The 56,808-nt window shown below is 73.7% G+C and carries 54 protein-coding genes and 1 pseudogene (1 of these 55 only partly in view); 27 read left to right on the top strand and 28 right to left on the bottom strand.

The window, feature by feature from the left end; all coding sequences use genetic code 11:
* Positions 1–57, top strand: partial view of a hypothetical protein gene (locus ACTJIY_RS18585; protein ID WP_440675313.1) — the final stretch only. It extends 93 nt beyond the left edge of the window; the window shows 57 of its 150 coding nt (coding positions 94–150); the start codon falls outside the window, past its left edge; it ends in the stop codon at positions 55–57.
* A gap of 7 nt (positions 58–64) precedes the next feature.
* Positions 65–694, top strand: coding sequence for a DUF6338 family protein (locus ACTJIY_RS18580; protein WP_440675314.1), 630 nt, complete (start codon positions 65–67; stop codon positions 692–694).
* 22 nt (positions 695–716) lie between these two features.
* Here the strand turns inward: ACTJIY_RS18580 and ACTJIY_RS18575 are convergent, their stop codons facing one another.
* Both ACTJIY_RS18575 and ACTJIY_RS18570 read right to left on the bottom strand, forming a co-directional pair.
* Positions 717–1,973: a DUF5677 domain-containing protein gene (locus tag ACTJIY_RS18575; RefSeq protein ID WP_440697253.1), complete on the bottom strand. Its 1,257-nt coding sequence runs from the start codon at positions 1,971–1,973 to the stop codon at positions 717–719.
* 32 nt (positions 1,974–2,005) lie between these two features.
* On the bottom strand, positions 2,006–2,452 hold the full coding sequence (locus ACTJIY_RS18570) for a hypothetical protein (protein WP_440675316.1): 447 nt from the start codon (positions 2,450–2,452) through the stop codon (positions 2,006–2,008).
* A gap of 327 nt (positions 2,453–2,779) precedes the next feature.
* Between ACTJIY_RS18570 and ACTJIY_RS18565 the strand changes: the two are divergent.
* The 6 genes and pseudogenes from ACTJIY_RS18565 to ACTJIY_RS18540 form a co-directional block, all read left to right on the top strand.
* Positions 2,780–2,971, top strand: a pseudogene (locus ACTJIY_RS18565) (Ltp family lipoprotein); the annotation flags it as partial.
* Positions 2,972–2,991: 20 nt separating this feature from the next.
* The gene (locus ACTJIY_RS18560) at positions 2,992–3,132 is read left to right on the top strand and encodes an Ltp family lipoprotein (RefSeq protein ID WP_440697252.1); all 141 of its coding nucleotides are present in this window, start codon (positions 2,992–2,994) and stop codon (positions 3,130–3,132) included.
* A gap of 140 nt (positions 3,133–3,272) precedes the next feature.
* Positions 3,273–3,602, top strand: a complete 330-nt coding sequence (locus ACTJIY_RS18555; RefSeq protein WP_440675317.1) for a hypothetical protein — start codon at positions 3,273–3,275, stop codon at positions 3,600–3,602.
* Positions 3,599–3,880 carry a hypothetical protein gene (locus tag ACTJIY_RS18550; RefSeq protein WP_440675318.1) on the top strand — a complete coding sequence of 94 codons (282 nt, stop codon included), beginning with the start codon at positions 3,599–3,601 and terminating at the stop codon, positions 3,878–3,880. Before ACTJIY_RS18555 ends, ACTJIY_RS18550 begins: the two co-directional genes overlap by 4 nt.
* A 1,009-nt stretch (positions 3,881–4,889) precedes the next feature.
* Positions 4,890–5,492 carry a hypothetical protein gene (locus ACTJIY_RS18545; protein WP_440675320.1) on the top strand — a complete coding sequence of 201 codons (603 nt, stop codon included), beginning with the start codon at positions 4,890–4,892 and terminating at the stop codon, positions 5,490–5,492.
* Positions 5,493–5,754: 262 nt separating this feature from the next.
* Positions 5,755–6,318, top strand: coding sequence for a hypothetical protein (locus tag ACTJIY_RS18540; protein WP_440675321.1), 564 nt, complete (start codon positions 5,755–5,757; stop codon positions 6,316–6,318).
* Positions 6,319–6,510: 192 nt separating this feature from the next.
* On the opposite strand, the gene ACTJIY_RS18535 is transcribed toward ACTJIY_RS18540, so the two are convergent.
* From ACTJIY_RS18535 to ACTJIY_RS18525, 3 genes are all read right to left on the bottom strand, one after another.
* Positions 6,511–6,885, bottom strand: coding sequence for a hypothetical protein (locus ACTJIY_RS18535; RefSeq protein WP_440675322.1), 375 nt, complete (start codon positions 6,883–6,885; stop codon positions 6,511–6,513).
* 572 nt (positions 6,886–7,457) lie between these two features.
* Positions 7,458–8,105 carry a hypothetical protein gene (locus ACTJIY_RS18530; protein ID WP_440675323.1) on the bottom strand — a complete coding sequence of 216 codons (648 nt, stop codon included), beginning with the start codon at positions 8,103–8,105 and terminating at the stop codon, positions 7,458–7,460.
* Between the two features lie 96 nt (positions 8,106–8,201).
* Positions 8,202–8,375, bottom strand: a complete 174-nt coding sequence (locus ACTJIY_RS18525; protein WP_440675324.1) for a hypothetical protein — start codon at positions 8,373–8,375, stop codon at positions 8,202–8,204.
* A 117-nt stretch (positions 8,376–8,492) separates the two neighbouring features.
* Between ACTJIY_RS18525 and ACTJIY_RS18520 the strand changes: the two genes are divergently transcribed.
* A protein-coding gene (locus ACTJIY_RS18520) for an IS5 family transposase (RefSeq protein WP_440675330.1) occupies positions 8,493–9,348 on the top strand; the annotation gives its coding sequence in 2 pieces (ribosomal slippage) (positions 8,493–8,776 and positions 8,775–9,348; 858 coding nt in all).
* Here ACTJIY_RS18520 and ACTJIY_RS18515 read toward each other — a convergent pair.
* Positions 9,337–9,696, bottom strand: coding sequence for a hypothetical protein (locus ACTJIY_RS18515; RefSeq protein ID WP_440675325.1), 360 nt, complete (start codon positions 9,694–9,696; stop codon positions 9,337–9,339). The two genes, ACTJIY_RS18520 and ACTJIY_RS18515, sit on opposite strands and share 12 nt — an antisense overlap.
* Positions 9,697–10,061: 365 nt before the next feature.
* On the opposite strand from ACTJIY_RS18515, the gene ACTJIY_RS18510 reads away from it, so the two are divergent.
* Positions 10,062–10,343, top strand: a complete 282-nt coding sequence (locus ACTJIY_RS18510) for a HesB/IscA family protein (RefSeq protein ID WP_253055260.1) — start codon at positions 10,062–10,064, stop codon at positions 10,341–10,343.
* Positions 10,344–10,493: 150 nt separating this feature from the next.
* Here ACTJIY_RS18510 and ACTJIY_RS18505 read toward each other — a convergent pair whose 3' ends face one another.
* Positions 10,494–11,210, bottom strand: a complete 717-nt coding sequence (locus ACTJIY_RS18505; RefSeq protein WP_353709567.1) for a M50 family metallopeptidase — start codon at positions 11,208–11,210, stop codon at positions 10,494–10,496.
* Between the two features lie 375 nt (positions 11,211–11,585).
* On the opposite strand from ACTJIY_RS18505, the gene ACTJIY_RS18500 reads away from it, so the two are divergent.
* Together ACTJIY_RS18500 and msrB are read left to right on the top strand one after the other, a co-directional pair.
* Positions 11,586–13,097, top strand: coding sequence for a DEAD/DEAH box helicase (locus ACTJIY_RS18500; RefSeq protein ID WP_440675326.1), 1,512 nt, complete (start codon positions 11,586–11,588; stop codon positions 13,095–13,097).
* Between the two features lie 139 nt (positions 13,098–13,236).
* On the top strand, positions 13,237–13,665 hold the full coding sequence (gene msrB / locus ACTJIY_RS18495; protein WP_253055262.1) for a peptide-methionine (R)-S-oxide reductase MsrB: 429 nt from the start codon (positions 13,237–13,239) through the stop codon (positions 13,663–13,665).
* On the opposite strand, the gene ACTJIY_RS18490 is transcribed toward msrB, so the two are convergent.
* The 5 genes from ACTJIY_RS18490 to ACTJIY_RS18470 all read right to left on the bottom strand — a co-directional run bounded on the left by ACTJIY_RS18490 (position 13,634) and on the right by ACTJIY_RS18470 (position 18,763).
* On the bottom strand, positions 13,634–14,098 hold the full coding sequence (locus ACTJIY_RS18490; protein ID WP_440675327.1) for a DUF2809 domain-containing protein: 465 nt from the start codon (positions 14,096–14,098) through the stop codon (positions 13,634–13,636). The genes msrB and ACTJIY_RS18490 overlap by 32 nt on opposite strands.
* 19 nt (positions 14,099–14,117) lie before the next feature.
* The gene (locus ACTJIY_RS18485; RefSeq protein ID WP_253055264.1) at positions 14,118–14,621 is read right to left on the bottom strand and encodes a MarR family winged helix-turn-helix transcriptional regulator; all 504 of its coding nucleotides are present in this window, start codon (positions 14,619–14,621) and stop codon (positions 14,118–14,120) included.
* A gap of 151 nt (positions 14,622–14,772) precedes the next feature.
* Positions 14,773–16,482, bottom strand: coding sequence for an MDR family MFS transporter (locus ACTJIY_RS18480; RefSeq protein WP_440675328.1), 1,710 nt, complete (start codon positions 16,480–16,482; stop codon positions 14,773–14,775).
* Between the two features lie 151 nt (positions 16,483–16,633).
* Positions 16,634–17,137, bottom strand: coding sequence for a MarR family winged helix-turn-helix transcriptional regulator (locus ACTJIY_RS18475; protein WP_253055266.1), 504 nt, complete (start codon positions 17,135–17,137; stop codon positions 16,634–16,636).
* Between the two features lie 171 nt (positions 17,138–17,308).
* A complete protein-coding gene (locus ACTJIY_RS18470) occupies positions 17,309–18,763 on the bottom strand; it encodes a sugar porter family MFS transporter (protein WP_439157419.1) in 1,455 nt (484 codons plus the stop codon).
* A gap of 265 nt (positions 18,764–19,028) precedes the next feature.
* Here ACTJIY_RS18470 and ACTJIY_RS18465 point away from each other — a divergent pair, with 265 nt between their 5' ends.
* The 3 genes from ACTJIY_RS18465 (at position 19,029) to ACTJIY_RS18455 (ending at position 22,279) form a co-directional block, all read left to right on the top strand.
* Positions 19,029–19,628: a hypothetical protein gene (locus ACTJIY_RS18465; protein WP_253055328.1), complete on the top strand. Its 600-nt coding sequence runs from the start codon at positions 19,029–19,031 to the stop codon at positions 19,626–19,628.
* Between the two features lie 1,023 nt (positions 19,629–20,651).
* Complete coding sequence (locus tag ACTJIY_RS18460) at positions 20,652–21,272, top strand: DUF47 domain-containing protein (RefSeq protein WP_440673926.1); 621 nt, start codon at positions 20,652–20,654, stop codon at positions 21,270–21,272.
* A gap of 5 nt (positions 21,273–21,277) precedes the next feature.
* On the top strand, positions 21,278–22,279 hold the full coding sequence (locus tag ACTJIY_RS18455; protein WP_253055268.1) for an inorganic phosphate transporter: 1,002 nt from the start codon (positions 21,278–21,280) through the stop codon (positions 22,277–22,279).
* A gap of 100 nt (positions 22,280–22,379) precedes the next feature.
* Here ACTJIY_RS18455 and ACTJIY_RS18450 read toward each other — a convergent pair whose 3' ends face one another.
* The 3 genes from ACTJIY_RS18450 to mshD are packed head-to-tail and all read right to left on the bottom strand — an operon-like array spanning position 22,380 to position 26,748.
* Positions 22,380–23,417, bottom strand: a complete 1,038-nt coding sequence (locus ACTJIY_RS18450; protein WP_253055269.1) for an NUDIX hydrolase — start codon at positions 23,415–23,417, stop codon at positions 22,380–22,382.
* A 3-nt stretch (positions 23,418–23,420) separates the two neighbouring features.
* Positions 23,421–25,685, bottom strand: a complete 2,265-nt coding sequence (locus ACTJIY_RS18445; protein WP_353707553.1) for an RNA degradosome polyphosphate kinase — start codon at positions 25,683–25,685, stop codon at positions 23,421–23,423.
* Between the two features lie 43 nt (positions 25,686–25,728).
* Complete coding sequence (gene mshD, locus ACTJIY_RS18440; RefSeq protein WP_440673927.1) at positions 25,729–26,748, bottom strand: mycothiol synthase; 1,020 nt, start codon at positions 26,746–26,748, stop codon at positions 25,729–25,731.
* A 185-nt stretch (positions 26,749–26,933) separates the two neighbouring features.
* Here mshD and ACTJIY_RS18435 point away from each other — a divergent pair, with 185 nt between their 5' ends.
* Together ACTJIY_RS18435 and ACTJIY_RS18430 are read left to right on the top strand one after the other, a co-directional pair.
* Positions 26,934–28,133 (top strand): FAD-dependent oxidoreductase, encoded by a 1,200-nt coding sequence (locus ACTJIY_RS18435; RefSeq protein ID WP_440673929.1) that lies wholly within the window; start codon positions 26,934–26,936, stop codon positions 28,131–28,133.
* 40 nt (positions 28,134–28,173) lie between these two features.
* Positions 28,174–29,547, top strand: a complete 1,374-nt coding sequence (locus ACTJIY_RS18430; RefSeq protein WP_440673930.1) for an MFS transporter — start codon at positions 28,174–28,176, stop codon at positions 29,545–29,547.
* Between the two features lie 118 nt (positions 29,548–29,665).
* Here the strand turns inward: ACTJIY_RS18430 and ACTJIY_RS18425 are convergent, their stop codons facing one another.
* The 5 genes from ACTJIY_RS18425 to ACTJIY_RS18405 form a co-directional block, all read right to left on the bottom strand.
* Positions 29,666–30,637, bottom strand: coding sequence for a pentapeptide repeat-containing protein (locus tag ACTJIY_RS18425; RefSeq protein ID WP_440673931.1), 972 nt, complete (start codon positions 30,635–30,637; stop codon positions 29,666–29,668).
* Positions 30,638–30,790: 153 nt separating this feature from the next.
* Entirely contained in the window at positions 30,791–32,809 is a 2,019-nt protein-coding gene (gene acs, locus ACTJIY_RS18420; RefSeq protein WP_440673932.1) for an acetate--CoA ligase, read from the bottom strand.
* A 232-nt stretch (positions 32,810–33,041) separates the two neighbouring features.
* On the bottom strand, positions 33,042–33,878 hold the full coding sequence (locus ACTJIY_RS18415; protein ID WP_253055275.1) for a TrmH family RNA methyltransferase: 837 nt from the start codon (positions 33,876–33,878) through the stop codon (positions 33,042–33,044).
* 3 nt (positions 33,879–33,881) lie between these two features.
* Positions 33,882–35,369 carry an NAD-dependent malic enzyme gene (locus ACTJIY_RS18410; RefSeq protein ID WP_440673933.1) on the bottom strand — a complete coding sequence of 496 codons (1,488 nt, stop codon included), beginning with the start codon at positions 35,367–35,369 and terminating at the stop codon, positions 33,882–33,884.
* Positions 35,370–35,740: 371 nt separating this feature from the next.
* A complete protein-coding gene (locus tag ACTJIY_RS18405) occupies positions 35,741–36,562 on the bottom strand; it encodes an HAD family hydrolase (RefSeq protein WP_253055277.1) in 822 nt (273 codons plus the stop codon).
* Positions 36,563–36,680: 118 nt separating this feature from the next.
* Here ACTJIY_RS18405 and ACTJIY_RS18400 point away from each other — a divergent pair, with 118 nt between their 5' ends.
* Genes ACTJIY_RS18400 through ACTJIY_RS18385 form a run of 4 tightly spaced genes read left to right on the top strand, consistent with a single transcriptional unit; the run spans position 36,681 to position 39,955 of the window.
* Positions 36,681–37,421 carry a pilus assembly protein FlpE gene (locus tag ACTJIY_RS18400; RefSeq protein ID WP_440673934.1) on the top strand — a complete coding sequence of 247 codons (741 nt, stop codon included), beginning with the start codon at positions 36,681–36,683 and terminating at the stop codon, positions 37,419–37,421.
* The gene (locus ACTJIY_RS18395) at positions 37,418–38,683 is read left to right on the top strand and encodes a TadA family conjugal transfer-associated ATPase (RefSeq protein ID WP_440673935.1); all 1,266 of its coding nucleotides are present in this window, start codon (positions 37,418–37,420) and stop codon (positions 38,681–38,683) included. Before ACTJIY_RS18400 ends, ACTJIY_RS18395 begins: the two co-directional genes overlap by 4 nt.
* 7 nt (positions 38,684–38,690) lie before the next feature.
* Positions 38,691–39,341 carry a hypothetical protein gene (locus ACTJIY_RS18390; RefSeq protein WP_440697251.1) on the top strand — a complete coding sequence of 217 codons (651 nt, stop codon included), beginning with the start codon at positions 38,691–38,693 and terminating at the stop codon, positions 39,339–39,341.
* A complete protein-coding gene (locus tag ACTJIY_RS18385; RefSeq protein ID WP_440673937.1) occupies positions 39,338–39,955 on the top strand; it encodes a type II secretion system F family protein in 618 nt (205 codons plus the stop codon). The genes ACTJIY_RS18390 and ACTJIY_RS18385 overlap by 4 nt, the downstream gene beginning before the upstream one ends.
* Before the next feature lie 59 nt (positions 39,956–40,014).
* Here ACTJIY_RS18385 and ACTJIY_RS18380 read toward each other — a convergent pair whose 3' ends face one another.
* A complete protein-coding gene (locus ACTJIY_RS18380) occupies positions 40,015–40,419 on the bottom strand; it encodes a hypothetical protein (protein WP_440673938.1) in 405 nt (134 codons plus the stop codon).
* Between the two features lie 151 nt (positions 40,420–40,570).
* Between ACTJIY_RS18380 and ACTJIY_RS18375 the strand changes: the two genes are divergently transcribed.
* Genes ACTJIY_RS18375 through ACTJIY_RS18365 form a run of 3 tightly spaced genes read left to right on the top strand, consistent with a single transcriptional unit; the run spans position 40,571 to position 41,640 of the window.
* Positions 40,571–40,777 (top strand): DUF4244 domain-containing protein, encoded by a 207-nt coding sequence (locus tag ACTJIY_RS18375; RefSeq protein WP_308202353.1) that lies wholly within the window; start codon positions 40,571–40,573, stop codon positions 40,775–40,777.
* A 3-nt stretch (positions 40,778–40,780) separates the two neighbouring features.
* The gene (locus ACTJIY_RS18370) at positions 40,781–41,248 is read left to right on the top strand and encodes a TadE family type IV pilus minor pilin (protein WP_440673939.1); all 468 of its coding nucleotides are present in this window, start codon (positions 40,781–40,783) and stop codon (positions 41,246–41,248) included.
* On the top strand, positions 41,245–41,640 hold the full coding sequence (locus ACTJIY_RS18365; RefSeq protein WP_440673940.1) for an Rv3654c family TadE-like protein: 396 nt from the start codon (positions 41,245–41,247) through the stop codon (positions 41,638–41,640). The genes ACTJIY_RS18370 and ACTJIY_RS18365 overlap by 4 nt, the downstream gene beginning before the upstream one ends.
* A 131-nt stretch (positions 41,641–41,771) precedes the next feature.
* Here the strand turns inward: ACTJIY_RS18365 and ACTJIY_RS18360 are convergent, their stop codons facing one another.
* The gene (locus ACTJIY_RS18360) at positions 41,772–44,345 is read right to left on the bottom strand and encodes a DEAD/DEAH box helicase (RefSeq protein WP_440673941.1); all 2,574 of its coding nucleotides are present in this window, start codon (positions 44,343–44,345) and stop codon (positions 41,772–41,774) included.
* A 104-nt stretch (positions 44,346–44,449) separates the two neighbouring features.
* Here ACTJIY_RS18360 and ACTJIY_RS18355 point away from each other — a divergent pair, with 104 nt between their 5' ends.
* Positions 44,450–45,097, top strand: coding sequence for an SRPBCC family protein (locus ACTJIY_RS18355; RefSeq protein ID WP_440673942.1), 648 nt, complete (start codon positions 44,450–44,452; stop codon positions 45,095–45,097).
* Positions 45,098–45,243: 146 nt separating this feature from the next.
* Here the strand turns inward: ACTJIY_RS18355 and ACTJIY_RS18350 are convergent, their stop codons facing one another.
* Positions 45,244–46,641, bottom strand: coding sequence for a M18 family aminopeptidase (locus ACTJIY_RS18350; protein WP_440673943.1), 1,398 nt, complete (start codon positions 46,639–46,641; stop codon positions 45,244–45,246).
* A gap of 90 nt (positions 46,642–46,731) precedes the next feature.
* Here ACTJIY_RS18350 and ACTJIY_RS18345 point away from each other — a divergent pair, with 90 nt between their 5' ends.
* Complete coding sequence (locus ACTJIY_RS18345; protein ID WP_440673944.1) at positions 46,732–47,520, top strand: alpha/beta fold hydrolase; 789 nt, start codon at positions 46,732–46,734, stop codon at positions 47,518–47,520.
* Positions 47,521–47,540: 20 nt separating this feature from the next.
* Here ACTJIY_RS18345 and ACTJIY_RS18340 read toward each other — a convergent pair whose 3' ends face one another.
* Both ACTJIY_RS18340 and ACTJIY_RS18335 read right to left on the bottom strand, forming a co-directional pair.
* Positions 47,541–48,962, bottom strand: coding sequence for a hypothetical protein (locus ACTJIY_RS18340; RefSeq protein ID WP_440673945.1), 1,422 nt, complete (start codon positions 48,960–48,962; stop codon positions 47,541–47,543).
* Positions 48,959–49,522 (bottom strand): sigma-70 family RNA polymerase sigma factor, encoded by a 564-nt coding sequence (locus tag ACTJIY_RS18335; protein ID WP_440673946.1) that lies wholly within the window; start codon positions 49,520–49,522, stop codon positions 48,959–48,961. The genes ACTJIY_RS18340 and ACTJIY_RS18335 overlap by 4 nt, the downstream gene beginning before the upstream one ends.
* 233 nt (positions 49,523–49,755) lie before the next feature.
* On the opposite strand from ACTJIY_RS18335, the gene ACTJIY_RS18330 reads away from it, so the two are divergent.
* Positions 49,756–52,071 (top strand): sodium-translocating pyrophosphatase, encoded by a 2,316-nt coding sequence (locus ACTJIY_RS18330; protein WP_253055290.1) that lies wholly within the window; start codon positions 49,756–49,758, stop codon positions 52,069–52,071.
* 84 nt (positions 52,072–52,155) lie between these two features.
* Here ACTJIY_RS18330 and ACTJIY_RS18325 read toward each other — a convergent pair whose 3' ends face one another.
* The 3 genes from ACTJIY_RS18325 to ACTJIY_RS18315 all read right to left on the bottom strand — a co-directional run bounded on the left by ACTJIY_RS18325 (position 52,156) and on the right by ACTJIY_RS18315 (position 56,599).
* The gene (locus ACTJIY_RS18325; protein ID WP_440673947.1) at positions 52,156–53,502 is read right to left on the bottom strand and encodes a hypothetical protein; all 1,347 of its coding nucleotides are present in this window, start codon (positions 53,500–53,502) and stop codon (positions 52,156–52,158) included.
* Between the two features lie 59 nt (positions 53,503–53,561).
* Positions 53,562–55,799 carry a glycoside hydrolase family 3 N-terminal domain-containing protein gene (locus tag ACTJIY_RS18320; RefSeq protein ID WP_440673948.1) on the bottom strand — a complete coding sequence of 746 codons (2,238 nt, stop codon included), beginning with the start codon at positions 55,797–55,799 and terminating at the stop codon, positions 53,562–53,564.
* 128 nt (positions 55,800–55,927) lie between these two features.
* A complete protein-coding gene (locus ACTJIY_RS18315) occupies positions 55,928–56,599 on the bottom strand; it encodes a TetR/AcrR family transcriptional regulator (RefSeq protein WP_253055293.1) in 672 nt (223 codons plus the stop codon).
* Positions 56,600–56,808: the final 209 nt, after the last annotated feature.

The raw sequence follows: 56,808 nt of genomic DNA, 5'->3' as shown, positions 1-56,808 counted from the left end.
ACGGGCAAGGTCGGCGCGAACGACGTCGTGGACATCGCGAACGACAACAGCGACTAACAGGGCTGTGGTTCCTGACAGCCTGGCGGCGCTCGTCTCGTTCCTCCTTCTCCTCGCACCCGGAATCGTCTGGCAACTGCAACGGGCGCGATACCGGCCAGCGGTGAAGGAGAGCGCGCTGATCGAGGTATCACGCGTGGTGATCGCCTCGCTGGCAGCAACCGGGGCCGCGGCGGCGATCCTTGCTTGGTGGGTATGGATGCCCCTCTACCGCCACGCGGAGGCAACAGGCACCAGTACGTCGCCGCTCACGCCTGTGCCGTACATCGCGGCCGTGGTCGCGACGTCGTTGCTCGCCTGCGGTCTCGCCCTGTTGGTCTCGCTGGTGAAGTGGCCCGGGCGCGCTCCGATCAACGAGGGTCGGATCTGGAGCCAAGGGTTCATCGACCTCCGGCCGGCCGATGCGCGAGCCACCTATCTCACAGTGGAGCTGCTCGACGACACGATCTGGAAGGGTGAGCTGCTCGGGTTCGATTCCGACCCTGAAGACACTCACCGGAGCCTCGCCATTGGTCCACCGGTGCGACGGAGGCGGCCGAACGGGAAGGAGTTCGACGACCTGGACGATCGCTGGCGGCTGGTCATCCTGCCTGAGTCTCAGATCAAGTCGATTCAGGTCGTTTACTCCAAGAACTAGCCCGGTGCTTCTTCGCTGGGTCTCATTGCTCGGACGTTCCGGTCATGCCTGCTTGGGACCATCCGTGCTTGTCGAGCTCGGCGCAGAATCGGTGCCACTGCTCGGTCGAGGCGGGCCAGAACCCTGCGGCCGGCGACGCGAGCACACCCGGAGCCGGGCTCAGACGCAGGTCCGGCATGGGGATCAGGGGTGGACGCTGGGCGTAGACACCCCCTTCGAACGTGGCCATGAGCTTCCTCGCGATGTCGATCCGTGCCGCGGTGCGCGGGGGTATCGGGTCTGGCGGGTCCACGGGCATGACGACGTCATCGACGGGCCGGTAGTAGAACCACCGCACTCGGGAGGGGTGGATGACGACCGCGATCGCAGGCCCAGGTGGTGCGGTGGTGGGCCAGATCTTCGCGTCCTGCTCGCGCAGCGCGTCTCGGATCTTTTGCCAGTCCAGGAGGAGGTTTCCTGTCGCGCCTCGGATCTCTTCGGCCTCACCGTTGGGCCATCGCTGCACGATCTTGTCCATCAGCTGGTAGAACCACGCGAGGCCTTCCCACCAGGCCGTGGCGGCTAATTCGAGATCGTGACCGGTGCGGTGCACGATGGCCCCATCGATGCGGCGCACCACGCCGTCCAGCGATCCGCTCGACCCGTGGATGGCCGCGGACAACAGCGAGTAGCCGTCATAGTCGTCCAGCAGGCCGTACCCCTTCGCGCGTTGCCTGACGCTTCCCTGTGCCCACCCGAACTCGTATCGCTCGCCGTAGGCCTCGACCGCCCGGCGGAGCGGCCTACGTGCAGCCTGCGCCAGGTCGTCTAGTCGCCGTGTTTCACGTCGCGCTTCCCCGCGGGCGAGTACCTGCAGGTGGTCTCGGCGCTTGGCGCGCAGCTTCTGGACCGCCCACCGGTGGTCCATGTAGCGCTTGCTGGTGTTAGTCGTCGACTCGATGACGTCGCAGAGGTTCAGTAGGTGCTCGAACAGGGTTCGGGCGCGCAGCGCCGCGGATCGTCCGTCGAACTCGTCGACGTGTCGGATCACTGCCAGCGCGTCGGTCATGGCGGCCGAAAAGATGAGCGGCGGTGCACCGGGGTCGAGATGGCGGAAGACCCCGCCGACGATCAGGGGCACCTCCCACCGGTACCGTTCGACCTCCTCGCGGACCGCGGCGGGCAGAAGGTCGCTGAGGTGGATGTCGATCGTGGAGGGCTCTGGCGCCTCGCTCGGGACGCGCGGGTCGGGTCCGGAGAACAGCCTTCCGAAAGCACTGTCCCTCGGCTGCCCACGCACGGCACCTGGCATACAGATCTCCCTTCCCGCGATCAGACCACAAAGTGTGGCCTACTGCGGCGGGCCGCCGTGCTCGGGGCCGCGGGTGGGGTCGTCGTAGCGGCGCCGTTGTTCCTCGGCCCGGCGGCGTTGTTCGTCCTGGAGCTGGCGGGCGCGTTCGGCCAGAGTGTGAGTGTCAGCAGCCTGTAGGGCGCGTCGGTGGGAAGCTGTGTCTGCTGGCGGCGCGTGAGCAGTGCGGCCGCAAGGATGCCGTCGATATCGTCCGGGCTCGACAACAGCCGCTTGGCGAGGTCCTCCGCGTTGACGCTGAGCGAGTCTGTGGCGTCGAGAATCGCGCCTTTGGCGGCGTTGCGGACCGCCGGGGATTTTCGGAACTGGTCGACAGCGTTCGCGTCGGCGGCGGCGATCACTTCGGGGTTGGCCAGGATGGTGTCGATGACCACGGTGATGACACCTCTCAACGAGCGGCGGAACACCATGGCGCACAGCCTCCGGTACGACGACGCCCCCAATCCCACCAGCCTCGTGGCCCGGCGCCAGAAGCGCGGCGCGTCACATGCCGGCGACGCTCACGAGAGCACTGGACGGTCGACGACTTCGCCGCGTTTCAGTAGCAAGCCGAGGACGCGTACATCGACGAGGTGAACCACCTGTTTGACGCCACCGCACAGGCCTCTGCAGCGACGAACGGTGAACGGGACCCGTTGAACCACTTCGAGGAGCGGTGGCCGAAACAGCACCTCCAGATCGGTCCCGATCAGTTGCCCATCTTCCCCGTGGGAACCGCCGCGGCGGCAGTCCAGCACATGTGCCCGCAGTGCGCAGGAGACCTCGCGACCGCACAGCAGCGTACGCAGGACCTCGCGAACCAGACGCCGTCGCAGGAGCAGGCGATTGCAGAGGCTCAGGAGTACCTCGACTACACCGCGTTCTCGCGCGAGGGCCTCATTGATCAGCTCGTGTACGAGCAGCTCAGCAAGGAGGACGCGACGATCGCCGTCGACCACATCACGGTCGATTGGACGAGCAGGCCGTCGCGGAGGCGAAGGAGTACCTCGACTACACCGCGTTCTTGCGTGGCGGCCTCATCGACCAGTTTCGGTACGAAGGCTTAACACGCAAGCAGGCCGAGTTCGGCGCCACTGGCGCTGGGCTGTAGATCTGCACAAGGTTCAAGAAGCCACCGGCCGGACTTCGGCTCAGCCCACTGCGCGGCCGTGGTGCAGGGCCCGCTACGGTGTGTGCTCCTGACCCGCCCTGACGTTTGGATGCGCGTCGGCGCGAGATCGGTGCCTGCGCGTGAGCACGAAGGTCCTGCTGCTGTCGCCGTTTCGCGATGGGATGAGCGAGGAGAACTGGGCACCGATGACGCACGTCCAGGAGGTCCGCACATTGTTCCTGAGGTCAGGCTCCGGGTTCGGCCTGATCGGCCCCCGCAGGCCGATCAACATGGACTGGGCCGGCTGGTGGATCACCGAGCACGCCGCGGAGATCGACGAGCGCACGGTGGTCTACATCGACGGTCACTCGTACGTGTGGGACAAGCAGAAGGGCGCCTCCGCTGCTGGATCGGCGGCGAGTGGGACGCGCTGGAGAAGCGGATGCGGGGTGGAGCGTTCCTGCCGATGAACTTCGACCCACGCGACGCTGTCAGCCCCGGTGTCCTCGTCATCGGTGGATGCGAAGCGGCGATGGAGGGGTGGATCGAGCAGTTCTTCCGCATCGTCGCCCCCGGGACGCCCGTCGTGGCGAGCACTGGGGAGACCGACGGGGAGGATGCGCCCGATCTCATCCCGAAGTACGTCCTGAAGCCGTTCGCCGAGGGCCGGTTCGATCCTGAGACCTTTCCGTCGGTGATCCTCGAAGAGCAGAAGACGGCGGGCTGGCACTGCGTGCTGTCGCGGTGACTCGGCTGGCCCTGGACCACTGACCTACGATCCAGGCATGCTCGTGCGCGCCACCATCCAGCAGATCCGCCCGACAGCGCTCGGACCTACGAGTTGGAGTCCCGCGACATCGTCGCCGAGGACGCTGCCTCCTACGAGGCGGGCAAGGCGATCATCGCCCCGCAGGTGCCCCGGGGGCTGGCGGATCATCGGGTACTCGCGCTGGTAGCCGACCACACGGTGCGGTAGCGCAGCGCGGTCTCCGACCACAATGATCTGGTCTATGGAACTGGGGACCGTCGCGGTGATGATCGGCGCCATCGTGGCCGGCATCGCAGTTGTCGCGCAGGCGTCGACTGCCAGGTGGACCGCCAAGCACAGCGAGGCACTGTCAGACCGACGGGCCCGTGAGGAGCGCTTCCGCGCGGAGCGATGCAGCGCGTACTCGGCGTTTCTCGGCGCGGCGCGCACGGCGCATCGCGAGGTATGGGTGGGCACTCGGTAATCGGGCGGGTGAGCCGGATCCGAAGACGCTCGCCATCTGGGGCGAGATCACAGCGGTCGCGGAGACGGATCAGCCTCGGATCGACCTTTCGCCGGTCGCCAGGCATCGGGCGCTGAACGATCTCGCCGCGCCGATCAGTCTGCTGAACCCGCACTCAAGCAGCTGGCCGACGGCGTCATCATCGCTGTGACGATGTTCCTCGACGACGTCGAACGAGGTGACCGGCACGGGGCTCACGAGGACAATCCCTCCGAGAAGTTGAACGCCTTCGAGGATGCAGCCGCTGAGGACCTGTCGAGCAGGAATCCGGTGACGCCTGCGACCGCGGGGCGCATGGGCAGACGCCGGATCCAAGCGTGACGCGCTGACGAGGAGCGAGTAGCCTCGATCCCGGCACCCGGACGTGCCTGCAGCTCGCGCGAAGGCCTCGCCAGTCCGAGTAGGACCACATGGACGATCCGCTGTTCTTCGACACCGGCTCGACCGCCATGCGAGCGCGGAACTCGGGCCTGGATCAGGACAGCCGTGAACTCCATCCGCTATTTCAAGGACCGCGCCAAAGCCCAGCTGCGGGCTGCCCGGCATACATCCGACCGGGCAGCCGACCCCGGGGCAAGCTCGCTCCAGCGGGTCCAGCACCAGGTCGCGGTCGACGCCGGGTTCCGCTCGTGGGGCGATCTCCTCGCAGCGCCTGAGGCCGAGCGGCAGCTGGTCATCGTCATGGACCGCGAGCCGACGCTGACCATCTCCGGCTTCAGTGCCGGTCATGGCAAGACGCCCCAGGAGCGCCGCGAGCAGTTCGCGAACTCGCGCGCCGAGCTGCGCAGCAGTGCCGCGCACGTCGACCAGGTGCGCGAGTGGCTGGTGGCGAACATCGCGCCGCTCAAGAACGTCAACGACCGCGCAGGTAGCTACGGCGTCAAGCACTTCGCCGAGGACTCGATGGGCGCGCACGTCTTCAACGGCGAGCTCATCGCGGCCGCAATCATCGCGGGGTACGCCTACGCCCGCCCGAGGCTGGGCTCACCGAACACGGAGTTCGCCATGAGCCAGCGCAGCATCACGGCGGTCCGTCAGGCCAACGACGCCGCGAGGCAGGCCCGGTACCGGGCGCGGGCGCAGCCGTAGTCCGGGCAGAACAGGAGGCCCCCGCAGCCGGATGGCTGCGGGGGTCTCTGCTTTGGGGCGCAGCGATGCTCGGCGCATCCTCTTGCCGGTGTGCTCCTCAGCGCGCTTGGGTCACTGATTCTGATCGCACCGGCAGCCTGCGGCACGGTGGGCACTGCCGCCATGGCAAGCATCGCGGGCCAGGTCGGGCACAGCCGAGGAAGACCCGCACCTCGCCGAGCTGTAGAGGCATTGCACCCGGGGGATCCGGCACGATCCCTGCGTGGACGAGCAGGCACACGAGGCAGACGTCGAGCGAGCGCGGGCTGTGCTGCGTGCGATAGCCGAGGCACCCCGCCCGTCTTCCGTCTCCAACCTCGGATCTCGATACCAGGACGAGACGACATTCGACGACGCGATGAAGCGTGTCGGCATCGACGACGTGGACCAGCGGGCCTGGGTAGTCCGCCATCTCGACCTGGCACTCGCTCCGAGCGTCACCGTCTGCGGCCACCAGATCGTCTTCTGGGCCCCGTCGTCCCGCGATCACGTCGCGATCGGGATGAAGGTCTGGGCTCGCCCCGACGGGGTGGTTCCCGAGGGTCACGAGCGAGTCGGGTGGAACCGGCTCGCGTGCGCGTATCGCACTCGGGTCTCGTTCCCGTACCGCGACGATGTCGAGGGCGACTACGACTTCGAGACGGTCTATCGGTGGCGGTCCGTCCCGATTCCCGGCGCTCCGGGCAGAGGCCGGCGAGCCGCCTCCGACACCTCCAGGCCGGCAGCCGTGTGCGCCGGCTGCTTCATGGTGCTGCCCGCATCCGGGGCGTGCGACGAGTGTGCCTGACCTGTCGTGTCTAGGTCCGGCCGCGATCGGTCCTGGCGCTCGTCGTCGTCCTAGGGATTCTCGCCGTCGCCCCACGGCACGGTGGGAGGCGGGTCGCGACACCGGCTGAGACTTCGACCCTGGGGTCGTAACCGAGACCATCGGTGGCGAGACCAGGTGCGTACACCGCCCAGGCTGCTGGGGCTACGTCCTCTACTCGTCGGTGCCGGCGTCTGAGCCAGGCCGACTCATCAGCTCGACGATGCCGGTCACTGTCTCGAAGTGCTCGCGGGACAGCGCCTGGTTCAGCGCGAGCGTCAGCGTGAACAGGTGCACCTCGTCCAAGGATGCAGCGAGCAGCTTGCCGAAGTCGTCGGTCGAGTTCGAGGCACCGATACCGTCGTCGAGCGCGTTGACGAAGGCGGCGATGGGCTCGGCGACCATCGCGAGCATCGTGCGGGTTCCGGTGATCGCGCCGGCGATGTCGTCGTCGGAGTTGGCGGGCCTGATCCGGTCCCTGACGCCGTCGAGCGCGCGGGACAGCGCCGCCAGGTCGAACGTGCCGTCATCGGTCGTGATCTCAGCCATCGGTGCTCATCTGCCCATCTCGCCTGCGGACCGTCCTCGGTTCGCCCGACATGCTGGCAGGTGGGCACGGTATCTGTCGACGCCGGCACCGGCCTGTGGGCAACTGTGGGCGCGCAGGCAAGCCGTCGAGCTCGTCGTGGCTGCGGTTTGCCAGGAAGCATGCGTGCTTGAGTGTGCGCGCAGCGCCGCTGGACCGCGGGACTCATCGGCGGCGGACTGCCGGTGCCCACAGCCACGCGACGGCCTCGCGCCCCATGCCTATCGACGAGGCTGACGTGATCCTGGCGCCCGTCCTGCGTCCACGAGTCGGCTACGCCGTCAAGGAGCGACTCGCCTGACTGCCGCTGCGTGACCCAGGCTCGCACGGGCAGCGGCGTCGGCGGCGTCACGACCTCGACGCCCCGGCGCGACTGCGCAGGCGCACCAACGATCGGTCCCTAGTCGGAGTCATCTCGATGCCGTGCTGACCGATCGCGCGCCGACCCTCGCCGGTCGTGTTGAACTCCCTGTGACCCCACAAGGTTAGAACAGGTGATCGAGCTACGAGCCTCCGTCGGCGGGGATGACATCGCTCAGCGCTCACCCGAATCAGACCCGGACGCCGAGCGCGCTTGTGCCGTGACCCATGCGGGGAAGCGACGCACCGCCGTCATGACCAGTTGCCGGACGTCCTCAGAAACTGACGTCTGACGAACTGCGGCGTACGGGTCGGGTTCGCCCGACAAGGCGGCGGTCGCCATGTCTCGTGCCCATGCCGCTACCGTCGGACGGGTCCAGCGCCCGACGAGCCACATCAGGACCATTGCCATGACGGACGCGGCGATCGCACTGACGGCTGAAAGCCCTATGACGAGGGAGGTGTCGGGCTTGACCGCAGCAACTCCGTCCTCAATTGAAATCTGCCGACCCTGCTGGAAGCCGATCCACGCCGCAACCTCAGCGAAGCTCACTGACAGACCCGTCACGATGAGGAAGGTGGTGAGCTTTCGGCGGATCATCGACCGCTCGACGACCCACACGCAGGCGAGATGCAACGCCTCGCCCTCCATCAGCTGCCGTCGCTCAGACCCGTGAGGGAAGACGCGCGCGAGCTCGCTGAGCCGTTGGACCTCGCGTGCCAGGCGGCCTCGACGGGTCAGTGCACCGGCGCCGGCCGTCACGACGACAGAGACAACACCCGCCGCGGCGCTGACGGCTGCAAGTCCGAGGTTTGCGTCCACGCTCGGCACGTTAGCGCCAGGGCTTGTCGCAGGGGCTCGCGTGAGCAGCCGCGACCGGGTGAATCAGTCGGCGTCTGAGGTGCAGGTCGTCCGCGTTCAGCGGTCGCCGTTGCCCCACTCGACCAGCTTGCCGATCGCGGCCTCGGTGCCCGGTTTCATGCCGTCGGCCAGAACCTCGGCCGTCCCCTTCCAGGAGCGCATCGCGTGAAGCAGTTCGGTGTTGGCACCCGGCTCGGACGACCGCGCGAGGCCGCCGACCTCCTCGACCATCGCGTCGAGACTAGGGCGTGTCTCCAAACCTCTCGGCGTCGCGCACGGCAGACTCGCGGGGTGAGTTCTCGGACCTCGGTGCTGACCGATGAGCAGTGGGAGCGAGTCGCCCCGTTCATGCCGACGGTGGGCCCGAAGGGCGGGCGCCAGCACGCCGATCACCGCACCGTGATGGAGGGCATCGTCTACCGGTACCGCACTGGGATCCCGTGGCGGGACCTTCTTCGCGAGCCGTTCGGTCCGTGGCAGACGGTCTGGAAGCGTCACCACCGGTTCACGGTCGACGGGACGTGGGACCAGATCTGGTCGGCACTGCTGGCCGAGGCCGACGCGGCGGGGCAGATCGACTGGGAGGTCTCGGTCGACTCCACGATCAGCCGTGCTCACCAGCATGCGACGAACACGACCCGCCCCGACCAGGACACAGGGGGCGGGTGCGAATCACAAGAACCGCTCTCGTGAGCGGGTCCACAACGAACCTGCCGGCCACGGCATCGGCCGGTCGCGAGGCGGGCTGACAACCAAGATCCACCACGCCGTAGACGGCAAAGGGCGGCCCTTGGCCGCGATCGTGACCGCCGGGCAGTGCCACGACGGGCAGCAGCTCAAAGCCGTTCTCGACGACATCTGGGTCCCCCGCACTGACGGCGGCCGCCCGCGTACTACGCCGGCCGCGCTGCTTGCGGACAAGGCGTACTCGTCCGCGGCCACCCGTGCCCGACTGCGCACCCGCGGGATCCGGGCCGTGGTTCCTGGGCGCGAGGACCAGAAGGCCAACCGCAAGCGCAAGGGCTCGGCCGGCGGCCGCCCGCCCATCGTCGACCTCGAGAAGTACAGAAAGCGCAACGTCGTCGAGCGGTCCTTCAATCTGCTCAAGCAGTGGCGCGGCCTCGCCACCCGCTACGACAAGCACGCCACCATCTACCGCGGCGCCATCGTCCTGGCCGCAATCGTCGTGTGGCTACGAAGCTGACCCGTTGATTCGCCTCATCGTCTGACGGGCTGACGCACGCGAGACGCCGATCCGCAGCCGGAACTCGGAGTCGTCAACTGCGCTCGGGCCGTGAAGGACCTCGTCAAGAGCGTTGACGATCGCGAGCACGTCATCTGCTCCGAGCACGTACTCGTCACGGGCGAGCCACTCGTCACCCGGACCGTCCCACCCGTCAGGCGGTACGCGATACCGGCCTGCCTGCAGACAGTCGTCGCAAGCCCAAGCGTCCTCCGTCGGCAGGCCGAGCCAGGAAGAGCGCATCCGAGACTCTTTCGACAACGGACCCATGCACCAGTCGCAGTAGTCCTGCTCGTAATCCGTCGCCATGACGAAAACCTACCGCTGAGCTGAACAACACTTCGGGTTAGGAGACGTGCCCCAGAGGCCCTGGACGCTCGGCGTCCACGCACAGGTTACCCGCGTACCTGGGGCGGCAGTTCGTGCCGACCTTGGTGTAGAGAGCGCGCGGGCGCGGACTCTACGCGTGTCGTCGGGCGCTGTCACGCGCGGTCTTGGTCCGTGAGAAATTCGGTGAGAATCGGGCGATTCGCTTGCGAGTCGAGCCCGTTCTTGTTTCGGTGGAGTGGACCGAGGGGCTCGCGGGAGGGTGCACCGACGGCAGGTCACGCCGGCCAGGCGTGAGCCGCACGGACGTGTCCCGCAGGCCCCGCCCGGCGACGAGAGGAGCTCTCGTGCTCACCCTGACCGACAACGCCCGTACCGCTGTCCACGACCTGCAGACCCAGGCCGGTGTCCCGGAGGGAGGCGGTCTGCGGATCGCCGAGTCCGCGGACCAGGCGGGCAGCTTCGAGCTCGCGCTCGTGCCCGGCCCGCAGCCTGACGACACGGTGGTCGAGGACGGTGAGGCGAAGGTGTTCGTGGAGTCCGCCACGGCCCCGACCCTCGCGAACCTCACGCTCGACACGGACCCGAACGCGCAGGGCCCGGCGTTCGTCCTGACTCCTCAGGGCTGACCCCACCAGTTCTCCCGGCGCCCGCGCCGGACGATCTCGACGACGCGTCCTCCTCCTCCAGGCGCGTCTCTGGTCGCACGACGGGCCGTCCGCTCCGGCGGGCGGCCCGTCGTCGTGCCGGGCGGCGGCAGCCTCTTCGCGCCGTCCTCCTCAGGCCGCCGGCCCCACGATCCACGAGCCGCCGAGCACGGCGGCGCCCAGCGTGACGACGAGGAACACCCCGACCCAGAACAGCCCGGGCAGGTGCGTGAGGCGCGCGAGGATGTCGGCGTCGGAGGTCGCCGCCCGTCCGCGCGACCGCTCGCTCTGCAGCTCCAGCACGGGCCGGACCGCCCCGAGCAGAAGGAACCACGTGACGGCGTAGGCGACGGCGCTCTGCACGTCGGGCGACGCCCACCACGACACGCCCACGAGGGCGGCTCCCGTGACGAGCACGGACCACAGCCCGAACCAGTTGCGGATCTGCAGCAGCATGAGGGCGAGCAGCACGACGAGCAGCCACAGCAGCCCGACGGCGTAGCCCTGCCGCAGGAGCGCAGCGGCGCCGAGCCCGATGAGGCCCGGTCCGACGTACCCCAGGAACGCGGTGAGGATCATGCCGAACCCCCGCGGCCGGCCCGACGACACGGTGAGGCCGGAGGTGTCGGAGTGCAGCCGGATGCCCGAGAGGCGCCGTCCGGTGAGCAGCGCGGCGAGCGCGTGCGAGGCCTCGTGCGCGATCGTCACGACGTGCCGCGCGACGCGCCAGACCGGCGTGACCAGCACGACCGCCAGGGCGAGCACGCCCATCGCCACGACGACGGCGGTCGCCGGGGGCGCGACGGGCGTCGTCGCGGCCTCCCACACCTGCCCGACGACGTCCCCCACGGAGGAGGCGACGTCGCCTCCGGAGGTGGTCCCGCCGTCGGACAGCACGGCTCGGGCTACGGCGAGGGAGGGCGTCGGCGCGTGCACGCGCGCCATTCCACCACAGACGGCTCGGAGCCCGCCGAGAACGACTCCGCGCGCGGTCGAGCACGACATGGCGGTCGCGAAGACGCCGTTGACGTCCTCCATGTCGTGTTCGGCGGCTGACCCGGCGCGTGCCGCCGGCGACGAGACGCACCTCACCCGTGCTCCGGCGTCCGGCATGAGACACTGGAGGTTCGAGGGCAGCGCGATCCCGCGCGCCCCGCGTCGTGGAGATCCCCCCGGATTGCGTGCGGCGGACCCCGACCTTGAGCCCCGAGAGGCCCATCACCTGTGACTTCCTTTGCCGACTTCGGCCTGCCCACCCCTGTCGTGCGCGAGCTCTCGCGCCAGGGCATCGACTCCCCGTTCCCCATCCAGACCGCCACGCTGCCCGACTCGCTGAAGGGCCGTGACGTCCTCGGCCGCGGCCGCACGGGCTCCGGCAAGACCCTCGCGTTCTCGCTGCCGACCGTCTCGCGCCTGTCGTGGGCCAAGTCGTCGCGCCAGCCGCGCCGGCCGCGCGCCCTCGTGCTGTGCCCGACGCGCGAGCTCGCCAACCAGATCAACGCCACGATGGAGCCGGTCGCGAAGGCGCTCGGCCTCGTGACGACGACGATCTTCGGCGGCGTCGCGCAGTCGCGGCAGGTCGCCGCGCTCGACAAGGGCGTGGACATCGTCATCGCGTGCCCCGGCCGCCTCGAGGACCTCCTCAACCAGCGCCTGCTCACGCTCGACGCCATCGAGATCACGGTGCTCGACGAGGCCGACCACATGGCCGACCTCGGGTTCCTGCCCGGCGTGAAGCGCATCATGGACAAGACCCCCAAGCAGGGTCAGCGCATGCTGTTCTCCGCGACGCTCGACAACGGCGTGGACCAGCTCGTCAAGCGCTACCTCAGCAACCCGGTGCGCCACTCGGTGGACGACGCCGCGGCGGCGCCCCCGCAGATGACGCACCACATCCTCGCGGTGCGCGACGCGGACGCGAAGAAGCAGATCGTGCACGAGCTCGCGTCCGGCACGGGCCGCCGCGTGCTGTTCATGCGCACCAAGCACCAGGCGAAGAAGCTCGCGAAGCAGCTCACCGCGAACGGCGTCCCGGCCGTCGACCTGCACGGCAACCTCGGCCAGGGCGCGCGCGAGCGCAACCTCGAGGCGTTCTCGTCGGGCGCGGTCAAGGTGCTCGTCGCGACGGACATCGCGGCGCGCGGCATCCACGTCGACGACGTGGAGCTCGTCGTGCACGTCGACCCGCCGGCCGAGCACAAGGCGTACCTGCACCGCTCGGGCCGCACCGCGCGCGCCGGGTCGGAGGGCGTCGTCGTCACCGTCATGCTCCCGGAGCAGCGCGGCGACGTGCGCGACCTCACGCGCAAGGCGAAGATCACCGCCCAGCCGAAGCCGGTCGCGCCCGGCGACGCGACGATCAAGGGCCTCGTCGGCGAGGTCGCGGAGTACGTGCGCCCGGCGGACATCACGCCGCCGCAGACGCAGGCGAAGCGCGGCACCACGTCCACCAACGGCGGGTCTCGCGCGTCGCGCCGCAACCGCGGCAGCCAGGGCGGCGGCCGTCCCGCGGCCCAGGGCGCCGGCCAGGGCACGACGGCGCAGCGCGGCCAGGGCGGCCAGCGCGCGTCGGGTGCGGGTCGCCCCGAGGGCGGCGGCCGGGACGGACGCGGCGCCTCGGGCACCGGGAACGGCTCGACGGGCCAGTCCGCAGGTCGCCGCCGCGGCGGCCGCGGCCGCGCGCAGCGCCCGGCCGGCGGCTCGAGCACCGTCTACTCGACGTCCAGCCCGCGCTGACTCGTCGCCCACCCGGTCGTGGGCATGAGATGGGCCCGGTCTCCTCGTCGAGACCGGGCCCATTTCACGCCCACAGCGGGGGGGTGACGGTCGGGAACAGCGAGGCGGGGCGCGCGGTTGGGATGGTCGGAGGTGGATCATGACCAGCCAGACCCACGAGAACCAGCCCTACGAGGTCGTCAAGACCGACGACGAGTGGCGCGCCGAGCTGTCGCCGCAGGAGTTCGCCGTGCTGCGGCAGGCGGGGACGGAGCGCGCCTGGACGGGCGAGCTGCTCGACGAGAAGCGCGTCGGCGTCTACGCGTGTCGCGCGTGCGGCAACGAGCTGTTCCGGTCGGACACCAAGTTCGACTCGCACTGCGGGTGGCCGAGCTTCTTCAGCCCGCTCGCGGGAGACCGCGTCGAGCTCCTCACCGACCGCAGCCTCGGCATGGTGCGCACGGAGGTGCGCTGCGCGCGCTGCGGGTCGCACCTGGGCCACGTGTTCGACGACGCGCCCCAGACCCCGACGGGCGACCGGTTCTGCATGAACTCGGTCAGCCTGACCTTCCAGGCCGCGTCGGAGTAGCCGACCGGGCGCCGGCCCCCGTGTCGACCGCGCACGCGAGCCCGACGCCCACCAGATAGCAGACCAGGTCCCGCACCGCGAACGTGCTGCCCAGCAGCCACGCCGCGGGCGGGACCGCGTCGTTCACGGCCGCGGCCAGGCCCGTCGCCTGCAGCGCCTCCACCGCCCAGCACCAGCCGAGCGCGACGGCGCCCGCGACGACGGGGCGGACGCGCGCGAGGACCAGGACCACCAGGACGTACGTCGCGACGGCGTACAAGACGTCACCGCCGACGTCCCCCCACGGGTCGGGCACGCGCGTCGCGACGACGAGCCCGGCGAGCACGACCAGCCCGAGGACGAGGGCGACGAGGATCCGTCGCCGCCGCCGGGGCCGTGAGGCCTCGGGCGCGACGAGGCCGCGGGCCGGACGGTCGCCGTCGGGCACGGTCACGCCGCGGGGGTGCGAGCCGTCACCGGTTCGCGGACCAGCGCACGACGTCCTCGGAGTAGCGGTGCAGGAGCGACGCGAGCGTCGCGACGTCGCGCCGGTCCCACCCCTCCAGCGCCTCGGTGATCGAGGTGACCCGACCGCTGTGCGCGGCGTGGAGCCGCGTCTCGCCGTCGGGCGTGAGGGTTATGAGCTGTCCGCGCGAGTCGTCGGGGTCGACCTCGCGCGCGACGAGGCCCAGGGCGTGGAGCCGGCTGAGCTGGCGCGAGATCGTCGCCCGCCCGACGCCGAAGTGCGCGGCGAGCTCCGAGCCGCGGACGCCCGGGTGGTCGGCGATGTGCGCGAGCAGCGGGTAGGCGCTGGCCTCGAGGTCCGGGTGGATCCGGCGTGCCATGGCGGTCGCGGCCGCCCCGCCGCGGCGCAGGAGGACCCGCAGCTCACGTTCGAGGTCGACGTACGCGACGTCCGGCTCTGCGTCGCGCGTGGCGTCGGGAACGGTGCGGGTGGGAGCGGTCTCGGCGGGCACACGCCCATCATGACGCCCGGGACGGCAAACGGTCACGCCCGTCCGAAAACCTCACCCGCTGGACGGCCGACCAACACGCCGAGTGCAGGAAATATGCGGCCCCGAACCGATTCGAGACCGCACATTCCCTGCACCCAGCGTGCGGGGTGGGTCAGCGGGACGAGCGGGCCGTCCGCTCGTCGTCGACCACGCCCGCCGGCTCGAACGCCTCGAGGAGGGTGGACTCCGTCTCCTCGGTGAGGGTCACGCGGTCCGGGGTCGCGTCGACCGGGGCCTCGCTGCCGGCGAGCGCCGCCTCCTTCTCGAGGCGCTCCTGCAGGCCGGTCTTGGTCCCGAGCGGCACCTCCTTGAGGAACGCCACGGCGATCAGCGCGATCAGCGCGAGCGGCACCGCGACGAGGAAGATCTCGGCGATCCCGTCGCCGTAGGACTTCTCGACGAGGTCCTTGATCGGCGCCGGCAGGGTCGAGACGTCGGGCACGGCGTTGCCGCCGCCCATCGAGTCGGCCGGGATGCCGAGCTTCGTCAGGCCGTCCTGGATCGACGTCGTGACCTTGGTCGCGAGCACCGCGCCGAGCACGGACACGCCGATCGCGCCGCCGAGGCTGCGGAAGAACGCCACGGTCGAGGTGCCGGCGCCCATCTCGTCGACGTCGAGCGTGTTCTGCACGGCCAGCACGAGGTTCTGCATGAGCATGCCCATGCTGACGCCGAGGAAGAACAGGTAGACGCTGATGAGCGTGAAGCTCGTGTGGTAGTCGATCGTCGACAGGGCGAACAGCGACGCCACGAGGACCGCGCCACCCGTGACCATGAAGGCCTTGTAGCGGCCGTACCGCGTGATGAGCTGGCCGAACAGGGTCGACGCGACGAACGTGCCGATGATCATCGGGACCGTCAGGAGACCCGACTCGGTCGGCGTCTTGCCGCGCGCCACCTGCATGTACTGGCTGAGGAACACGGCGGTGCCGAACATCGCGACGCCGACCGCGACCGAGGCGACGACCGCGAGGACGAACGTGCGGTTCTTGAAGAGGTGCAGCGGGATGAGGGGCTCGGGGGTCACGCGCTCGACGAGCACGGCACCGACGAGCGCGAGGACCGCGCCGCCGACCATGGCGAAGGTCTGCCACGAGAGCCACTCGAAGTTCTGCCCGGCGAACGTCACCCACAGCAGGAGCGAGGACACGCCGGCGCTGATGAGGATCGCGCCCCAGTAGTCGATCCGGACGACGCGGCGCGCGACCTTCGGCAGGTGCAGCGTGCGCTGGAGCACGATGATCGCGGCGATCGCGAACGGCAGGCCGACGAAGAAGTTGAGGCGCCAGCTCACGGCGTCGGTGAGGACGCCGCCCAGGAGCGGTCCGCCGATCTGGCTCACGGCCATGATGCCGCCCATGAGCCCCATGAACTTGCCGCGCTCGCGCGGCGAGATGATGTCCGTGATGAGCACGGTGGCGAGGGCCATGAGGCCGCCCGCGCCGATGCCCTGGAAGGCGCGGAGCGCGATGAGCGTCCCGACGTTCTGCGACAGGCCGGCGAGCGCGGAGGACACGACCGCGACGACGAGCGCGACCTGGATGAGGACCTTGCGGTTGGTGAGGTCGGCGAGCTTGCCCCAGATCGGGGTCGAGATCGTCATGGCGAGCAGGGTCGAGGTGACGACCCAGGTGTAGGACGACTGCGAGCCGTCGAGGTCGCTGACGATCTTGGGGAGCGAGCTGGAGACGATCGAGCTCGCGAGGATCGCGACGAACATGCCGAGGAGGATCCCGGAGAGGGACTCCATGACCTCGCGACGGGTCATGGACGACTCGGCGCCGCCGGGCGGGGCGGTGCGTTCTGGGGTGGTGCTGGTCATGAAGCGCTGAGGTTCCTTGCTCACGGGGCCGTGTCGGAGGGCCGGCGTGTCGTGGGGCGGTGTCAGGTGGTCTGGTGGCCGGTCCGCGCGGCGGCGCGGGCGGCGGTCGGGGGACGTGCCCGACGGCGGTGGTGCCGCCGGGCGCCGTCGGTCACCCGGTCGTGCGGGGTGCGGCGTGGCCGGCGACGACCGCGGAGGCCACACGCTCGATCTGGCGCGTGGCCTCGACGATCTCCTCGTCGCGCCACTCGGCGAACGTCGTGGCGGCGAGGGAGTCGATGTGCTCGTACGCCCGCAGGACGAGCCCGCGCCCCGCGTCGGTGAGCTCGACGGTCCGGGCGCGCCGGTCGTCGTCGTCCACCGTGCGGCGGACGAGGCCCTCGTCGACCAGGTGGCTCACCTGGCGGCTGGCCACGGAGAGGTCGACGCGGAGCTTCGCGGCGATGTCCCCGAGCTGGACGGGACCGCACCGCTGGAGCATGCGGAGCAGGCCGAACGACGAACGCGGGATGTCGAGGTCGCGCGCGATGCGGACGGCCGACTCGCGCTGGGCGCGGGCCAGCTCGTCGAGCGCGCGGATGAGGCCCGCCGCGGGGGACGGGTCGGGTGCGAGCTCGGGGTCCGCGGTGGTCGCGGCGGGGGTGATGACGGGCACGGGCACTCCTTGGTTGCTGCAGGCAAGCATACTCCTCGCAGTTGCTTTCAGCAACCATTGTGCGGAGCAAGGAATTCCCGACCGGGCTCACAGGACCGGACACGGCCGAACCCGGGGTCGCTCCTCACGTGGCGGACGCCGTAGGGAGCGACCCCGGATTCGGCAGGAGGGCTAGTGCGCCGTGCGGCCTACGCGTTCGTCGCCCATGTCCTCGAGCTCGACACCCTTCGTCTCCGGGACCTTGCTGAAGACGAAGACGAACGACAGCGCCGCGAAGACCGCGTACATGAGATAGGGGATCGAGGCACCGAACGCCGACAGCATCGGCGGGAACGTGAGGGTGATCGCGAAGTTCGCGAGCCACTGCGCCATGGCCGCGACGCCGAGCGCGGCCGCACGGATGCGGTTCGGGAACATCTCGCCGAGCAGCACCCAGACGAGCGGCCCCCACGACGCCCCGAAGAACACGACGAACGCGTTCGCCGCGACCAGGGCGATGGGGCCCCACGGGTCGGGCAGGGTGATGTTGTCACCGGTCCCGCTCGACTGCGTGAAGGCGAGCGCCATGATGCCGAGCGACAGCGTCATGCCCGCCGAGCCGATGAGCAGGATCGGACGACGACCCACCTTGTCCACGAGCGCGATCGCGATGAACGTCACCGCGACGTTCGTCACCGACGTGATCGTCGAGACGAGGAACGACTGGCTCTCGTCGAACCCGACCGCCTGCCACAGCGTCGTCGAGTAGTAGAAGATCACGTTGATCCCGACGAACTGCTGGAACACCGACAGCAGGATGCCGACCCACACGATCGGCTTGAGCCCGAACGTCGAGCCCTTGAGCGTCCCCTCCTGGGCGTTCTTCTCGTCGACCGCGATCGAACGGTGGATCTGTGCGATGCGGTCGTCGACGTCCTCGTCCGGGCCCAGGACGGACTCCAGCACGGCGCGCGCCTCGTCGTCGCGACCCTTCGCCACCAGGTAGCGCGGCGACTCCGGGATGCGCATCGCGAGGATGCCGTACACGGCGGCCGGGATCACGCAGACGAGGAACATCCACCGCCACGCCTCCCACCCGAACCACAGCTCGTTGGAGGCGCCGCCCGCCGTCTCGGCGAGGAGCTGGTCGGACAGCAGCGCCGCGAAGATGCCGACCGTGATCGCGAGCTGCTGCAGCGACCCCATGCGACCGCGCAGCCGCGCCGGCGCGATCTCCGCGATGTAGGCCGGGGCGATGACGGACGCGATGCCGATGCCGACACCCGCCATGAAGCGCCAGATCGCGAGGTCGAACGCCGACCACGCGATCGCGGACAGGATCGAGGACGCGAAGAACAGGATCGCGCCGAACACCATGACGCGCGTGCGGCCCCAGCGGTCGGCCAGCCGGCCGCCCGACCACGCGCCGAGCGCGCAGCCGAGGAGCGCGATCGCGACGACGAGCCCCGTGACGGCCGAGTCGAGGTCGAACTGGCCCTCGATCGCGGCGACGGCCCCGTTGATGACCGAGCTGTCGAAGCCGAAGAGGAACCCGCCGACGGCGGCGGCGACGGCCAGACCGATCGCCTTCCGGTGCGCGCTGCGTGCGCTCACGGTCGCGTGACCTGCTGCGTCGCTGCTCGACATCTCGTCCTCCGCTCCGTCCCGGAGCCGGTCGAGGCCCCTCTCGTCACTGTAGGGCGGGGTGCTTTCGGCGGCGCGGCGAACGGGGGTGCCGCCTCGCCGGGGCCTCGGGTCGCTGGTCGTCCGCCACGGCGGGGGTACCGGGACGGTGCGACCGGGCCCCCACCGGGTGGACACTGGGCGCGTGCCCGACGACGTCCCCGCCACCCCCGCAGGCCGACCCGACCCCGGTCGGTCCGACCGCACGCAACGACCCCGCCGCCCGGCGATGCTCGACCCCCGCGACGCCGACGAGCTCCCCGGCGAGCTCGACCCCGCGCTCCGCGACCAGGTCGCGCACACGACCGCGCACGCGATCGTCCACCGCGCGCGCGACACCGAGGACCCGGAGGTCGTCGAGCGCCTGGTCCACCTCGTGGAGACCGAGGGGCTCGACGTCGTCGCCGGCCTGTGGTCCGACGCCGCCCCGAACTCCCTGCCGGGCGCGCTCTGGCGGCTCTACGTGCTGCGCGAGTGGGTCCGCCGCGACCCGCAGACGGTGACGCTGCGGTACCGCCTCGGGGTCGACGCCGCCCCCGTCCACGAGGCCATCGCCGGAGTCCCCCGACCACCCGGCCCCCAGGACGTGCGCGACCTCGTCGACGCCGTGCTCTCCGGCGTGTTCACCGGCGACCTCGCCGTCGCGCTCGAGCGGGCGGGGTCGTTCTGCCGGATCCTCGCGACCGGCGCCGCGTTCGACGCCGACGCGCGCGAGGTCGCCGACCCCGACGGCGCGCTCCGCACGACCCGCGGCGCCGGGTCGCTCCTCCGCACCGCCCAAGAGCTCGAGCACGCCGCCGAGCTCTGGCGCGCCGACCGCCTCGACTGAACTCCCGAGGGAAACCGCCGGTCGCGCGAGGTAGAGCCGTGGTTGGCCGAGGTGGAGCCGTGGTTCTTGTGTTCGACGGCGTGTGGTTGCCCTGGGTGGGCAGGGTGGGTGGTGGTGCCGCGTCTACCATCCGCCGCTCGTTCCTCGCGGCTCCCGCCAGGCCCGACCACGACGCGGCACCACCACCCACCCCGCCCGGCGTCGTCTCGCCCTGGTCAGTCCTCGCCCGGGCGACGGCCCGCGGTGGTGGTTCACGTCTTGCCGTGCGGCCGGTCGTCGTTGCGTTCGCTGTTCCGCTGTCCGACGGAGTCTCGATGTTGCCCCCGGCGTGTCGAGAAGGGGGTGGGGTCGCGGGCCGTCGTCGTGGGTCGTGACCACGGTTCTGCCTCGGCCGACCGCGGCTCTCTTTCGCGTGACCATGGCTCTACCTCGGCCGACCAGGGCTCTACCTCGGCCGACCAGGGCTCTACCTCGCGCGACCAGGGGTCTATCTTCGGGGGTCTGCTTCGGCTGGTGGGGGCGGAGGGTGCGGGGTGCGGGGGTGGTGCGCACGTCGGGGGGTGGGGTTCTCGCGGAGCGCGAACACGGGGTCGGCGAGGTATCTCGGGGGGCGGTCGGCACGTACGATGGTTCACGACGCCGGGCCGCGGTAGCCCCGGGCTCCACACTCAGCCGCTACGAGCGGCCACGCGCCGAGAGGCGCTCCCGGTCCGGCGTCGCCAACTTCTCCCGCCTTCCCCGCCCGTCGCGCCCGCGTCGTCGCGCACGGGACGGATGGTCGCCCCGGCGAGGACGCCGGGCGCGGGCTGCGGGTGTCCTGAGGATCCGGGACCTTCGCCCCGACGATTCCAGCATCGCGCCGTGCGTCGGATACATTTGACGAGAGTTCGACGTGCGTTCATCCAGAGATCATCCGACCCGAGATCGTGACCACCCCGGCTGACCGGCCCCGTCCGGCGGCCGAGCGGCCCCTGTGGCCGACGCCAGCTCAGCCCCTACCCCGCGTCCCTTCCGGAGCCTCCCGTGCGCCTGCGCCTGACACCGCGCGACACCTCGTTCTTCGACCTTCTCGCCGCCTCGGCGCAGCACCTGGTCACAGGGTCCATGCTCCTGGCGGAGCTGCTGGGCGCGGACCGCCCGACGCGCAAGCAGCTCGCGAAGCAGCTCAGCGAGACGGAGCACCTCGCGGACGACGCGACGCACTCGATCATGCGGCGGCTCAACCAGACGTTCGTCACCCCGTTCGACCGGGACGACATCTACGCCCTCGCGTCGGCGCTCGACGACTGCATGGACTTCATGGAGGAGGCGGCCGACCTCATCGTCCTCTACAAGGTGGACGAGCTCCCGGCCCGCGTGTCCGAGCAGGTCCAGGTGCTCCAGCGCGCGTCGGAGCTCACGGCCGAGGCGATGCCGCGCCTGCGCTCCATGGACGACCTCCCCGAGTACTGGGTCGAGGTCAACCGCCTGGAGAACCAGGCGGACAAGGTCCACCGCAAGCTGCTCGCCGAGCTGTTCGACGACGTGTCCGACCCGGTCCTCCTCATGAAGCTCAAGGAGATCGTCGAGGTCCTCGAGCAGGCGGCCGACGCCTTCGAGAAGGTCGCGAACACGGTCGAGACCATCGCGCTCAAGGAGTCCTGAGCCCCGTGGAGGCAGTGCTCGTCGTCGTCGTCGTGGCGTTCGCCCTGGCGTTCGACTACACCAACGGGTTCCACGACGCCGCGAACGCCATCGCGACCTCGGTCTCGACCAGGGCCCTCACGCCGCGCGCCGCGCTCCTCATGGCGGCGGTGTTCAACCTCATCGGCGCCCTGCTGGGCACGGCCGTCGCGCAGACCATCGCCGAGGACATCGTCGCGGTCAACGACGTCCCACCCCATCAGGGACTCGTGATCGTGCTGTGCGGCCTCGTCGGCGCGATCACGTGGAACCTCATCACGTGGTGGCTGGGGCTGCCGTCGTCCTCGACGCACGCGATCATCGGCGGTCTCGCGGGCGTCGGGATCGCGTCGGGCATCACGGTCCACTGGGACGCGATCCTCGACAAGGTCGTGCTGCCCATGGTGTTCTCGCCGCTCATCGGCTTCGGGCTCGCGTTCGCGATCATGGTGCTGCTGCTGTGGGTGTTCCGGAACGCGGCGCCCGCCCGGGCGTTTCGTCGCTTCCGCATCGCGCAGACGGCGTCGGCGGCGGCGATGGCCCTGGGCCACGGCCTCCAGGACGCGCAGAAGACGATGGGCGTGATCGTGCTCGCGCTCGTCGCGGGCGGGTTCCAGGACGACAACACGATCCCGCTGTGGGTCAAGCTGTCCGCGGCGACCGCGATCTCCCTCGGCACGTACGCCGGCGGGTGGCGCATCATGCGCACGCTGGGCCGCAAGATCATCGAGCTCGACCCGGCGCGCGGCTTCGTCGCCGAGTCGGTCTCCGCCGTCGTGCTGTACGCCAACGCGTTCATCTTCCACGCGCCGGTGTCGACGACCCACACGATCACCTCCGCGATCATGGGCGTCGGTGCGACCAAGCGGCTGTCCGCGGTCCGCTGGGGCGTCGCGAAGAACATCGGGGTCGCGTGGGTCCTGACCATCCCGGCGGCCGCGCTCGTGGCGGCCGTCGTCTACTGGATCCTCAGCCCGATCCTGCTCTGACGCCGCGCGCCGGGCGCGCACACCGCACACGACGACGAGGACGGCGCTCCGCCGACCCGGGTTCGGCCCGGATCGGCGGGGCGCCGTCCTCGTCCTGGTCTCAGTGCAGCGGCGGGGCGACCTTCTCCGCCGCGACGACGCGCGGGCCCTTGGGCGTGCGGGCCACGTGGGCGACGATCATCTCGCCCGGCTCGAGGAACGGGTCGTGCGTCGGCAGCGCGTTCGCGACGGGTCGGCGCGAGTGCTGGCCGAGCACGTCGAGCACCGTGGGCAGCACGGGCCGGTGCGTGCACAGCACCGACGACCGCTCGGCCTCGAGGAGCTCGCGGACGGTCCGCGCGACGCGCGCGGGGGAGCGCTCGTGCTGCGCCTCCGTGAGGTGGTCGATGCTCACGGTCTCCAGCCCCGACGCGCCGGCGTAGGGCGCGATCGTCTGCGCGCACCGGTCCCAGCGGCTCGTCACGACGGTCTCGACCCCGTACGCCGCGAGCACCGGCACCAGGGCGACGGCCTGGGCGTGCCCCGCGGGGGTGAGCGGCCGGTCCTGCTCGTCGCCGTGCCACGCCGAGCGTGCGACGGCCTTGCCGTGCCGCGCGATGACGACGACGTGCGTCGCCAGCCGGCCCTCCTCGCGCTCGCGCACGAGCGCCTCGAGCGGGGCACGGTCGGCCTGGCGCGTGAGGCGCTGCGCGGCGTCGTCGGCCGAGAGCCAGGCCGCGCGGTCGATCTCCTGCGGCGACACCGGCGGGACGGGCGCGCGCGCGGCGAGCGCACCGGCGTCCGCCTTCCGCGACGCCCTGCGCGCCGCCCAGTAGTGCACGCGCTTCACGCGGCCCTCGGGCGTGAGGTACTGCAGGCCCGGCAGGGGGACGCCCAGCACGACCGGCTTGCCGGTCTCCTCGGCGACCTCGCGCGCCGCGGCGGCCTGGAACGTCTCGCCGGGGTCGAGCTTGCCCTTGGGCCACGACCAGTCGTCGTACCGGGGCCGGTGGACGAGGCGGACCTGCAGGTCGTCGTCGCGCACGCGCCACACGAGGGCCCCGGCGGACTCGATGACCGGGGCGTGCGAGACGTGCGTCGGGCCGAGGGCGTCCACGAGGGGCAGACCGCTGCGCAGGGCGGGGGAGGGCACACCCATCCGCTACCGCCTCCCGACGAGCCGGCGGCGCTGTCGCTGCACGAGGCTCGCCTGGAGGTCGACGAGGGGCGTGCCGTCGGGCCCGGACTCCGGCCGGTGCCACGTGCCGTCGGCGTCGAGGTGCCACGACGCGGTGCGCTCGGACATCGACGCGTCGAGCAGGTCGAGCAGCTCGATGACCTGGTCGGGGTCCGTGATGCGCACGAGCGCCTCGACGCGGCGGTCGAGGTTGCGGTGCATGAGGTCGGCCGACCCGATGAACACCTCGGGCCCGCTGTCCGGGCCCTCGCCGATCGCGGGGCCCGCGGAGTTCGCGAACGCGTAGATGCGGGAGTGCTCGAGGAAGCGGCCGAGGATCGAGCGGACCCGGATGTTCTCGCTCAGGCCGGGGACGCCGGGACGCACGGCGCAGATGCCCCGCACGACGAGGTCGACCTTCACGCCCGCCTGCGACGCGCGGTAGAGCGCGTCGAGCGTCGTCTCGTCGACCACGGAGTTGACCTTGATCTTGACCCACGCCTCGTGGCCCTCGCGCGCGGCGGTCGCCTCGCGGTCGATCCGCTCGACGAGGCCGGAGCGGACGGTGCGCGGCGCGACGAGCAGGCGGTGGAACCGCGACTGCGGCGCGTACCCGGAGAGCTGGTTGAACAGGCGCGTGAGGTCCTGCCCGACGTCGGGGTCGCACGTGAGCAGGCCGTGGTCGGTGTAGAGGCGCGCCGTCTTCGGGTGGTAGTTCCCGGTGCCGACGTGGCAGTAGCGGCGCAGGCCGTCCGACTCCTGGCGCACGACGAGCGAGAGCTTGCAGTGCGTCTTGAGCCCGACGATCCCGTACACGACGTGCACGCCCGCCTGCTCGAGCTTGCGCGCCCAGGAGATGTTGGCCTGCTCGTCGAACCGGGCCTTGATCTCGACGAGCGCGAGCACCTGCTTGCCCGCCTCGGCGGCGTCGATGAGCGCGTCGACGATCGGCGAGTCGCCCGACGTCCGGTACAGGGTCTGCTTGATCGCGAGCACCGCCGGGTCGGCCGCCGCCTGCTCGAGGAACGTCTGCACCGACGTCGAGAACGAGTCGTAGGGGTGGTGCAGCAGCACGTCGCGCTCGCGGATCGCGGCGAACACGTCGGTGGGCGACGCGCTCTCGACCTCCGCGAGGAGCCGGTGCGTCGTCGGGACGAACGGCGGGAAGTGCAGGTCCGCGCGGTCGAGGTCGGCGATGAGGTTGAGGCCCGTGAGGTCGAGCGGCTCGGGGATCTCGTACACCTCCTCCTCGACGACGCCCAGCTCGCGCACGAGCAGCGCCCGGATGCGCGGGCTGATCCCGGGCGTGAGCTCGAGCCGCACGGGCGGGCCGAACCGCCGGCGCAGGAGCTCCTTCTCCATCGCCTGGAGCAGGTTCTCGGCGTCGTCCTCCTCGACCTCCACGTCCTCGTTGCGCGTGACGCGGAACAGGTGGTGCTCGCGCACCTCCATGCCGGGGAAGAGGTGGTCGAGGTGCTGGGCGATGACCTCCTCGATGGGCACGAACGACGTCGGCCCGCGGTCCGGGGCGGCGGTCTGCGACGTCGGCGCGCTCGGGCGCCCGCGCGCGTCCACCGCGATGAACCGCGGCAGCAGCGGCGGCACCTTGACCCGGGCGAAGTGCTCCTTGCCCGTGGTCGGGTTCGCCACGACGACCGCGAGGTTGAGCGACAGCCCCGAGATGTACGGGAAGGGGTGCGCCGGGTCGACGGCGAGCGGCGTGAGCACCGGGAAGATCTGCTTGCGGAAGAACTTGTGCAGGCGCTCCTGCTCGCGGGTCTCGAGCTCGTCCCAGTGCACGAGCGTGATGCCCTCCGCCGCGAGCGCGGGCTGGACCTCGTCGGCGAAGACGCGCGCGTGCCGCGCCATGAGGTCGTGCGCGCGCTCGCTGATCGCGTCGAGCACCTGGCGCGGCGACAGGCCGGACGCCGCGGTGACCGCGATGCCCGTCGCCATGCGGCGCTTGAGGCCCGCCACGCGGACCATGAAGAACTCGTCCAGGTTCGACGCGAAGATCGCCAGGAACCGCACGCGCTCCAGGAGCGGCTGGCTCGGGTCCTCCGCGAGCTCCAGCACGCGCTGGTTGAACGCGAGCCAGCTCAGCTCGCGGTCGGCGAACCGGTCGTCGGGCAGCGGACCGAGGTCGAGCTCCGTGCCGACCGGCTCGATCTCCGGCTCCTCCGCGATGTGCTCGGCGATGTGCGCGGCCAGGTCCGGGTCGAGCGTGCGCTGCGTGGACGTGTCGGTCATGGGTTCATGGTGGCACCAGTTGGTGAACGGTGCGTGACACGCGTCACCGCGCGGCCGGGCGCGCGTACTGCACGTGCACGGCGCGCCGCGTGAAGCCCGCGCGCTCGTACGTGCGGACGGCGGGCACGTTGTCGCCGTCCACGTAGAGGACCGCGGTCGTGGCGGCCCGGTCGGCGAGGTGCGCGAGCCCGACGGCGGTCAGCAGCCGGCCGAGCCCCTCGCCCTGGGCGGTCGGGACGACCCCGACGACGTAGATCTCGCCCTCGCGCGCGCCGTCGGGCTGGCCGGTCGGGATCTTGGTCCAGACGAACCCGACGAGCTCGGGCGCCCCGTCGTCGGGCGCCGGGTCGCGCTCGAGGAGCAGGAGCCCGGCCGCGTCGAACCAGTCCTCGCGCATCCGGGCGCGCAGGTCGTCGACCGTGAGCCGGCCCTGCTCCGGGTGGTGCGCGAAGGCGAGCCCGTTCGCCCGGACCCACGCGGCGTCGTCGTCCCCGGGCACGAACGCGCGCAGCCGCAGGCCGTCGGGGACGGCGGGGCGCTCCTGCGGCCCGGCGAGCGGCCGTTCGAGGACCAGCAGCTCGCGCACGACGGCGTAGCCCGCCCGCGCGGCCAGGCCGCGGGCCGCGGGGAGGTCGCCGTGGGCCCACACCCGCAGCGGGGGGCGCGGCGTGCGGGCGGGCTCGCCGTCGGTCTCCGCGCCGGGGTGCGGCTGCCCGTCGTGGTCGGCGCCCCGGTCGCTCGGCCGCGGCTCGGCAGCGCGGTCCGCGGCGCTGCCGAGCAGGTGGAACCCGAGCCCGTGCCGGCGGTGCGCGGGGGCGACGACGAGCTCCGCGCTCGGTGCGTCGCCACGCTTGTCCACCTGTGCGTAGCCCGCGAGCTCGCCCGCGCGCCACGTGAGGAGGTGCACGACGTCGTCGGTCGCCTCGCGCAGGTTGAGCAGCGGCTGCTCGGAGAGGGGGGCGACGCCGTCCGCGCTCTCGGCCGCGGCGGCGAGCTCGTGGACCTGCGTGATCTCGACGTCGTCGATGAGCGGCCCGGTGTGCCAGAGGATCGCGGTCTCCACCGCCCCATCTTGCCCCCGGCGCCCGCGACCGGCCGAACCCGGCCCGCGCCGTGCCGAACCCGACGTTGCCCGTCGTCGAGCACGACATGGAGGTCGCCATCGGCTCGATAACGCCCCTCATGTCGTGTTCGGCACGTTGCTGGGTGGCGGGGAAGGTTCGGCTGGGCCGGGTCGTTGAAGGGGGCGTGAGCCAGGTGACGGATGTGCGGGACGCGGTGGGCACGGGTGCGGGGGGTGCCGGTGGCCCGGGCGCCGTGCGCGACGTCGTGGTCGTCGGGGCCGGGCAGGCGGGGCTCTCCGCCGCGTACCACCTGCGGCGCGCCGGGCTGGACCCGCTCGTGCTCGACGGCGGTCGTGGGCCGGGCGGGGCGTGGCGGGAGCGCTGGGACTCGCTCACGATGGCCGAGACGCACGCCGTGCACGACCTCCCGGGCGTCCCGCTCCCGGCCGGCGACCCCGCGGAGCGCGCCAACGTCGCCGTGCCGCGCTACTACGCGGCGTACGAGCGCGAGAACGACCTGCGCGTCGTGCGCCCGGCCACGGTCGACGACGTGGTGGAGGACCCCGACGACCCCGCCCTGCTGCGCGTGCGCGCGACGGTCGGCGCCGGGCCGGACGCGCGCGGGCTCGTCGTGCGGACGCGCACCCTCGTCAACGCGACGGGCACGTGGACCCGGCCGTTCTGGCCCCGCTACCCGGGCATGGAGACGTTCCGCGGCCGCCAGCTCCACACGCACGACTTCCGCGCGGCCGAGGACTTCGCGGGGCAGCACGTCGTGGTCGTCGGCGGCGGGGCGTCCGCGACGCAGCTCCTGCTGCAGATCGCGCCGCACGCGTCCGGGACCACGTGGGTCACGCGCCGCGAACCGGTGTGGGTCGAGGAGGAGTTCTCGCCCGAGCTCGGTCGTGCTGCCGTCGCGCGCGTCGCCGAGCGGACGTCGGCCGGCCTCCCGCCGGGGAGCGTCGTCTCCGTGACGGGCCTCCCGCTCTCCCCGCGTTACCGCGCCGGGATCGCGAGCGGGGTGCTGCGGCGCCGGCCGATGTTCGAGCGGGTCACGGCGTCGGGCGTCGAGTGGGCCGCGGGCGCGAACGACGACGGGCTGCTGTTCCAGCCCGCCGACGTCATCCTCTGGGCCACCGGGTTCCGCGCCGCGCTCGACCACCTCGCGCCGCTCGGTCTGCGCGCGCCCGGGGGCGGGATCGTCCTCGACGGCACGACGGCGGCCCGCGACCCCCGCGTGCAGCTCGTCGGGTACGGGCCCAGCGCGTCGACGATCGGTGCGAACCGGGCCGGTCGCGAGGCCGCGCGTGGCGTCCTGCGCGCTCTCGCGGCGAGCCCGCGGCGCGGCGGCGCGGCAGGATCTCGGCGTCCGGTGGCGGCGTAAGGGCTCGTCAGGGCCGCTCGCCGGGACCTACCGTGCTCCGGTGAGCACCGAGCAGCCCGCCCCCGAACCGGCGACCCCGTCCTCCGACGTCGGTTCCGACGTCCCCGTCCTCCCGACGCAGCGTCGCACCCTGACGACCCTCGCCGCGACGCAGGTGCTCTCGGGCGTGGGCGTCGCGAGCGGGATCGCGGTCGCGCCGCTCGTCGCGTCCGCGCTGTCCGGGTCGGACGCGATCGCGGGCCTCACCTCGACGTCCGGCGTCGTCGGTGCCGCCCTCGTCGCGCTGCCGCTCGCGCACGTGGCCGGACAGCGCGGGCGGCGGCCGTCCCTGCTCCTCGGGTTCGGCGTCGCGACCGGCGGAGCGGTCCTCGCGACCGTCGCCGTGCTCGTGGGCTCCTGGCCGCTGCTCGTCGTGGCCATGCTCCTCTTCGGGTCGGGGACGGCGGCCGGCCTCGCGTCGCGCTTCGCGGCGACCGACCTCGCGACGCCCCAGCGGCGGGCGCGCGACCTCTCCGTGGTGGTGTGGGCGACGACGGTCGGCTCCGTCGTCGGTCCGACCCTCGCCGGGCTCGCGGACCGCGTCGCGGGACCCGGCCTGCGCCTCGGCGACGCGCACGCGCAGCACGGCTCGACGGCGCCGAGCGCGGCTCCGTTCGTCCTCGCGGCGGTCGCGTTCGCGCTGGCGGCGGTCGTCGTGGTGGTCTGGCTGCGGCCGGACCCGCTGCTCGCGTCGCGCGCGACGGCCGACGCGGTGTCCGACACGGGCCTGGGAGCGGTGCCGGGCGCCGGACCGGGAGACGGCAAGGGCTCGTCGTGGCGCGACGGTCTGCGCGCCGGGTGGGCCGTCGTGTCGGCCAGCCCGACGGCGCGCCTCGCCCTCGGCGCGATCGTCCTCAGCCACCTCGTCATGGTCGGGCTCATGTCCATGACGCCCGTCCACATGAACCACGGCGGGGCGACGCTCCAGGTCGTCGGGCTCGTCATCAGCGCGCACATCGCGGGCATGTACGCCCTGAGCCCGGTCGTCGGGTGGCTCGCGGACCGGGTCGGGCACGCGCGCGTCCTCTATGTCGGGGGCGCGCTGCTCCTCGCGGCCGCGGTCGTCGTCGCGGGCGCGCCGGGGGAGGACTCCGCGCGGCTGACGGTCGGCCTCGTGCTCCTGGGGCTCGGCTGGTCGTGCGGGCTCGTCGCCGGGTCGGCACTGCTCGTCGACGCGACGCCCGGGCCGTCGCGCACGTCCGTGCAGGGTCTCTCCGACCTCGCGATGAACGCGGGCGGCGCCGTCGGCGGCATCCTCGCCGGGGCGATCATCGGGTTCTCGTCGTACGGCGCGCTCGCCTGGGGCGCGGCGGCCCTCGTCGCCGTGTGCGCGGTGCTCGCGGCCCCGCTGGCACGGCGGGCCACCCTGCGCTGACAGCGTCCGCGCCGACAGCGTCCGCGCCGACCGCCGCCGAGATCGGCGCTCCCGGTCCAGATCGGCGGTCGCGGCTGCCGATCTCGGCAGGCAGTGCCGACGTCGCGGTGCGCCCGGGTCAGGGAAGGAGCGCGGCGGGGAGGGTCGTGCGCTCGTCTCGGCGGACGGCGCCGGCCTGCGCCGGGGTGAGGAAGAGCGCACGCGCGAGGTCGGCGCCGCGCGCGTCGGCTCCGCGGAGGTCCGCTCCCAGGAGGTCGACGGCGTCCAGCCGGGAGCCGCGCAGGTCGGCGCCCAGCAGCAGCGCGGCCCGGAGGTCGGACCCGGTGAGGTCGAGCCCGCGCAGGTCGGCGCCGACGAGGTCCGCGCCGGGTCGCAGGCGGCGTCGCGCACCGGCGTCCGGCACCCGGTGCCCGACGGCGGCGCGCGGCGCCGTCGCCGGGCCGTGCCCCTCGGTCCGGCCTCGGCCGCGGGCGGACCGGGACCCGGCGCCGGCCGCGCCTGGAGGACGGCGGGACGCACTGGGCCGGGCGGCGTCGCGGACGAGCACGCTCGCGCGGTCGACCAGCGGCCCGACGTCGCGGCGGACGGCGCCGACGTCGAGCGCGAGGAGGTCCGCCGGGGCGAGGTCCGCGAGGGGTGCCGTCCGGTCGAGGGCCCGGCGCGCGTCGTCGTGCACGGGTGCCGCGGCGGGGAGCGACAGCACCTCGGCGAGGTACCAGAGCAGCTCGTGGAGCTGCGTGACGACGGGGAGCGCCGCGAACGCGTCGCGCGCGGCGGCCGGGTCGTCGCGCCAGGTCGCGCCGTCGTGCGCGGACCGGACGGACGCGGTCACGCGCTGGCCGGCCCCGAGGCAGTCGTACGCGACGCAGCCGGGGAACCCGGACTCGCGGAGCCGGGCGTGGATGCCGCAGCCGAAGTCGTCGCGCAGGTTCGGGCACGGGGCGCCCGCGGGCTTGTCGATCGCGAAGTCGGCGGAGCGCACGAGGTGGAGACCCACGCAGCACAGGCCGGTGCAGCGCGCGCAGTCGCTGCGCAGGCCGAGCTCCTCGACCAGGAGGGAACGACCGTCGGCCGCGGGAACGGGGATCACCTCCCGACGCTACGCCGTCCACGGGCCGTCGGGCACGGCCATATCGACGGCGGGTGTTCGCTCACCGAACACGACCCTGCCCGCGCACGAGAACGGGGTCGGTGTCGTTCTCGCGCGGAGAACGACACCGACCCCGTGGTCGGCGAAGGCCGGTCAGTCCTCGGACGACGACGGCTTCTGCAGGCCCGCCGAGATGAGGTCCATCACCGACGAGTCGGCGAGGGTCGTCGCGTCGCCGACGGTGCGGTTCTCCGCGACGTCGCGCAGCAGACGGCGCATGATCTTGCCGGACCGGGTCTTGGGCAGCTCCGGCACGACGAGGATGCGCTTCGGCTTGGCGATCGGGCCGATCTCCTTCGCGACGTGGTTGCGCAGCTCGGTCTGCACGGCCGCCGCGCCGTCGGCGTCGGACGCCCGGCCGGCGTGCTCGCCGCGCAGGATGACGAACGCCACGACGGCCTGGCCCGTGAGGTCGTCGCTCGCGCCCACGACCGCGGCCTCCGCGACGATCTCGTGCGAGACGAGCGCCGACTCGATCTCCGTGGTGGACAGGCGGTGCCCCGAGACGTTCATGACGTCGTCGACGCGGCCGAGCAGCCAGACGTCGCCGTCCTCGTCCTTCTTGGCGCCGTCGCCCGCGAAGTAGATGCCCGGGAAGCGCGACCAGTACGTGTCCGTGAAGCGCTCGAGGTCGCCCCAGATGCCGCGCAGCATGGAGGGCCAGGGCTCGGACAGCACGAGGTACCCGCCGCCGCCGTTCGGCACGGAGCGCGCCTCGTCGTCGACGACGTCCGCGACGATGCCCGGGAGCGGCACCTGGGCGGAGCCCGGCTTGGCGGCCGTGACGCCCGGCAGGGGCGAGATCATGATCGCGCCGGTCTCCGTCTGCCACCACGTGTCGACGATGGGCGTGCGGTCGCCGCCGATGACGCGGCGGTACCACATCCACGCCTCGGGGTTGATGGGCTCGCCCACCGACCCGAGCACGCGCAGCGACGACAGGTCGAACTTCGCGGGGATCTCCTCGCCCCACTTCATGCACGCGCGGATCGCCGTCGGCGCGGTGTAGAGGATCGAGACCTTGTACTTCTCCACGATCTCCCACCAGCGCCCCTGGTGCGGGGAGTCCGGGGTGCCCTCGTAGATCACCTGGGTCGCGCCGTTGAGCAGCGGGCCGTAGACCACGTAGGAGTGGCCCGTGACCCAGCCGATGTCGGCCGTGCACCAGTAGACGTCGCTCTCGGCCTTGAGGTCGAAGACGTTGCGGTGCGTGTACGCGGACTGCGTGAGGTAGCCGCCGGTCGTGTGGAGGATGCCCTTGGGCTTCCCGGTCGTGCCGGACGTGTAGAGGATGAACAGCGGGTGCTCGGCCTCGACCCAGACCGGCGTGTGGGTCGTGTCGGCCGACTCGAGCGCGTCGTGCCACCACACGTCGCGGCCCTCGGTCCACGCGGTGTCCTGGCCGGTCCGGCGCACGACGAGCACGTGCTCGACCGTCGTCGGGTCCGCGCCCTCCTTCTGCGCGAGCGCCTCGTCGACCGCGGGCTTGAGCGCGGAGGCGGCGCCGCGGCGGTAGCCGCCGTCGGCCGTGATGACGAGCTTCGCCTCCGCGTCGGCGATGCGGCTGCGCAGCGCGTCCGCCGAGAACCCGCCGAACACGACCGAGTGCGGCGCACCGATCCGCGCGCACGCGAGCATGGCGACGACCGCCTCGACGATCATCGGCAGGTAGATGACGACCCGGTCGCCCGTCTCGACGCCGAGCGCGGCGAGCGCGTTGGCCGCGCGCGACACGTCGCGCTGCAGCTCGGCGTACGTCACGGTGCGGGTGTCGCCCGGCTCGCCCTCGAAGTGGATCGCGACCCGGTCGCCCAGACCCGCCTCGACGTGGCGGTCGACCGCGTTGTACGCGGCGTTGAGCGTGCCGTCGGCGAACCAGCGCGCGACCGGCGCCTGCGACCAGTCGAGCGTCTCGGTGAAGGGCGTCCGCCAGGTGACGAGGTCGTTCGCCTGCCGTGCCCAGAACGCGAGCCGGTCGGCGCGCGCCTCCTCGTAGAGCTCGGGCTTCGCGTTCGCCTGCGCGGCGAACTCCGGGCTCGGCGGGAAGCTCCGGGTCTCGTGGAGGAGGTTCTCCAACCCGGGCTGGGCGGTGGTGGACTCGTTCTCTGGCACGCTGACCTCCGGTGCGCATCGACTCTGGTGCGGCGCCCGTGCGTGGGCCGCCGAGGGAGGGGCGGCGGGGCGCAGGGCGGTCGGACGCCCACGACGGTGGGCCCCGACCTTGGGGAGTCTAGACCCGTTGTCGTGAGCGCGGTCACAGGAGTCCATCATTCGGCGGGACCGCTCGCAAATGCCCGCCGGCGGTCGTCGGCGGCGTGGCAGAGGCTGCTCCGCCGTGGCGGCGTCAGCGGGACCGGCGCTGCCGGACGGCTTCGTACAGCACGACCGTCGTCGCGCTCGCGGCGTTGAGCGAGCTCGCCGAGCCGAGCATCGGGATGCTCACCATGACGTCGCACGCCTCGCGCCACCCGGCGCTGAGGCCGGTCGTCTCGTTGCCGGTGAGGACGAGCGTCGGGCCGGTGAGGTCGTGGTCCGCGAGCTCGACGTCGCCGTCCTCGTCCGTCCCGAGCAGGGTCAGGGGAACCCCGGCGGAGCGCTGCGCGGCGACCCAGTCGAGGACGTCGCGCCCCGCGGGGACGCGCACGGTCGGCACGGAGAAGATCGAGCCCGTGCTGGCGCGCACGGCGCGCGGGTCGTACGGGTCCGCGGCGTGCCCCGCGACGACCAGCCCGCCGCCGCCGAACGCGTCGAGCGAGCGTGCGACGGTCCCGACGTTGCCCGGGCTCGTGGGGCGGTCGAGCACGACGCCGAGGAACGCGGCGCCCTCGTCCCCGGCGGCACGGCCGCCGACGGCGATCCGCCCCAGGTCGTCGGGCGGCGTCGCGACGACGGCGAGCAGCTCCGGCGCGTCGTCGTCCTTGCCTCCGAGCTCGCGCATGAGCTCCGACGACACCGCGAACCGCCGGGTCCGGACGCGGTCGAGCATCGCGTGCGCCCAGCTCGACAGCGACCGGTCCGCGTCGACGAGCCAGGTCCGCACGGTCCAGCCCGACTCGACGGCGAGCGTGATCGGCCGCACGCCCTGGACGACCATCTCGCCCGCGCGGTGCCGCTTGGTGCGGTTGGTGAGCAGCGCCTCCCACTGCTGGAACGCGGCGTTGCGGGTGGTGACGCGCTGCACGGGTCAGGCCTCCGGGGTGGTCGTGGTCGGCGCGGCCGACGGGGATGCCGGCACGGGCGCGACGCGCGGGAGCCCGCCGGTGAGCGCGGCGGGCTCGGCCGCGTCCGCCGCGCGCGCTGCGCGCTCGACGGCCGCGGCGACGAGCGACGTCACCTCGGGGTTGAACACGCTCGGGATGATGTAGGTCGGGTTGAGCTGGTCCTCGTGGATCGCGGACGCCAGGGCGCGCGCGGCCGCGAGCAGCATGCCGTCGGTGATGCGGTGCGACTGCGCGTCGAGGAGGCCGCGGAACACGCCCGGGAACGCGAGGACGTTGTTGATCTGGTTCGCGAAGTCGGAGCGCCCGGTGCCGACGATCGCCGCGTGCCTCGCCGCGTCGACCGGGTCCACCTCGGGGCGCGGGTTCGCCATCGCGAAGACGATCGCGCCGGGCGCCATGCGCGCGACGTCGTCGCCCGTGAGGACGTCGGGCGCGGACACGCCGATGAAGACGTCCGCGTCGACGACGGCCTCGCGCAGCGTCCCCGTGACGTGGCGCGGGTTGGTGTTGACGGCGGTCCAGGCGAGCGACGGCGACAGGCCGGGCCGCGCGGGGTGGACGACGCCCTCGATGTCGGCGACGACGACGTCGTGCGCGCCCGCGGCGAGCAGGAGCTTGAGCACCGCGGTCCCGGCGGCGCCGGCGCCCGACAGCACGATGCGCACGTCGGGCAGGTCCTTGCCCACGACCTTCAGCGCGTTCGTCAGCGCCGCGAGCGCGACGATCGCCGTGCCGTGCTGGTCGTCGTGGAACACGGGGATGTCGAGCTCGGCGCGCAGCCGGGCCTCGATCTCGAAGCAGCGCGGCGCCGAGATGTCCTCGAGGTTGATGCCCGCGAACACGGGCGCGATGGCCTTGACGGTGCGCACGATCTCGTCGACGTCGGTCGTGTCGAGCGCGATGGGGAACGCGTCGATGTCCGCGAACCGCTTGAACAGCGCGGCCTTGCCCTCCATGACGGGCAGCGAGGCGAGCGGGCCGATGTCGCCCAGCCCGAGCACGGCCGAGCCGTCGGTGACCACGGCGATGGTGTTGCGCTTGATCGTGAGCCGGCGCGCGTCCTCGGGCTTGGCCGCGATGGCCTCGCACACGCGCGCGACGCCGGGCGTGTAGATCATCGACAGGTCGTCGCGGTTGCGGATCGGCACCTTGGACTCGATCTGCAGCTTGCCGCCCAGGTGCAGCAGGAACGTGCGGTCCGAGACGCGGTCCACGACGACGCCCGGCAGCGCGCGCAGCGCCTCGACGATCTGGCCGGCGTGCTCCTCGCCGCGCGTCGCGACCGTGACGTCGACCGTGATGCGCTCGTGGCCCGAGGCCGTGACGTCGAGGGCGGAGACGATCCCGCCGGTGTGCTCGATCGCCGTCGTCAGCTCGCTCACGGCGGTGGGGCGCGCCTCGACCTGGAGCCGGACGGTGATGGAGGAGGAGACACTCGGCGCTGACGTCATGGGCTCCAGTATCGCGCGGCGACCGCGCGCCCGGCACGACGACGGCGCCCCCTCAGGAGCGCCGTCCCGCCAGCACCGTGGCGGCTATCAGGCGTGCAACCGTGTCCGCTGCAACGGCGCGAGGTGGCCGTCGTGGCCGGGTCTCGTCCGGTCAGCGAGTCCCTACGTGGACTTCCTGCGCGTGGGTACCGCCGAGATGCTGTTGTCCCTCCATCACAGCCCGGGCGGCCGACGAGCGCAACCGCTCCGCGGGGACTTCCACACCGTGTTCTACGGACGTTCGAACAGCCCGGAGCGGTTGGTCCGGGAGGTCCGGATCGGGCCCTTCGGCGGGCGGCGGGAGTCGTCTCGTGATCCCGGCCGCGCCCCGTTCAGCCGCGGCGGCGACGGCGCAGCGCGCGCCACGCGACCCACGCCACCACGCCGAGCGCGACGACCCCCGCCACGGCGAGGACCGGCGTCGACCCCGAGAGGTGCGACCGCAGCGCGACCGGCTTCGAGAACGTCAGCGCACCCCAGCCGTGCTCGGCGGCGAGCCGGCGCAGCGTCCGGTCGGGGTTGACGACGAACGCGTGCCCGACCGCGCCCAGCATCGGCGCGTCGGTCACCGAGTCGGAGTAGGCGTAGCTCGCCTCCAGGTCGTACCCCTCGTGCGCGGCGAGCTCGCGGATCGCGACGGCCTTGTTCTCGCCGTACGCGTAGAAGTCGATCGCGCCCGTGTACCGGCCGTCCTCGACCGCCATGCGCGACGAGATCGCGTGGTCGGCGCCCAGCACCGCGGCGATGGGCTCGACGACCTCGCTCCCGGAGGCGGACACGATGACGACGTCGTGCCCGTGCTCGTGGTGGGACTCGATGAGCTCGACCGCCTCCGCGTAGACGACGGGGTCGATGTGCTCGTGCAGCGTCTCCTCGACGATGCGCGACACCGTGGCGACGTCCCACCCGGTCACGAGGCTCGACAGGTGCGCGCGCATGCGCTCGGTCTGGTCCGCGTCGGCTCCGCCCACCATGAACAGGAAGTGCGCGTAGGCGCTGCGCAGCACGTCCCCGCGGTTGATGAGCCCGCCGGCGAAGAACGGCCGGGAGAACGCCGCGGCCGACGACGTCGCGATGATCGTCTTGTCGAGGTCGAAGAACGCGGCGACCCGGCCGGTGCGGGGCGGGTCCGTCGGGTCCGGGAGCGGGGTCACGGTCGCGAGCCTAGCCGCGGAACGTGGCCGTCCACAGGAGCGCTCGCCGGGGCGCCCGTCCACAGGTCGCGGTTCCGCCCCGACGCCACCCGCCCGGTCACGGCAGGGTGGGTCGCCGGTGGACGGGCGGGGGGAGGACGCGATGGGCGGGGCGGTCGTGGCGGTGGTGGGAGCGCGCGGCGGCGCGGGCGCGAGCGTGGTCGCCTCCGCGCTCGCCCGCGCGGTGGCGCGACGTCGCGCACCCACGTGCCTGGTCGACCTCGCGCTCGTGGGCGGTGGGCTCGACGTGCTCCTCGGCATCGAGCAGGACCCGGGCGTGCGCTGGCCCGACCTGGCCGACGCGCGCGGTCGGCTCGACGGCGAGGACCTCCTCGCGCGCCTGCCGCGGTGGGGCACGGTCCCGGTCGTCAGCACCGAGCGCGGCGGCGGCCCGGAGCCCGCGGCGCTCGCGGACGTCGTGGCGGCGCTCGCCGAGGTCACGTCCGGCCGGTCGGGGGTGCTCGTGCTCGACGTCGACCGTGCCGCGCTCGGGCCTGGTGGTGCCGGCGGGGAGCTGCTCGGGGCGTGCGACGAGGTGCTGGTCGTGACGCCGCTCGACGTGGCCGGGGTCGCGGGCGCCGCGGCGGTGCGCGACCGGGTCCCCGGCCCGGCGGCGCTCGTCCTGCGCCGACCGGCTCCGGGTCGGTTGTCCGGCGGGGAGGTCGCGGACGCCGTCGGGCTCGGGGTCGCCGCGGCGGTCGGCTGGGACCGGGGGCTCGCCGCGGCGATCGAGCGCGGCCAGGGCCCGTGCGTCGGGCGCGGGCCGGTCGTGCGCGCGGGACGCGACCTCGCGGCGCGGTACGCGGGGAGCCTCGGGTGAGCGGGCGCGACCCGAGGCCGGGACGCTCGGAACGGGGGCGCGGCCCGCTGCTGGACGGCGTCCGGGACCGCCTCGTGCGGGCCGGCGCGGAGGCCGGCCTGGGCTCGGCGGGGCCTGACGACGCGGCCGTCGCCGACGCGCTGCGGGCGTCCGGGCGCGTGCTCGGCACGACCGCCCTGCGGGAGCTGACGCGCACGGCGCACGCGGAGATCTTCGGCGCCGGACCGCTCCAGCGCTACCTCGACGAGCCCGGGGTGACCGACGTGCTCGTCAACGGGCCCGACGAGGTCTGGGTCGACCGCGGCGCCGGGCTCGAACGCGTCGTCGTCCCGCTCGGAGGGCCGGAGGCCGTGCGATCGCTGGCCGTGCGGCTCGCCGCCGCGGGCGGGCAGCGACTCGACGACGCCTCGCCCGTGGTCGACGCCCGGCTGCCCGACGGGACGCGCCTCCATGCGGTGGTGGCTCCGGTGTGCGGGGCCGGCGCCGTGATCTCGCTGCGCGTGCTGCGGACCCGGACGTTCGGCCTGGCCGACCTCGTCGCGTCCGGCACGGTCCCGCACGCCTGGGAACCGGTCCTGCGCCGGCTCGTCGCGGCGCGCGCGAGCGTGCTCGTCTCCGGCGGGACCGGGACCGGCAAGACGACGCTGCTCGCCGCGCTGCTCGCGCTCGTCCCGCCCGACGAGCGCATCGTCTGCGTCGAGGAGGCGCGCGAGCTCGACCCGGACCACCCGCACGTCGTCCCGCTCACGGCACGCCGGGCGAACGTCGAGGGCGCGGGCGGCGTCGACCTCGCCGACCTCGTGCGCGCCGCGCTGCGGATGCGCCCCGACCGCATCGTGCTGGGGGAGTGCCGCGGCGCGGAGGTGCGCGAGGTGCTCATGGCGCTCAACACCGGCCACGAGGGCGGGCTGGCGACCATCCACGCGAACGACGTCGAGGTGATCCCCGCGCGCCTGGAGGCGCTGGCGGCCCTCGCGGGGATGGACCGCGCCGCCGTGGCGGCGCAGGCCGCCGGCGGGCTCGACGTGGTGCTGCACCTGCGTCGGCTGCGCGCGGGCGGCACGACCCGGCGCGTGCTCGCCCAGATCGGCGTCGTGCGGAGCGACGAGCGGGATGGTCTGCGCGTGGACCTCGCGGGGTCGTGGGACGGCGCTCCGGTGCTTCCGGAGGGGCCGGACCGGGCCGACAGGTCGCCGGCCGATGGCACGGGGCCCGTCGCCGGCCCCGCGTGGGACGAGCTCCTGGCGCGGTGGTGCGCGTGAGGTTCACGTGACGGGCCTCGTCGGTGCGCTCGTCGGCGCCGCGGTCTGGTGCGCCGTAGCGCGAGGCGGACGCCCGGCCCGCAGCATCGTCGGCCGGTCCTCGCCGCGGACGGGGCGACCGGCGTTCCTGCGGCGCAGGTCCCGGGTGCGGGCCGTGCCGGAGCTCGTGCGCGTCGTCGTGACGCAGGTCGGGTCGCTCCTGCGGTCCGGGGCCGCGCCCGGCGCGGCGTGGGAGCGGGCGCTCGGGGTGCGGGTCGACGCCGCGGGCGTCCCCCGCGCCGTCGACCTCGCGCCGCACGTGGGCGGGCTCCCCACGGCGCGGGCCCTCGTGGCGGCGTGCCGGCTCGCGGTCGAGGTGGGCGCACCGCTGGCCCCGGTGCTCGACGAGGTCGCGGCGTCGGTGGCGGCGGACGCCGAGGCCCGCGCCGAGCGGGACGCCGCGCTCGCCGGGCCGCGGGCGACCGCGCGCGTGCTCCTGTGGCTCCCGGCGGTGGGCGTCCTGCTGGGCTACGTCCTCGGGGCCGACCCGCTCGGCACCGCGACCGACGGCGGCATCGGGTCCGTCGGGGTGCTCCTCGGGCTCGTGCTCCTGCTCGCGGGGCGCACCTGGTCCGGGCGGCTCGTCGAGCGGGCGCGCGCCGCGGGGGAGGACCGGTGACCGCGCTCCTGGTGACGGCGTGGGTCCTGGTGGCGACCGCGCCGTGGTGGGCGGCGCGGGCGGCCGTCGTGCGGCGGGCCGTCGCGGTGTCGCGACGGCCGGAGAGCACCGCAGGCAGCCCCGGCGGGGCGACGGGCGAGGGGGAGCGGGAGGGACGGGGCGGAGGTCGGGGGCGACCGGACGACGGACCCCTCGAGACGGGCGTGCTCCTCGAGCTCCTCGCGGCGGCGGTCCGCTCCGGCGCAGCCGTCCCGCGCGCCCTGGACGTGGTCGGGGCGTGCGTCGGCGGTCGGGAGGGCGCCGCCCTGCGAGCCGCGGGCGCGGCGCTCCTCCTCGGCGCGTCGTGGGACGCCGCCTGGGCGACGGCGCCACCGCAGCTCGAGGTCGTGCGGCGCGCGCTGCGCCCGGCCTGGCTGCACGGCGCGGCCCCCGCGCCCGCGCTGCGCGCCGCGGCGCAGGCGTCGCGCCAGGACCGGACCGCCGCCGCCAAGGCGGCCGCGGCGCGCCTCGCCGTGCACCTCGTCCTCCCGCTCGGCGCGTGCTTCCTCCCGGCGTTCGTGCTCGTCGGGCTCGTGCCCGTCCTCGTCTCGCTGGGGTCGGGCCTGCTGGGTTGACGGTGAGCGTCGACCTCCCCGGTGCACGGGCGGCACTCGGCTACCCGGGTGGCACTCGGCTACCCGTGTGGCGCTCTGCGTGCGACGCGGAGGCCCGTGGCCCCCACGCCCGCGATCCCGACGCCGCCCAGGACGAGAGCGGCCGTCGTGATGCCGGGGAGGACCGCGCGCGACGTCCGCACCTCGCGGCCGTCGGGCAGGTGCCAGGCGCAGTCGACGCGGGCCGGCAGGACTGTGAACCTCCCCACCACGCGGTCGGTGTAGCCGTCGAACCCGGGCGGCGCCTGCTGCTCCAGCAGGCACGCGCTCGACGCGTCGTTCGCGTGCCGGTAGCGCACGACGGCGGTCGGGGCGAGCGCAGCGAGAACCGCGACGACGAGGCACAGGACGCCGCACACGAGGGTGACCAGGCTCTCGGGGTCGAGGCGTGCGGACCGCGCTGCACCCTCCGACGGTCGTGCCACGCCAGGATGCTACGCGCGTGGGCGTCCACAGGCCCGGATCGAGACGGTCCCGTCCACCGTCCGGTGTCAGCGCCGTGCGGGAGCGCGCTCGTGTGCGGCACGGTGGCGCCGCACGCCCGTGACCACGGGCCACGAGAAGGGGGAAGCACCCATGGCAGGACAGGGACGGCGCGCGCTCGCGCGTCTGACGGGACAGAGCGCGGGACAGGACGGCGAGGCCGGTCTCGCGACCGCGGAGTACGCGATCGCGACCGTGGCGGCGGCGGGCTTCGCCGGGTTGCTCATCGTCGTGCTCAAGAGCGGCGAGGTGCGCGAGCTGCTGCTCGGCATCGTGCGCAGCGCGCTGTCGCTGGGCTGAGCCGTGCGACGGGACGCAGGCTCGGGCACCGGTGCGTGGCGCGCGCCCCGGCCGTGGGCGCTCCGCCCGCACGAGGTCGGCCCGCGCGAGGTCGGTTCGCCCGAGGTCGGCCCGTGCAAGGTCCGGTCGCGCGACGACCGGGAGCGTGGTGCGGTCACGGCCGAGCTCGCCGTCGCGCTGCCGGCGGTCGTCCTCGTCCTCGTCGTCGTCCTCACCCTCGCCGCGGCGGCGGGCGCCCAGATGCGCTCCGCCGACGCGGCGAGGGCCGCCGCCCGTGCCGCGGCCATCGGCGAGGACGACGCGACCGTGCGCGCGACGGCGCTCCGGGTGGCGGGGGACGACGCGACCGTCGGCGTGACGCGCGGGGACCCGTGGGTGGAGGTTCGCGTCACGACGCCCGTCGTCGGCGGCTGGCTCTCCGGGTCGCCGCTGCGCGCGAGCGGGGAGGCCGTCGCGTGGGTCGAGCCATGACTCCGGACCGGAGCGTCGGGCGGTACGACGGGGCGCCCGACACGGAGCGCGGCGCGGGCACGGTGCTCGTGCTCGGGATCGTCGCGGCCGTGCTCGTGCTGGCCCTCGGTCTGGCGGCGCTCGCGCACGCCCAGGCCGCCCGCGGAGCGGCGCAGACCGGCGCCGACCTCGCGGCGCTCGCAGCCGCCACGGCCGCTCAGGACGGCTGGGAACCGTGCGACCGCGCCCGTGCGGTGGCGGCCCGCAACGCGGTGTCGGTCACGGCGTGCGCAGACCAGGGCGGCGGCGTCGTGCGGGTGGATGTCACCACGACGGTCGGCGTCACCGTCCTCGGTGTCGCGCTCGGCCGGGCGAGCGCCGCCGCACGCGCAGGCCCGGCGACCGCACGATGACCGCGGTTCGGCCTCGCGCAACCGCAGTTCTCCCTCGCGACCACAGTTCTCCTCGCGCAACCGCGGTTCTACTCCGCGCAACCACGGTTCTCCCTCGCGGCACCCAGGTTCTCTCCCGTGGGGCCCCGGTCCTAGCTCTTGCGGCCGGGCTCCTCGCTCGTGGAGGCGGGGCCGTCGCTCGTGCGGTCGAGATCCTCGCCCGCCGGGGCGTGGGCGAGGACGGCGTCGAGCAGGCGGACGGCGGCGGCCTTCTCGAGCGGGGCGTTGTACGACCCGCACTTCGGCGACTGCACGCACGCCGGGCAGCCGTCGTGGCAGGGGCAGCGCGCGATGGCGTCGCGCGTCGCGCGGAGCCAGGTCGCGCCGAGCTCGAACCCGCGCTCGGCGAAGCCGGCCCCGCCGGGGTAGGCGTCGTGCACGAACACGGTCGCCTCGCCGGTGTCGGCGTGCAGCGCGGTGGAGACGCCGCCGAGGTCCCAGCGGTCGCACGTGGCGAGGAGCGGGAGCAGGCCGATCGACGCGTGCTCGGCGGCGTGCAGCGCGCCGGGCAGCTCGTCGGCGTCGACCTCCGCCTCCTCGATCACCGACTGCGGTACGGTCCACCACACGGCCATCGTGGGGAGCGTGCGCTCGGGGAGGTTCAGGGTCTCGGTGCCGAGCACCTGCATGTCCGGGAGGCGCCGGCGCTGGAAGCTCACGACCTGCGAGCACACGTCGACCGGGCCGTACCCCCAGCCGACGGGCCCCCAGCTCCGCTCGACGACCTCCCGCCCGGCGGCGACGTCCCCGTCCGCGGGCTCGTCGACGATCGTGATGGACGTCGCCGACCGCGACCACGTCCCGTGGTCGACGTCCTGGCGGCGCACGAGCGCGACGTGGTCGGCCAGGTCGAGGTGCTCCACGACGTAGGTGCGGCCCTGGTGGACGTACACCGCGCCGTCGTGCACGGACCCGTCCGCGGACGCGGCGTCGACCGTGCCGAGCAGCCGGCCGGTGCGCGCCTCGGCGACCCGCACGGGCGTGCCGCCCGAGCCGCGCAGGTCCGTCATACCGGACGCGGGCTGCGCGTGCGTCCAGTACCACCCGGACGCGCGACGGCGCAGCGCGCCGCGGGCGACGAGCACGTCGAGGAGACCGCGCACGGCGTCGGGGTCGCCGAAGGCCGCGAGGTCCTCGGAGCGCAGCGGGTTCTCGGCCGCTGCCGCACACAGGTGGGGCGCGAGGACGTACGGGTTGGCGGGGTCGAACACGGTCGCCTCGAGCGGGGCGTCGAACACGGCCTCGGGGTGGTGCACGAGGAACGTGTCGAGCGGGTCCTCCCGTGCGACGAACGCGACGAGGCCGTCCGCGCCCGCGCGCCCGGCGCGGCCCGCCTGCTGCCACACGGACATGCGGGTGCCCGGCCAGCCCGCGATGAGGACGGCGTCGAGGCCGGAGATGTCGACGCCGAGCTCGAGCGCGTTGGTCGTCGCGAGGCCCAGGACGTCGCCCGTGCGCACGGCGTCCTCGAGCTCGCGCCGCTCCTCGGGCAGGTACCCGCCCCGGTAGGCGGCGACGCGCCGCACGAGCCGCGGGTCGACGACGCGCACGCTGTCCTGCGTCTGGACCGCGACCGACTCCGCCCCGCGGCGCGAGCGCGTGAACGCGAGCGTGCGCGCGCCCGCGATGACGAGGTCCGCGAGCAGGTCCGCGACCTCGGCCGTCGCGCTGCGCCGCGGGTGCTCGGCTGCGGCGTCCACGGCCGTCGGGACCGTCGGGTCGTCGTCGTGCCCCTCGGCGGGACCGGCGTCGGTGGCCGCGTCGAAGCCCACGACGACGGGCGGCTCCCACAGCGCGAACGTCTTGCGCCCCGCGGGCGACGTGTCCTGCGCGACCGTCACGACGTCGTCGGGCTCGACGCCCACGAGGCGTGCGGCGCTCGTCGCAGGGTCGGCGGTCGTGGCCGACGCGACGACGAACGTCAGCGGCCGGTCACCCTCGCGCGCGTAGTGCGCGGCGAGGCGCCGCAGCCGCCGCAGGACGAGCGAGACGTGGGCGCCGAACACCCCGCGGTAGGCGTGGCCCTCGTCCACGACGACGTACCGGAGGTCACGCAGGAGCCGGGACCAGCCGCGATGGTTCGGCAGGAGCGCGAAGTGCAGGAAGTCCGGGTTGGTGAGCACGACGTCGGCGTGCTCGCGGACCCAGCGCCGCTCGTCCTGCCCGGTGTCGCCGTCGCACGTCGCGACCCGCACGTCGCGCGTCCCGGCCGCGTCGAGCAGCCGCTGGAGCCCCGAGAGCTGGTCGGCGGCGAGCGCCTTGGTGGGCGAGAGGTAGAGCACGGCGCCGCGTCGGGCGACCGACTCGATGCGGCCGGGGTCGAGGAGGCGCGCGGCGGCGTCGGCCCGGACCGAGGAGAGGGCGGGGAGCCAGAACGCGAGCGACTTGCCGGAGCCCGTCGAGGTGGCGAGCGCGACGTGCCGGCCCGACCACGCGGCGTCGGCCGCCGCGACCTGGTGCTCCCACGGGCGGTCGACGCCGAGCGCGCGGTAGCCCGCGACGAGCGACGCGTCGGCCCACGCCGGCCACTCGGCCTGGGTGCCGGCCCGCGCGGGCAGCTCGCGCACGTGCAGCAGCCGTTCGTCGCGTCGCCCGCCCGCGCGCAGCACGTCGAGCAGGGCCGCGCTCGTCGGTCGCAGGGAGGTGGGGGAGGGGGCGTGCGGCACGCCTCCGAGTCTCCCACCTCCGGCCCATCCTTCGGCCCGACGGCGGCCGTGCGCGGGACCTCCGGCCCTCGCGCGGCGCGCACCGCGCGGCCGAGGATCGACCCATGGGAGCGGTGCGCGGGGTCCGGGTCGTGGCGACGACGGCGCTGGCCGTCGGGGCGCTCCTGCTCACCCGGCGCATGACCCAGACGTGGGGCACGTGGGAGGGCGAGCACGAGTGCGTGCTCCCGGGCGACGACCTCGTGCCCGACGCGCGTGCCGTCGTCGCGACGCGGGCGGTCACGGTCGACGCTCCGCCGGCGCAGGTCTGGCCGTGGCTCGTGCAGTTCGGCCAGGGCCGCGGGGGCTTCTACTCCTACGACGCGCTCGAGAACCTCGTGGGGCTGGGCATCCGGAGCGCGGACGCGATCGAGGAGCGCTGGCAGGGGCTGGCGGTCGGCGACGACGTCCACCTCGCCGACGAGGTCGCCCTGCGCGTCGCGCTCCTGGAGCCGGGCTCGCACCTCGTGCTGCTCGGCGCCCCCGGGCCGGGACAGCCGGACACGATGCCGTTCCGGTTCTCGTGGGCGTTCGTCGTCCGCCCGCTCCCGCCGGCGGTGGACGGCACACCGAGGTCGCGCCTGCTGGTCCGCGAGCGCTACCTCCCGCTCGGCACCGCAGGCCGGGCCACGGTCGAGGCGCTCCAGCCGGTGAGCTTCCTCATGACGCAGAAGATGCTGCGCGGCATCCGCGCCCGCGCCGGCCGCGGCTGACGCGGAACGAGCCACTCGCCGCCCCCGCCCCCGCTACCGCTAGGACTGCCGACCAGGACGATCGTGGCCGCCCGAACAGGTGGTCCTGGTCCGTCCGACGCGCAGGACGAGCCAGGACCACCCGTTCGGCGGCTGGGGGAGGGACGTCAGCCGCGGAAGATCTCCGTCACCGCGCGGGAGAGGTACCACGGGTCGACGACCGCCGTCAGCTCGCGTGCGGAGTGCATCGAGAGGATGGGGACGCCGACGTCGACCGTGCGGATGCCGAGGCGGGTCGCCGTGAGCGGGCCGATCGTCGAGCCGCACGGCACGGTGTTCTTGGACACGAACTCCTGGCTCGGCACGCCCGCCCGTGCGCAGGCCCGCGCCCAGGCCGCCGCGCCGTGCGCGTCGGTCGTGTAGCGCTGGTTCGCGTTGATCTTGAGGATCGGCCCGCCGCCCGCGAGCGGTCGGTTCGCGGGGTCGTGGCGCTCCGGGTAGTTGGGGTGCACCGAGTGCCCGACGTCGCTCGACACGCACAGCGAGGCGGCGAGCTGGCGGTGCCGCTCCTCGGGCGTCGCGCCGAGGCCGGTCGCGATCCGGTCGAGCACGTCCGCGAGGAACGGGCCCGACGCGCCGGAGCGTGACTCGGAGCCGATCTCCTCGTGGTCGAACGCCGCGAGCACGGGGATCACGTCCCCCTCGACGGGGGCGTCCGGCGTCCCGGCGACCTCGAGCAGCGCGACGAGCCCGGCGTGCACGGAGAGCAGGTTATCGAGACGGCCCGACGCGAGGAACGCGCCGTGCGCGCCGAACACGCGTGGCGCCTGCGTGTCCGCGACGACGACGTCGTAGCCCGCGACCTCGCTCGCCCGGACGCCCGCGTGGTGCGCGAGCTCGGCGACGACGTCCCCGCCGCCCGGCCCGGCACCCGCGCCCACCGCGTCCGACCCCGCCGGGCCGGCCGCCGACGCCAGCCCCCACACCGGCTGCGTGTGCTGCTGCTTGTCGAGCGCGAGCCCGTCGTTCGCGGCGCGGTCGAGGTGGATCGCGAGCTGCGGGATGCGCAGCAGCGGCCCCGTGCGCACGAGGTGCTCCACGCCGTCGGACGTCACCAGGCGCCCGGCGAGCTCCAGCTCGCGGTCGAGCCACGAGTTGAGCAGCGGCCCGCCGTAGATCTCGACGCCCGCCTGCCACCAGCCCTCGCGCACGACGCCGGGCCGCGGCTTGAGCTTGAAGCCGGGAGAGTCGGTGTGGGCGCCGAGGATCGCGAACGGCGTCGTCGCGGTCGCGCCCGCGGGGACCGCCCAGGCGATCACCGCACCGTCCCGCACGACGACGTACCGCCCGCCCGCGCGCCCGTCGCCCTCGCTGCCGGTCGCGGGCGGCCACGCCGCCGTCTCGTCGAGCCGCTCGAAGCCGGCGGCCTCCAGGCGGCGCGCGACCTCGTGGGCCGCGTGGTACGACGACGGGGACGCCTCGACGAACGTCGCCAGGTCGTGCGCGTGCGCGAGCGCGCGCTCGTGCAGGGTCGGGTCGGTCACGGGGGTGCTGGGCGTGGACACAGGCTCCACCCTACGCACGCCCAGGAGCGCTCCGTAGGGTGGTCGGGCTGCGGGGGTGCCGCGGCGCCGCCCGAGGAGAGGGGAGTCCGCATGACCTGGATCGTCCTGCCGGGGCTGGCCCTGGCCCCCGAGGACTTCGCCCCGCTCGCGGACGGGCTCGCCGTCGCGGGCGCCGACGACGTCCGCGTCCTCGACGCGTGGCGCACGCCCGTCACCGGCCCGGTCGACGCCGTGCGGGCGGCCCTGGGCATCGACGGCTCCGGGCCGGTGGACCTCGTCGGGCACTCCGTCGGCGGGCTCACCGCGGTCGAGTGGGCGCTGCTCCACCCGGACGAGGTCCGCCGTCTCGTGCTGCTCGACCCGACGAGCCCCTGGGAGGCCCACCTCCCGGCCCTGCACACCGAGCGGGTCTCGGCCCGTGCCGGCACCGCGGCGGTGGACGTGCTCGCGACCGGTCTGGCCGTGACGGGCCCGGCGCTGCGCCGCGCGGGCGTCCGCGTGGTCGCGCGCAGACCGGACCGCCTCCGGCCCGACGTCGCACGCGCTCGCTACGGGTCGCGCGAGGCGTGGACGACGCTCGCCCACCAGTGGTTCGCGAGCTGGGAGCAGGCACCGCGGGTGCGCGCCCTGCTCGACGACGGTCGCGGACTCCCGCCGACGGCCGAGCCCGTGCTCGTGACCGGGCTCCGGGCGAGCGCGCGCTTCCTCCGCGAGCAGCGCGAGCTGTCCGACCGGCTCGCCGTCCCGCGCGTCGGGCTCGCGGGCGAGGGGCACCTGTTCCCGCTCACCCGGCCCGACGTCGTCGCCCGCCTCGCGGCGGGCGCTCACCGCACGGAGCGGCGGACGCCGGGCGCGCCGCACGGGCACGCCCGGCCCTGACCGGCCCGGATCGGCACGGGTCAGGTGATCGTCAGCCGGACCGGTGCCGAGACGAGCCAGCCCTTGTAGAGGCTGCCGCCCGCGGTCTCGGCGCCCCACGACCCGTCGACCTGCTGCAGGGCGTACCGCGTGATCATCCACGGGTGCACGACCTGCACCGTGTACTCGCCGGGCGGCAGCGACGTGTCCGAGGGCAGCCCCCACTCGCACGCCACCGCGGTGGTGACGACGTGGTCGAGCGGCTCGGTCGCGCCCGGCTCGAGGCCGGCGTACGCCTCGGAGTCGGTGGCCGGCACGGTCGAGCTGACGATCACCCCGTCCTGGGCGACGACGTACGCCCGGAGCCAGCGGAAGTCGACCGTCTCGGTGCGCGCCGTGGGGAGCCCGGCGAGCCGGGCGGCGAGGGTGACCTCGGTCCCGCCCGCCACCGAGAGGGCCCCGGGGGTCTCGAGCCGTGCGAGGAGCTCGTCGCCGGTCGGGGCGGGCGCGGGCATGCCGCACTGGAGGTCCTCGTACGACGGCGCTCCAGGGAACGTCGTCGTCGGTCCTGTGAAGGCCCCGGGCACCGGGTCCGGGGTCTGCGAGGACGCGGACGGTCCCGCGTCGGGGTCGGCCGAGACCGTGAACGGCACCGACGGCGTCACGAGCCAGCCGTCGAAGAGCGGCTCGCTCGACCCGTCGGCGGCGGTCACGGGCTCGCCCCAGGCGCCGTCGCGCTCCAGCGCGTACGACGACACGACCCAGGGGACGACGACCGCGAGCTCGTAGTCGCCCGGCGGCAGCGAGGGCGAGTGCTCGGTGTCACCGTCGGGGTCGCACGAGGCGAACGAGTCGACCGAGGTGGCGAGGTCGAGCACGTCGCCCTCGGCGAGGTCGACGGGCGTCGCGCCGTCGAGGTTCGTGGGCGTCAGGGACGACACGACGAGGCCGTCCTGCACGACGACGTACCCGGTGAGCCCGGCCGGGTCCAGGACGCTCACGCGCGCGGCCGCGTCGACGGACACGCGCCCCGTGACCTCGACGAGGTCGGAGGACGCCACGGTGACGGCGGCCGGGTCGACCGACGCCGTCGCCAGCACGTCGGTGCTCGTCGCCGTGGGTGCGGGCGCGCCGCACCGGAGAGCGTCGGTCGTGACGGGAGAGGGGAACGCGGCCCGGTACGTGGGTGCCGGGCTCGGCGTGGGCTCGGGGGTCGGGGCGGGAGCGGGCAGGACGGGGCGCGGGTCCTCGGCGAGCAGGGCGTTCGCGCCGACGCCCGCGGCGGCGACGGCGAGCACGGTGGCCGCGCCGACCAGGACGGCACGGCGACGGCGGACGTGGCGCACGCCGTCGCGGACGAGACCGGCGGACGTCGCGTCGTCGGTCTGGGGGACCACCTCGTCGGCGACCGACCGCAGCACGACGTCGAGGTCGACGGGGCCGGGGTTCGTGGGGCGGTTCATCGCGCACCTCCAGGGGCGGACGGGGCGCTCCCGCGGACGGGAGCCGTGACGGGCAGGTCGTCGTCGGCGACGCGCAGCGGGCCGAGCCGCGCCGCGAGCTTCGCGTTCGCGTCGCTCAGGTACCGCTTGACGGCGCCCTCGCTCAGCGCGAGCCGTTCGGCGACGTCCCGGACGGTGAGGTCGGAGAAGTAGCGCAGGACGACGCACGCGCGCTCGCGGGGCGCGAGCGCGCCGAGCGCCTCGACGACGTCGACCCGCGCCTGGACGACGGGCTCGACGCGGTCGGTGGGGACGGGCGGGGCGAGCAGGTGGCGCACGCCGTCCCAGCGGCGCCGCCGTCGGGTGCCGTCGAGGAACCCGCTGAGGACCGCGCGTCGCACGTAGCTCTCGGCGAGCGCGAAGTCGGTCGCCCCGCGGCCCCGCCGGAACGTCCGGAACAGGGCGTCCTGCACGAGGTCCTCCGCATCCGTGACGTCTCCCGTGAGGAGATAGGCGTAGCCCACGAGGGCACGACGCCGTGTGCGGACGATCTCGTCCAGCACCTCTTCCCATCGCGCCATCGCGACCGCCTCCCCCGCTCCTGGAACCACTCTTGCCCTTCTCAACGACGGGGTCGAGGGTTTCGTTGGGGTGGCGGAGCTCGCGGTTCGGGGCGGCTCACGACCGGTCGGTGCGCCGTGTTTGTGACGTCCTGCACGAGTGGTCGTGACGTGCGCCACACGTGCGTAGACTCACCCCCATCGCTCCGGCAGGGGACCGGCGCGACGGTCGCGCGGTTCGTCAAGGAGGACGGATGCTCACGCTCGGTTCGGAAAGTCTCACCATCGTCACCGTCATCGCGGTGATCGCGCTCGTCGCGCTGGTCTTCGCGTTCGTCCTGCGCAGACAGGTCCTCGCCGCGAACGAGGGCACGGCGAAGATGCAGGACATCGCCCAGGCCGTGCAGGAGGGCGCCGGGGCCTACCTGAGCCGCCAGTTCCGCACGCTCGCGCTGTTCGCGGTGATCGTGTTCGGCCTGCTGTTCCTCCTGCCGGGCGACGGCGGCATCCGCGTGGGGCGCTCGGTCGCGTTCCTCGTCGGCGCCGGGTTCTCGGCGGCGATCGGCTACCTCGGCATGTGGCTCGCGGTGCGCGCGAACGTGCGCGTCGCGTCGGCCGCGACCCGGCCGGGCGGACGCACCGAGGGCGCGCGCATCGCGTTCCGGACGGGCGGCGTCGTCGGCATGTCGGTGGTCGGCCTCGGCCTGCTCGGCGCCGCGGGGGTCGTGCTCGTCTACAAGGGCGACGCCCCGGCCGTGCTCGAGGGCTTCGGCTTCGGCGCCGCGCTGCTCGCGATGTTCATGCGCGTGGGCGGCGGCATCTTCACCAAGGCGGCCGACGTCGGCGCGGACCTGGTCGGCAAGGTCGAGCAGGGCATCCCCGAGGACGACCCGCGCAACGCCGCGACGATCGCGGACAACGTGGGCGACAACGTGGGCGACTGCGCCGGCATGGCCGCCGACCTCTTCGAGTCGTACGCCGTGACGCTCGTCGCGGCGCTCATCCTGGGCAAGGCCGCGATGGGCGAGGAGGGCCTCGTCTTCCCGCTCGTGGTCACCGCGATCGGCGCGCTCGTCGCCGTGCTCGGCGTGTTCATCACGCGCGTGCGCGGCCAGGAGAACGGCCTCAAGGCCATCTACCGCGGGTTCTACCTCTCGGCGCTCATCGGCGCGGTGCTCGCCGCCGTCGCCGCGTTCGTCTACCTGCCCTCGTCGTTCTCGGCGCTCGACGGCACCGCGGACCTCGGCGACCTCTCGGGCCTCGCGGCCGACCCGCGCGTCGTCGCGAGCCTCGCGGTCGTCATCGGCATCGTCCTCGCGGGCATCATCCTGTGGATCACGGGCTACTTCACCGGCACGACGTCCAAGCCGACCCTGCACGTGGCCGCCACCTCCCGCACGGGCGCGGCGACGGTCGTCCTGTCCGGCATCGGCGTCGGGTTCGAGTCCGCGGTGTACACGGCGGGCGTGATCGCCGCGGCGATCTGCGGCCTGTTCCTCCTCGCGGGCGGCTCGGTCTGGCTCGCGCTGTTCCTCGTCGCGCTCGCCGGGTGCGGGCTGCTCACCACGGTCGGCGTCATCGTCGCGATGGACACGTTCGGCCCGGTCTCGGACAACGCGCAGGGCATCTACGAGATGTCGGTCGGCGAGTCGGGCGATGGCGACCCGGAGGCCGCGCAGATCCTCACGGACCTCGACGCGGTCGGGAACACGACGAAGGCCATCACCAAGGGCATCGCCATCACGACGGCGGTGCTCGCGGCGACCGCTCTGTTCGGGTCGTACGCCGACGCCGTGAGCCACGCGATGGCGGACGTCCAGACGGTCGGGAGCGGCCTCGTCACGGCGATGCTCGACTACGAGATCATCTCGCCGATCACGCTCGTGGGCGTGATCCTCGGCGCCGCGACGGTCTTCCTCTTCTCCGGTCTCGCGATCGACGCCGTGACGCGGGCCGCCGGGGCGATCGTCTTCGAGGTGCGCCGCCAGTTCCGCGAGCACCCCGGGATCATGACGTTCCAGGAGCGCCCGGAGTACGGCAAGGTCGTGGACATCTGCACGCGCGACTCGCTGCGCGAGCTCGCGACGCCAGGCCTGCTCGCCGCGTTCGCGCCCATCGCGGTCGGGTTCGGCCTGGGCGTCGGCCCGCTCGCCGGCTTCCTCGCCGGGGCGATCGGCGCGGGCGTCCTCATGGCGGTGTTCCTCGCCAACTCGGGCGGGGCGTGGGACAACGCGAAGAAGATCGTCGAGGACGGCGCCTACGGGGGCAAGGGCTCCGAGGCGCACGCCGCGACCGTCATCGGCGACACCGTCGGCGACCCGTTCAAGGACACGGCCGGCCCGGCGATCAACCCGCTCATCAAGGTCATGAACCTCGTGTCGGTGCTCATCGCCCCCGCGGTGGTGCTCATGAGCGTGCCTGCGGACGCGAACCACGCGCTGCGCATCGGCATCGCCGTGGTCGCGGCGGCGATCGCCTTCGGCGCGGTGATCATGTCCCGCCTGCGCGCGGCGCGGGTCGACCGCGAGGACTCGTCGGTCGAGCCGGAGCGGGTCGCGACCGGCGCCTGACCGGTCGCGGACCAGCGCACGAGGACGCCCGGGCCCGCGCGGCCCGGGCGTCCTGCCGCGCGGAGCCTCTCGCGTGCCCTCGGCCTACGGCCAGGCCTCCCGCCAGGCGTCGTAGAACACGTCGTCGTCGATCCGGGTCGGGTACGTGATCTCCCCGGGCACCGGGTCAGGCCCGGCGGTGAGCTCGACCGCGAAGTCGCCCCCCGCCGTGACCTGGACGGGCGTCCCCGCGGGAACCCGCACGGCGAGCTCGCGCGCGAGCGCCGCCACGTCCTCCTCGGTGAGCGGGGCGTGCTCGCCGAACTCGGCGCTCACCCGGTCGATCGCGGCGAGGCGAGCCAGCGCCGGGACCGCGGCGCCGACGTCCCGCACGTCGGCTGCGGTGAGCGGGCCCGGCGTACGACCGGCCACGACGGTGCGGAAGACCCACGGGCCCGGTTCGCCCGGGCCGGGGACGTCGTCGTTGGCGGCGAGCACCGACCCCAGGACCGCCGCGTCGGGGTCGTCGGCGAGCTCGTCGGCGAGCGCGACGGCAACCTCGACGTCGTCCACGCGGACCTCGAGCCCGTCCTGCGTGACCGTGACCGCGGTGACGTCGGGGCGTGCACCGAGCCGGACCGCGAGGTCGAGCGCCTCCGGCGAGGCGTCGGCGTCGGTGCCCTCGAAGGTCACGTCTCCACCCTGGACGACGAGCGCGCCGGCGATCTCGGGGGCGGTGGACCGGGCGAGGGCCTGCGCGTCGGCGACGCGGGCCGGGTCGACCACGCGCAGCTCGAGGCGCGGGTCCGGGGAGGTCACGAGCCGGGCCTCGGTGACGCCGTACTCGTCGTCGACGGCGCGGAGCGCGTCCAGCGCCGCGCTCGGGTCGTCCCCCGAGGCGACCTCGGCGACGAACGGTCCGGCGGTGACCACGACGTCGGTGCCCTCGAGCGGCTGCAGCTCGTCCCCGGGGAGGGCGAGGTCCGCGACGAGACGGGCGAACCGCTCGGGGTCGTCCAGGTCGACGCTCACCTCGCTCGTGCCGAGCTCGCCGCCGACGACGGCCGGGTCGTCACGGAGCGCGTTCCACGTGTCGAGGACGGCGTCGTTGCGCTCGCGGTCGGGACGGGCGCCGAGCGTCAGGTGCTCGACCTCGAGCGACCCGTCGACGCCGTCGTGCGCGTCGACGTACGCACCGAGCTCGTGGAACAGCTCGGCCACGCGCTCCGCGGACGTGCGGGGCTCGACGACGAGGGTCCCGTGCGCGGAGCCCGCGAAGGGCAGGTCGTTCGACGCGTCGGTCTCGACCTCGGCCACGTCGGGCGTGCCGCGCCAGTCGTCCTCGAAGCGCTGGGCCTTCGCCGACCCCGCGTTCAGCGCGCACGCCGAGGTGAGGCCGACGACGAGGACGGCGGCGCACGACGTGGCGAGGGTGCGCGGGGCGACGGTCACGGTCGCCGATCGTAGCGGGGGCAGGGCCGGGGCCCAGGCGCCCCGGACGCGGCCTGCCCTCAGCCCTTGACGGTGAACGGCGCGCGCAGCAGCGCGTCGTCGCGGGACGACGGGCCGACGCGGAGCTCGAACTCGCCCGGCTCGACGACCCGGCGGCCCTGGGCGTCGACGAGCGTGCAGTCCGCGACGGGCACCTCGAGGTCGACCGTCACCTGCTCGCCGGGCGCGAGCGCGACCTTGCGGTACGCCTTGAGCTCCTTCTCGGCCCACGTCACCGACGTGACCGTGTCGCTCACGTAGACCTGCACGGTCTCGCGGACGGGCCGTGCGCCGGTGTTGGTCAGCGTGACCTGGGCGCGGACGACGTCGTCGGGGCCGTGCACGGAGCCCAGGACGCGCAGGTCCGCGTAGTCGACCGTCGTGTAGCTCAGGCCCTCCCCGAAGGCGAACGCGGGGCGCTGCGTGAGGTCGGCGTACCGGTCGCCGTGCTGGCCGCGCACCACGTTGTAGTAGGTGGGCTGCTGGCCGGCGTGGCGCGCGAAGGAGATCGGGAGCCGCCCCTCGGGCTCGATCTGCCCGAGCACGAGCTCGGCCACCGCCTGCCCGCCGCGCATGCCGGGGTTCGCGGCCCAGACGATCGCGGCCGCAGCGTGGGCGGACGGCGGGAGGACGAGCGGCTTGGACGCGACGACGACGACCACGACGGGTGTGCCCGTCTCGACGAGCGCGTCGAGCAGCGCGACCTGGCCGCCGACGAGCTCGAGCGTCGCGGTCGACTTGCCCTCGCCGACGAGCTCGATCCGGTCGCCGACGACGGCGACGACGAGGTCCGCGTCGCGCGCCACGGCCACGGCCTCGGCGATCAGCGCGTCGTCGGGCTCGGCCGGCACGACGACCTGCGGGCGCGGCTGCCCGTCGGGGAACAGCTCGCCCTCCGGGTCGGGCTCGAGCGTGAGGATGTCGGCACCGCGCGCGTGCGTGACCGTCCAGCCCTCGGGGACGTGCGCGCGGAAGCCGTCGAGGACGGTCGTCGTCATCTCGCGCGGATGCCCGTCGGGCAGCCAGTCGGCCTGCCCCGACGCTCCGGCCCAGTCCCCGAGCTGCGTGTGGTCGTCGTCCGCGTTCGGCCCGACGACGGCGACCGTGCGCCCGCCCGTGAAGGGGAGCGTGCCGTCGTTCGTCAGCAGGACGAGCGAGCGGCGCGCGACCTCGAGGTTGACGGCCGTGTGCTCCGCCGAGGCGATGACGGCCTCCTGGCGCGCGACGTCGGGGCGTCGCGGGTCCTCGAACAGGCCGAGCCGGAACTTCAGCGTGAGGATGCGGCGGACCGCCGCGTCGATCGCCGACTCCTCGACGAGCCCGCGCTCGACCGCCTCCAGCGCGCCCTCGAAGAACCTCGGCGTCGTCATGACCATGTCGTTGCCCGCGCGGACGGCGGCGGCGGAGGCGTGCACGTAGTCGGGCTGGATGTGCTGCTCCCAGACCATGCGGCCGACGTTGTCCCAGTCGGTGACGAGCGTCCCGGTGTAGCCCCACTCTCCGCGCAGGACGTCGTCGAGCAACCAGCCGTTGACGGTGACCGGCACGCCGTCCATGGACTGGTAGCCGAGCATGAAGGTCGCGCAGCCCTCGCGGGCGACGCGCTCGAACGGGGGCAGGAACCAGGACCGGAGCTTGCGCGGCGAGATGTCGGCCTCGCTCGCGTCGCGGCCGCCCTGCGTCTCGGAGTAGCCGGCGAAGTGCTTGGCGGTCGCGAGGACCCCGGTCGGGTCCGCGAGACCCTCGCCCTGGTACCCGCGCACCATCGCCGACGCGAGCTCGCCGATGAGGTACGGGTCCTCGCCGAAGGTCTCGTCGACGCGGCCCCAGCGCAGGTCGCGCGCGATGCACAGCACCGGCGAGAACGTCCAGTGGATGCCGGTCGCGGCGACCTCGACGGCCGTGGCGCGGGCGACCTGCTCGACGAGGTCGGGGTCCCACGTGGCCGCCATGCCGAGCTGCGTGGGGAAGATCGTCGCGCCGACCCAGAAGGAGTGGCCGTGGATGCAGTCCTCGGCGACGAGCAGGGGGATGCCGAGCCGGGTCTGCCCGGTGAGCGCGTGGGCCTCGAGCACGTTCTGCGGGGACGTGTGCAGCAGCGACCCCGCGTGCTTGTCCAGGACCGCCGGGCCGACGCCGTCGCGCGCGTCGAGCTGCAGCATCTGCCCGACCTTCTCGGGGAGCGTCATCCGCGCCAGGAGGTCCTCGACGCGGTCGGCCACGGGCAGCGCAGGATCGAGGTAGGGGAGGGTGCTCACGGACGGTCCTTCCACGGCGACGGCGACGGTTCCCGGGTGCGCGTCGAGCGGTCACCGCTCACGCTCGGGAGCCCGGGCGCGGCCACTCTACCGGTAAAACTGAATAACCGGTAAGTAAGTTTGGGTGCTCAGTGCCAGTGGTCCAGGAAGCGCGCGACCGTCTCCGTCGCGTGGTCCAGCACGCGCCCGTCCTCCGCCGCCGCCGCGGACAGCAGCGCCGCGTCGACGACGTGCGCCACCAGGTCGACGTCCGACACGTGCGCGTGCCCCGACGCGTCCAGCACGGTCTGCGCCGCGGCGAGCAGGCGCGGCCGCGACGCGCGCATGATCGGCCGGAGCGCCGGGTCGCGCATCGCCGTCAGCATCGGGTCCAGCCGCACGTCGACCACCGTGTCGTCCACGTGCGGGGCGTACAGCGTCTCGATCAGCTCGCGCGCGGTCGCCGCGCTCGAACGACGCTCCCGCGACAGCGCGTCCGCCCGGTCCTGCGCCGCCGTCGCGCGCACGTCCTCCGCGGCCTCGACCGCCGTCGAGACCAGCGACGCGCTCGTCGGGAAGTAGTACGACGCCGAGCCCTGCGGCACGCCCGCCGCGCGCGCCACCCGGCGGTGGGTCACGGCGCCGAAGCCCTCCTCGATGAGCAGGTGCGCCGCCGCCTCCACCATCGCGCGCTGTCGTTGCGCGCTGCGCCCCTGCACCGTGGCGCGCGCCCCGTGCGCCGGGTCGTGGACCGTCCCGGCCCCCGCGTTCCCCCCGTCGTGCCGCGCCGCCCGGTCGATGGTGCCCGCTCCGTCGTCCACGCTGCCATCGTAGTGAGGCCGACACCGCGCGCCCGGAGACCCGGTACGCCGAGGTAGAGCCCTGGTAGCGCGAGGTAGAGCCGTGGTTGGCCGAGGTAGAGCCGTGGTTTTTGTGTTCGACGGCGTGTGGTCGGGTGGGGTGGGCGGGGTGGGTGGTGGTGCCGCGTCTACCATCCGCCGCTCGTTCCTCGCGGCTCCCGCCAGGCCCG

Origin of the sequence: Cellulosimicrobium sp. 22598, from assembly GCF_052044445.1 — a bacterium.
In the GTDB taxonomy this organism is placed as follows: Bacteria; Actinomycetota; Actinomycetes; order Actinomycetales; family Cellulomonadaceae; genus Cellulosimicrobium; species Cellulosimicrobium cellulans_G.
Note: the sequence above shows the minus strand (reverse complement) of the source record. Positions and strands in the feature narration are given on the sequence as shown.

Excerpts from the sequence above, each read along its gene's own strand:
- ACTJIY_RS18570 (WP_440675316.1), bottom strand. The coding sequence starts at position 2,452 with ATGGTGTTCCGCCGCTCGTTGAGAGGTGTCATCACCGTGGTCATCGAC.
- ACTJIY_RS18550 (WP_440675318.1), top strand. The coding sequence starts at position 3,599 with ATGAACTTCGACCCACGCGACGCTGTCAGCCCCGGTGTCCTCGTCATC.
- ACTJIY_RS18535 (WP_440675322.1), bottom strand. The coding sequence starts at position 6,885 with ATGGCTGAGATCACGACCGATGACGGCACGTTCGACCTGGCGGCGCTG.
- ACTJIY_RS18525 (WP_440675324.1), bottom strand. The coding sequence starts at position 8,375 with ATGGTCGAGGAGGTCGGCGGCCTCGCGCGGTCGTCCGAGCCGGGTGCC.
- ACTJIY_RS18515 (WP_440675325.1), bottom strand. The coding sequence starts at position 9,696 with ATGGCGACGGATTACGAGCAGGACTACTGCGACTGGTGCATGGGTCCG.
- msrB (WP_253055262.1), top strand. The coding sequence starts at position 13,237 with ATGACCAGCCAGACCCACGAGAACCAGCCCTACGAGGTCGTCAAGACC.
- ACTJIY_RS18480 (WP_440675328.1), bottom strand. The coding sequence starts at position 16,482 with ATGACCAGCACCACCCCAGAACGCACCGCCCCGCCCGGCGGCGCCGAG.
- ACTJIY_RS18470 (WP_439157419.1), bottom strand. The coding sequence starts at position 18,763 with ATGTCGAGCAGCGACGCAGCAGGTCACGCGACCGTGAGCGCACGCAGC.
- ACTJIY_RS18465 (WP_253055328.1), top strand. The coding sequence starts at position 19,029 with ATGCTCGACCCCCGCGACGCCGACGAGCTCCCCGGCGAGCTCGACCCC.
- ACTJIY_RS18450 (WP_253055269.1), bottom strand. The coding sequence starts at position 23,417 with ATGGGTGTGCCCTCCCCCGCCCTGCGCAGCGGTCTGCCCCTCGTGGAC.
- ACTJIY_RS18445 (WP_353707553.1), bottom strand. The coding sequence starts at position 25,685 with ATGACCGACACGTCCACGCAGCGCACGCTCGACCCGGACCTGGCCGCG.
- ACTJIY_RS18410 (WP_440673933.1), bottom strand. The coding sequence starts at position 35,369 with ATGACGTCAGCGCCGAGTGTCTCCTCCTCCATCACCGTCCGGCTCCAG.
- ACTJIY_RS18375 (WP_308202353.1), top strand. The coding sequence starts at position 40,571 with ATGGCAGGACAGGGACGGCGCGCGCTCGCGCGTCTGACGGGACAGAGC.
- ACTJIY_RS18365 (WP_440673940.1), top strand. The coding sequence starts at position 41,245 with ATGACTCCGGACCGGAGCGTCGGGCGGTACGACGGGGCGCCCGACACG.
- ACTJIY_RS18355 (WP_440673942.1), top strand. The coding sequence starts at position 44,450 with ATGGGAGCGGTGCGCGGGGTCCGGGTCGTGGCGACGACGGCGCTGGCC.
- ACTJIY_RS18345 (WP_440673944.1), top strand. The coding sequence starts at position 46,732 with ATGACCTGGATCGTCCTGCCGGGGCTGGCCCTGGCCCCCGAGGACTTC.
- ACTJIY_RS18340 (WP_440673945.1), bottom strand. The coding sequence starts at position 48,962 with ATGAACCGCCCCACGAACCCCGGCCCCGTCGACCTCGACGTCGTGCTG.
- ACTJIY_RS18335 (WP_440673946.1), bottom strand. The coding sequence starts at position 49,522 with ATGGCGCGATGGGAAGAGGTGCTGGACGAGATCGTCCGCACACGGCGT.
- ACTJIY_RS18330 (WP_253055290.1), top strand. The coding sequence starts at position 49,756 with ATGCTCACGCTCGGTTCGGAAAGTCTCACCATCGTCACCGTCATCGCG.